This window comes from Flavonifractor sp. An91, from assembly GCF_002159225.1.
GTDB classification, from domain to species: Bacteria; Bacillota; Clostridia; order Oscillospirales; family Oscillospiraceae; genus Flavonifractor; species Flavonifractor avicola.
In genome coordinates this window covers 170,001-219,089 of the sequence record NZ_NFHA01000002.1, presented here as the reverse complement: position 1 = coordinate 219,089, position 49,089 = coordinate 170,001, and the positions used below count along the sequence as shown (strand labels likewise).

Here is a 49,089-nt window from a genome sequence, read left to right as displayed (position 1 = left end):
CGATTCCCGCACGGGTCACCAAACCTGCGCCTTTAGCTCAGCTGGTAGAGCAACTGACTCTTAATCAGTGGGTCCCCGGTTCGAATCCGTGAAGGCGCACCATTCTCTATGGAGCGTCTGAGGGCGCTCCATAGAGAACCCCTTAAAATTGAGTGCTTATCGTTGAGAAGAACGGTAAGGAGAAGAAAGTTATTAAAGTTTCTTTTGCTTACTTTTCTTTTCAAAGAAAAGTAAGTTGGTGTTGATTGCGGTGAGGGTCCACCCGTTCCCATCCCGAACACGGAAGTTAAGCTCACCTGCGCCGAAAATACTTGTCTGGAGACGGACCGGGAAGATAGGTAACGCCAACACAGAGAGCGGACAGCTTAGGCTGTCCGCTTTTGCTATGTTTGACTTGCTTTTTGAAAGGAATCGGAAGTAGGTTGGTGATAGGCTGGAATGAAGGTCTGCTACAGGTTCCTGACAAAAAAGACTCGGATAGAAGCTGGGAGCAAGCTGCAGAGACACGTAAATGGAAATAGAAAAGGCTCCCGCTTCAGCGGGAGCCTTTTCTATTTCATTATACCCGATAGCGCTTCTGCTTAATGTAGGAGCAGTGGAGCAGGGCGTGGGCCAAGGGGCTGCCGGGCTCGCCCAGATAGCTGTGATAGACGGTCTGAACCACCGGATTCTTGTGGCTGCGGCGGTACTCCATATCCTGATCCTGCTTGTAAAGCGCTGCGGCACGCAGGGCCTTGATATCGGTAAAGTTGCGTACGTCAGCGTGCTGGATGGGCTGTCCGCCGCCGTTGATGCAGCCGCCGGGGCAAGCCATGAACTCCACAAAGTCGTAATGCAGGGTGCCGTCCTTAATACCGTCCAGCACCAGCTTCACGTTGTGAAGGCCGGAGGCCACGCATACACGGACGGTGCGGCCAGGAAGCTCATAGCTGGCCTCCTTGACGCCCTCCATACCACGGACCTCGTGGTACTCCAGGGGAGCCATGCCGTCGCCGGTCAGCTCCTCCACCACAGTGCGGAGAGCAGCCTCCATAACACCGCCAGAGGCGCCGAAGATAGTGGCGGCACCGGTGGAGATGCCCAGCATCTCATCAAACTCACCGTCAGGCAGGTGATCGAAGAGCATTCCGGCCTGGGTGATCATGCGGCCCAGCTCGCGGGTGGTGAGAGACACGTCCACCGGCATACAGCCATTGGGCAGCCGCTGTTCCTCACGGCGGACCTCGTACTTCTTGGCGGTACAGGGCATGACAGATACCACGAAGATATCGTGGGGATCGATGCCTGCCTGCTCGGCGTAGTAGGTCTTGACCAGTGCGCCGAACATCTGCTGGGGAGAGCGGCAGGTGGATACGTTGCGGATCATCTCAGGGGCGTGCTGCTCCATATACCGGATCCAACCGGGGGAGCAGGAGGTGATGAGGGGGAGTACTCCGTCGCCGCGCAGCCGGTGGAGGAACTCGGTGCCCTCTTCCATGATGGTGAAGTCGGCAGCGGTATCCACGTCGAATACCTTGTCAAAGCCCAGACGGCGCAGGGCGGTGACCATCTTGCCCTCCACGTTGGTGCCGATGGGCAGGCCGAAGCACTCGCCCAGGGTGACCCGGATGGAGGGGGCGGGACCCACCACAACGTGCTTGGTGGGATCAGCCAGGGCGGCTAACACCTGAGCAGTGTCGTCCTTCTCAGACAGAGCGCCGGTGGGGCAGGCTACGATGCACTGGCCGCAGGACACGCAGTCCACTTCGTTCAGATCCCGGTCAAAGGCGCAGCCAATGTGAGTGGCAAAGCCACGGTCGTTGGGGCCGATGACGCCCACCTCCTGGGTGGCACGGCACACGGCGGTGCAACGGCGGCAGAGGACACACTTGGAGTTGTCCCGCACCAGATGAGGGGCAGAATCTTCAATCTGAGGATACATATTGTCGCTGGCGTAACGCACGGCATCAATACCCAGGTCACTGGCCAGCTGACGCAGCTCACACTGGCTGTTGCGGGGACAGGTGAGGCAGTCCATGCGGTGGTTGGAGAGGATCAGCTCCAGGGTGAGCTGGCGGGATTTCCGAACCCGCTCTGTGTTGGTGTATACCTCCATGCCTTCGGCCACGGGGTAGACGCAAGAGGCCACCAGACTCTTGGCGCCCTTAACCTCCACCACGCAGATGCGGCAGGCACCGATCTCGTTGATGTCCTTCAGAAAGCACAGAGAAGGAATGTTGAAGCCCGCGGAGCGAGCTGCTTCCAGCACCGTGGTCCCGGCGGGAACAGTGACGGGAATATCGTTGATGCGCAGAGATACCATCTTTTCGTCCATGTCCGTTCCCTCCCTTACTGCTTGCTGATGGCGCCAAAGCGGCAGTGATCCATACAGGCGCCGCACTTGATACACTTGGACTGGTTGATGATATGGGGGGCCCGCACCGCGCCGGAGATGGCGCCAGTGGGACAGCCCTGGGCACAGCGGGTACAGCCCTTACACTTGGCAGGATCCACCACGTACTGGATCAGGGCCTTACATACGCCGGCGGGACAGCGCTTCTCATAGATGTGGGCCTCGTACTCCTCCCGGAAATGCTTCAGGGTGGAGAGCACCGGGTTGGGGGCGGTCTGGCCCAGGCCGCACAGAGCGGACTGCTTGATGTGGTTGCACAGCTCCTCAATGGTGTCCAGATCCTCCGGCTCGCCGTTGCCCTCGGTGATCTTGGTTAGCAGGCCCAGCAGCCGCTTGGTTCCGATCCGGCAGGGGGCGCACTTGCCGCAGGACTCGTCCACGATGAACTCCAGATAGAACTTGGCGATGTCCACCATGCAGTTGTCCTCATCCATAACGATGAGGCCGCCGGAACCCATCATGGAGCCGATGGAGGCCAGGGACTCGTAGTCGATGGGGGTATCGATGAGGGAGGCGGGGATACAGCCGCCGGAAGGGCCGCCGGTCTGGGCGGCCTTGAACTTCTTGCCGCCGGGTACGCCGCCGCCGATGTCCTCCACCACGGTACGCAGGGTGGTGCCCATGGGGACCTCCACCAGGCCGGTGTTGGTGATCTTGCCGCCCAGAGCAAAGACCTTGGTGCCCTTGCTCTTCTCGGTGCCGATAGCGGCAAAGGCCTCGGCGCCGTGGTTGAAGATCCAGGTGATGTTGGCGTAGGTTTCCACGTTGTTGAGCAGGGTGGGCCGGTCAAACAGACCCTTTACAGCGGGGAAGGGGGGACGGGTCTTGGGCTCGCCCCGGTGACCCTCGATGGAGCGCATGAGAGCAGTCTCCTCGCCGCAGACGAAGGCGCCGGCGCCCAGCCGCAGCTCCAGGTCGAAGTCGAAGCCGGAATCAAAGATATTCTTGCCCAGCAGGCCGTACTCCTTGGCCTGACCGATGGCGGTCTCCAGCCGCTTGACGGCGATGGGGTACTCGGCACGGACGTAGATGTAGCCCTGATGGGCGCCCACGGCGTAGCCGGCGATGGTCATGGCCTCAATGATGGTATGGGGATCGCCTTCCAGCACGGAGCGGTCCATGAAGGCGCCGGGGTCACCCTCGTCAGCGTTACAACAGACGTATTTCACGCCGTCGGGGCTTACTGCGTTGGCGGTGAACTGCCACTTCAGGCCAGTGGGGAAGCCGGCGCCGCCGCGGCCACGGAGGCCGGAGGCCAGCACGGTGTCGATGACCTGCTGGGGCGGGATCTGTTCGGTGAGGATCTTGCCCAGGGCGGCGTAGCCGTCCACGCCGATGTACTCGTCGATGCTCTCCGGGTTGATGACGCCGCAGTTGCGCAGGGCGATGCGCTGCTGGTGCTTGTAGAACTGGGTCTCAGTCAGAGAGGTGACAGCGCCCTCCTCGCTGGCGTTCTTATTGAGCAGACGCTTGACAATACGACCCTTGACGATATGCTCGGAGACAATCTCCTCCACGTCGTCTACAGTGACGTGGGTATAGCAGGCACCCTCGGGGTAGATGGTGACGATAGGACCCAGGGCGCACAGGCCGAAGCAGCCGGTGCGGACCACTTTGGCCTCTTTTTCCATATCCTGTGCCACAAGCTGCTTTTCAAATTCCTCAATGATCTTCTGGCTGTTGGAGGAGGAGCAACCGGTGCCGGTACAGACCAGAATGTGGGAACGGATAAAACTCATCTCTTCACCCTCCCTTACTCGGCTGCGCCGATGGTGTAGTCTTCCACCACACGGCCGTTGACCAGATGCTCACTGACAATGGATGCTACCTTGTCGGGAGTCATCTTCACATAGGTGACCTTTTCCTGACCAGGCACATAGACCTCCACGATGGGCTCCAAACGGCAGACGCCGATGCAGCCGGTTTGGGACACCGTTACGTTTTTCAGGTCCCGCTTGTTCACTTCCTCCAGCAAAGCGTTGAGGACAGGGCGGGCGCCGGCGGCAATGCCGCAGGTAGCCATACCCACCACAACGCGGATGCGGTCGTCTCCGGCGTCCCGCAGATCGATCTGGCTGCGCATCCGATCCCGGATGGCCTGCAGTTCTGCAAGTGTTTTCATGCTTTCATCCCCTTATTTTCTCGTAACAGCATTTCTTGTTCCTGGAGATAATCCCTGATCCAGAGGATGACCTCCGGTTCCGCCAGGGAAATCTCAGGGCCCAGCTGAGCCCGCAGCTCTTCTGTGGTCAGCTGGAAACAGTTGTTGTCAATGGTGTGAGTATAGTGCAGCTCCAGCTGGGGCGCGCCCTGGAGCAGGAGGGTGATGGTACCGGCTATGTCGCCTACCGGCGGACAGTCGATATGCGTGGGGCGGAAAAGAGCGGTGACCGTGGTCCCCACGCCCTCCGTGCTGTCAATGGTCAGGCTGCCGCCGGTCTGTTCCACCGCCATACGAAGCAACGGGATTCCCAATCCCATCTTTCTGGTGGTGCGGGTGGTGGTGAAGGGATCGCTGACCTGGGCCAGCAGCTCCGGACTCATGCCCTTGCCGTTGTCCACAATGGTGAAGGTAATGGACTCAGGCGTTTCTGACAGAGTAAGCTCTACCAGAGAGGCCTTGGCGGAAATGGAGTTCTGGGCAATATCCAGAATATGCAGCGCAATTTCTTTCACGTTCATTACCTCCGTGGCCTGACCGACACGCTGTGCGGCTGTTCCGCACGTCTCGCGCTTCTTTACTTATACATATCCAGAATGGGGCCTACCTGATCGGGGGTGAGACGGCCGTACACGTCGTTGTTGATCATCATCACCGGGGCCAGACCGCAGGCGCCCACGCAGCGGCAGGAGTCCAGAGAGAACTTGCCGTCGGCGGTGATGGAGCCGGGGACGATGCCCAGTTTCTGCTCCACAGCGTTCAAAATAGCGGCGGCACCCTTGACGTAACAGGCGGTGCCCAGACAGACCGAGATCTGATATTTTCCCTTGGGATTCAGGGTGAACTGAGCATAAAAAGAGGCCACCCCGTACACTTCGGACAGCGGAATCTCCAGACCTTCCGCCACAATGATCTGTACTTCTTCCGGCAGATAGCCGAAGATTTCCTGGGCGGCCTGGAGAACAGGCATAGTAGCGCCTGGCTGTCCCTTGTGCTCGGCGATGACCTTCCGCAGGCGTTCTTCCTGCTCAGGTGTCCCACGGTAGGGGACCACAGTCTTGCAGTTTGGCATAGGTGCGTCCTTCCTTTCTGAAACAATTAGTTTAGTTTTACTTTCAAGGCACTATTATAGCGAAAAAAAGCCGTTTGTAAAGACTTTCCATGGTTAAAAATACAAAACCATATAGTTCAATTTGAAGTATTGCACAAAAAGGGCGGAGGTAAAAAATAGCCCTGTTGTTACATCAGTACTTTTTCTGATGAGGAGAAAATACGGATGGGGCCAACAGGGCAGTAGTTACTTTATGGAAAGTATAGCACATTAAAGTGCTCTTGTAAAGAAAGTTGTCCGGAGGCCAGGTTCAGACCCGGCAGGCCAGACGCTGAATGACGGCCTGAGGGGTACACTCCGGGAGGTCCAGCATATGCTCCGCACCCCACACCTGATCCAGATAGTGGGCGTCGGAATTGGTGAGCAGCAAAAGATCCTTCAGGTCGGGTCTTTGTGCCAGCTCCGGGGGACAGCGGTGGGACAGCTCGGCAGCGGAGAATCCCATGTCCGGGTCCCAAAGACCCAGTACCCCCAGCAGGGAGAAGGAGGGGCGGTCGATGTGGGAAGGAAAGGCAGTGCCGCCCCAGTGGGATACCAGGCGGGGAACTTCATAGAGGGGAATATCGGTGCTGCCAGCCAGGAAGGCGGTCTCCACACCCAGAATGCCGTCCCCGTCGTCCATCCGCAGCTGTTTGCCAAACCGGTCGGGATTGTTGCGGATCGGAGGGAGGTGCTTGGCGATCTCACTGGAGAAGTCCTCCGCCCGTTCCGGGTCGGGGAAGAGACAGACCACATGGATCTCCTCCTGGGTGCACAGCTCCATGCCGGCCAGGGCGGTGAGGCCGTGAGACTGGGCGGCCCGGCAGAAGGAGGCGCAGTTGCCGCAGCTGTTGTGGTCAGTGAGAGCTACAATCTCCAGCCCGGCCAGGGCACACATAGCGGCCAGATTGGCGGGGGTCATCTCGTCGCTGCCGCAGGGCGATAAACAAGAATGTAGATGAAGGTCGTAATAAAACTGCAAAGAGATTTCCCCCCTTTCTGGTTAGACTGGTCTTAGGCCAACAGCTGCCCCAAGCGGCAGGCGGCGGCAAAGGTATCCTGGCCCACCCCCAACAGGTTGACCTCTTTTTCCTGGGCACGGCGGAGCAGATCGGCATCAGGCTGGACGCCTTCCGTGAGAATCACACAGGCTACGTCGGCCATCAGAGCCACGGCGGCCACATTCTGGTTGGACATGATAGTGAGCCAGGCGCAGTCCTGACCGGCACGGCCCATGACCCAGCTGAGCAGGTCGCCTACATAGCCGCCGGTGACTGGTCGCTCCGGCTGAGCCAGGTGGAATACCGTCAGCTCCATGGAATGGATCAATTCCTGTACTGTCATCATCCTATGCCTCCTTTGGTTGGTGAAACAAAAGGGCGCGTTACAGAGAAGCAGTTCTGCAACGCGCCCAATGGTCTACTTGTTCGACGGTTCTGGCTGACAGCGGCGGAAGGGGGGCGGCAGATAGTCGTCCGCCTCGTCCTTGCCTGCCATGGAGCGCATCCGCTCCCGCACCTTGAAGATACAATCCTCCACCGTAGCCCGGCCCAGGATCACATCCTCAGCAAAGGCGTGGCAGGACGGGGCGCCGCAGGACCCGCAGTGGAGCCCAGGCAGGTGGGATTCCAGTTCCTGAATCCGCAGCTGCTTGTTCAGGGCAGCCCCCAGGTCCTGGTCCAGAACAAATGTGGGTAAGTACTGTAATTCCTTGTCCCGCCGGACAATATCTCGCTCCGAGCCCTCGAACCGGAAGCGGTTCCGGGATACGGGCTGGCCTTTCATCAGGCTTTTCAGGCGCATCTTGGCGGCGTAGGGGTTTTCCACCGTGAAGCAGCCCCCCACGCACCCCTGGGTGCAGGCGGACAGCTCCAGAAAATCGGCTTCCGGCAGGCGCCCGTCCTCGATTTCCTCCAGCATCCGGATCACATTGTTGATGCCGTCCACCGCCACACAGCGCTCCCGCAGCCGGGCGGCGCTTTCGCCGCCGCAGGATGCCCAGCCCATTCCGATGATACCGGCGGAGGTCATGGGCTCTACGGTCTCCAGGTGCTTCATGGGACTGAGCAGCCGCAGGTAGATATCCCGGATGGCAAAGGCGCCGTCCAGCACCGGGTGGCTCAGGCCCTCGGACTCCCGGGCGGCCGTTACCTTGGAGGAGCAGGGGACGATGGCAAAGACGCCGATCCGCTCCGGCGGCAAGCCGGTCTCCTCGGCTGCCTCCCGCCGGGCCAGAATGGCTGCCAGCTCCATGGGCAGGATCGTGCCGGCCACATGACCCATCAGCTTGGGAAAGCGCATCCGGATAAGCCGGAGCACCGTGGGGCAGGAGGAGGAGATCAGCGGCGTAACAGAAGCCGGACCTTCACAGATACACTGACGCTCAAAGTCAGAGAGCATCTCGGCGGCCTTGGCTACCTCATATACCTTGTGAAAGCCGATCTTTAAAAGCGCGTTGAGCACAATATCAATGTTGTCCAAATTGTGGAACTGCCCGTAGAGGGCAGGCTCCGGCAGGGCAACGCAGTATTCATACTGGGACAGCACGTCCAAACTGTCGCCCACCGACTTGATGGCCTTGTGGGGACAGATACGAATGCACTCGCCGCAGTCGATGCAGCGGTCGGGCAGGATGGTGGCCTTACGGCCCCGGACGCGGATGGCCTCGGTGGGGCAACCTTTGATGCAGGAGGTACAGCCCCGGCAGCGGCGGCTGTCCAGTACCACGGAATGCTTCATGGCCATGGCACTGCTTTACCTCCCTTCGCCAGAGACATACTTCACTGGGGAATCTTAATCTTGACCGTGACAGTGGTGCCCTTGCCCACCTCGGTGTCAATGGTCATTTCATCAGAATAACGCTTCATGTTTGGTAGACCCATACCGGCGCCGAAGCCCAACTCCCGGGCGGTGGAACCGGCGGTGGAGTAGCCCTCCTGCATAGCCTGCTCTACATCGGGAATACCGGGGCCGGAATCGACCATGCGGATCACGATCTGGTCCATCTCCACCTCGACCTCAGCCTGACCGCCGTCGGCGTGGATAACCATATTGATCTCGCCCTCATACATACAGATGGAGGCCCTGCGGATTACATCCTGAGACAGGCCCAGCTTCTTCAGGGTCAACTTCATCTTGCTGGAGGCTTCACCGGCCTCGATGAGGTCGCCGCCCTCCACGGGGTATACCAGTCTAATCGTTTCCATCGCAATTCCCTCGCAATCCATTGTAGTAAAGCAGGCCGCAGGCCTCGTACATCCGCTTGGGACAGGTCATGACCACGATGTCCCGGTCCTCGGCCAGACTGAGGATATCCTTGCCCGGCACCTTGCCCCGGACAAAGACGATGCACTTCATCTCCACCATGTCTGCCGTACGGACCACCTGCGGATTGACCAGACCAGTGAGCAAAAGAGCCTGATTCTTGACAAAAGCAAGCACATCGCTCATAAAATCGCTGCCGCAGGCGGACATGACCTCCCGGTCCAGATGATCCTCGCCGCACAATACAGTGGCATTCAGGATCTGTTTGATGTCGGAAAGCAGCATTGCCTTCTCCCCTTCCGTGGGAAAACTAAACTCTCAGTTCATGGGCATTGTACCACAAAACAACTGGAAGTGCAAAGGGTTCGTTGAAACTTTCACAAAGTTTTTGTAATAGACTGCTTGGTTTTGGTGATTCCACGGTATTGACATTGCAGCAGGTTGATGTCTATAATATGCTTTATCAAGATAAAGCGGTCAACTGTATCGCTGCAGAAATACCGCGATCTTGGAGTTTATTTTGAAATTTGGAATCAAGGAGGCCATCTATCATGGGTAACGAGCGAGTGTACAATTTCTCCGCGGGCCCGTCCATGCTGCCGCTGGAAGTACTGGAGCGCGCCGGATCTGAAATCACCAATTATCAGGGTTCCGGTATGTCAGTCATGGAGATGAGTCACCGTTCCAAGGTGTTTCAGAAGATTTTTGACGACACCCAGGCTAAGTTCCGCAAGCTGATGAACGTGCCTGAGGGATATAAGGTGCTGTTCCTGCAGGGCGGCGCATCTTCCCAGTTTTCCATGGCGCCCCTGAACCTGATCGGTAAAACCGGTAAGGCTGACTACGCTGTCACCGGCAACTTCTCCAACATTGCCTATAAGGAGGCCAAGAAGTACGGCGAGATCAATCTGGCCGCCTCCTCTGCCGACAAGAACCATACTTACATCCCCACCCAGGACCAGCTGAAGCTGGACCCTGAGGCCAGCTATTTCTATTACTGCGCCAACAATACCATCTACGGCACCGAGTGGCAGTATGTCCCCGAGACCAATGGGGTGCCCATCGTGTGCGATATGTCCTCTGACATTCTGTCCCGTCCGGTGGATGTGAGCAAGTACGGCATTATCTTTGCCGGTGCTCAGAAGAACATGGCTCCCGCCGGTCTGACGGTGGTCATCATCAAGGAGGATCTGGCCGGCAACGAGCTGCCCTACACCCCCCTGATGATGAACTATAAGACCATGATCGACAAGGATTCCATGTACAACACCCCGCCCTGCTGGTGCATCTACATCCTGGGCCTGGTGCTGGACTGGCTGGAGTCCAAGGGCGGCATCCCCGGCATGGAGGCCATCAAGCACTCCAAGGCCCAGATGCTGTACGATGTGATCGATAACTCCAAGCTGTTCACCTGCGCTGTGGAGCCTGGCTCCCGGTCCGACATGAACGTGGTGTTCCGCACCGGCAATGACGAGCTGGACGCCAAGTTTGTCAAGGAGAGCGTGGAGGCCGGCTTCACCAACCTGAAGGGTCACCGCTCCGTAGGCGGTATGCGCGCTTCCATCTACAACGCCATGCCCACCGAGGGTGTGGAGAAGCTGTGCGACTTCATTCAGGCCTTTGACAAGAACAACTGACGGGAGGTAATGTCATCATGTTTCGCATCAAAACATTGAATAAAATTTCCCCTGCCGGCCTGTCTGTGCTGGATCAGACCCGCTTCTCCGTCAGCGACGACGTGGAGAATGAGGACGGTATTCTGGTCCGCTCCGCCGATATGCACGAGTATCAGTTCCCCGACTCCCTGCGAGCCATTGCCCGTGCTGGTGCCGGTACCAACAATATCCCCATTGACCGCTGCTCCGAGGCGGGCATCGTGGTGTTCAACACCCCTGGCGCCAACGCCAACGCGGTGAAGGAGCTGGCCCTGTGCGCCCTGTTGCTGGCGTCTCGTAAGATCACCGCCGGTGCTGAGTGGGTCAAGGCCCAGGCGGGCGCCGGAGCCGACGTGGAGAAGGTGGTGGAGAAGGGCAAGAGCCAGTTTGTGGGCCCTGAGATCGCCGGCAAGACCTTGGGCGTCATCGGCCTGGGCGCTATCGGCGTGCAGGTGGCCAACATCGCCACCAAGCTGGGCATGACGGTGTTCGGCTATGATCCCTTCCTCAGCGTGGACGCAGCCCTGTCCCTGTCCCGGATGGTCCACCGTGCCATGGATCTGGAGACCATCTATAAAAACTGCGATTACATCACCCTCCATGTGCCTCAGACCTCTGAGACCAAGGGTATGATCAATGAGGACGCCTTCCATATGATGAAGGGCGGCGTGCGTATTCTCAACCTGGCCCGCGGCGGTCTGGTCAACGACGACGATATGCTGGCGGCTCTGGATTCCGGCAAGGTGGCCGCTTACGTCACCGACTTCCCCAACAACAAGATCCTCCAGGGCAAGAACGTCATTGCCATCCCCCACCTGGGCGCCTCTACCCCAGAGAGCGAGGAGAACTGCGCTGTCATGGCCGCTCAGGAGCTGAAGGATTACCTGGAAAACGGCAACATCAAGAACTCTGTCAATCTGCCCACCCTGGTGCAGGAGTGGAGCGGTGTGGCCCGGCTGTGCATCATTCACCGGAATATCCCCGGCGCCATCGCCAACATTACCGGCCTGCTGTCCCGGGACGGGGTCAACGTGGAGAACATGACCAACAAGTCCAAGAAGGACTATGCCTACACCGTGGTGGATCTGGGCAGCCGCATCAGCGAGGCGGTGGCCGACGAGATCCGCGCCCTGGAGGGCGTGTTCCGTGTCCGGGTGCTCAATCATTAAGGATTGACAAAAAAGGCGAAACAAGTTAAAATCTTGCGTGCAAGGGAGCTTCCGCGAGGAGGCTGAGAGGAGGGGACAGTCCCTCGACCTGACCTGATTTGGGTAATGCCAACGTAGGGACGCAGCACTATTTCCGTGCGGAGTCTCCTCCGTCCGGAGGAGTTTATTTCACGTACAGAGAAGCGGCAGGTCCCAACGGGACCTGCCGCTTTTTTCGTGCCCTTGCCTACTAAGAGAAAGAAGGAACAATCATGAAATGTGTGCTTACCATTGCCGGCAGCGATTCCAGCGGAGGCGCCGGCGTCCAGGCGGATCTCAAAACCATGACCTGCCTGGGGGTGTACGGTATGAGCGCCATCACCGCCCTTACCGCTCAGAATACCACCGGCGTCCGGGATGTGCTGGAGGCAACCCCGGAGTTTGTGGCGGAGCAGTTGGATTGCATTTTTGAGGATATCCGGCCCCAGGCGGTAAAGATCGGCATGGTGTCCTCCGCCCCCATCATCCGGGCTATCGGCGCCAAGCTGCGGCAGTATGGTGCAGAGAATATCGTGGTGGACCCGGTAATGGTATCCACCAGCGGCTCCGCCCTCATGCAGGACAGCGCCCTCACCGCCCTGATGGAGGAGCTTTTCCCTCTGGCAGCCATCATCACGCCCAACATCCCCGAGGCCCAGCGGCTCTGCGGCTTCGCCATTGAGAGCGAGGCGGATATGATGCGGGCCGCTGAGACCATTGGCAAGACCATGCAGGGTGCGGTGTTGGTGAAGGGTGGCCACCGGAGCGACAGTGCCGATGATCTGCTGTGGCAGAACGGTCAGGCCCACTGGTTCCGCTCTCCCCGGGTGGACAATCCCAATAACCACGGTTCCGGCTGCACCCTGTCCTCCGCCATCGCCTCCTTCCTGGCCCTGGGTGAGGACCTGCCCGGTGCGGTACAGAAGGCCAAAGCCTACATCACCGCTGCCATGGAGGCCAAGCTGGACCTGGGCCAGGGCAGTGGCCCCCTGTGGCATAACTATGCCGTTCCGGAAGGCGGTGGCTTCCAACAGGGGAGGGGAGAGGTGTGAGACAGCAGACAGCAGTCAAAAAGCTGGCGATCGCCAGCCTGCTCACTGCTGTGGCAGTGGTGGGCAGCCTGGTCTCCTTCCCGGTGCTGGGCTCCCGGTGCTCCCCGGTGCAGCACATGGTTAACATCCTGTGCGCCGTGTTTCTGGGCCCCTGGTATGGTGTGGCGTGTGCCTTTGCTGCCAGTTTCCTGCGTAACCTGCTGGGCTTGGGCACCCTGCTGGCCTTCCCCGGCAGCATGGTGGGGGCTCTGGTGTGCGGCCTGACCTATTGGGGCACCCGTAATCTGGGTGCCACCTGCGTGGGTGAGGTCTTTGGCACCGGCATCCTGGGCGGCCTGGCCGCCTGGCCCATCGCCACCCTGATTTTGGGCCAGAGCGTGGCGGTATACGGCTATATGGGCCCATTCCTGATTTCCACTGTGGGAGGCTCCATCATTGCCGGGGCAGTACTCTTTGCTCTGAAGCGCTCCGGCGGCCTGGACGTCATGCAGACCCTGGTCAGGCGGTGAGAGGCATGGAACGGATGGATTTTGCCGCCATGCTGGCGGCGGTACGGGAAAAAGCCCCTCTGGTCCAGTGTATCACCAATATCGTCACCGTCAACGACTGCGCCAATATTTTGCTGGCGGCGGGGGCCTCGGCCACCATGGCCCACCACCCTCTGGAGGTGGCGGACGCAGTAGCCGGTGTCCAGGCCCTGGTGCTTAACCTGGGGGCCGTGGGGGACCGGGAGGCCATGCTCATCGCCGGAAAAGAGGCCAACCGGCTGGGCGTACCGGTGATCTTCGACCCGGTGGCCGCCGGTTTTACCGGCCTGCGGCGGGAAACCGCCCGCAAATTGCTGGAGGAAGTACAGTTTGCTGTCATCCGAGGCAATGCCTCCGAGATCCGGGCCCTCACCGAGGACAAGGAGGGGGGCAGCGGGGTGGACGTAGCCGCTGCTGATGCGGTGACCGAAGCTGGTCTGCCCCAGGCGGCCCGCTTGGCCTCCGCCCTGTCCCAGCGGACCGGGGCGGCGGTGACCCTCTCCGGGGCGGTGGATGTGATTGCCCAGGGAGAGCGGGTGCTCTTCCTCCGCAACGGCAGCCCCACCATGGCCCGCATCACCGGCAGCGGATGTATGCTGTCTGCCCTCACAGGGGCCTTCTGCGGGGCCAGCCCGGACAAGCCCTTTGAGGCTGCGGCGGCCGCTGCCGCGTCCATTGCCCTGGCAGGCGAGCGGGCGGAGGAACTGCGGCTCAAAAAGGAAACGGGAAACGCTACCTTCCGCATTGATCTCATCGACAGCGTGTTCAACCTGACAGAAGAACAGCTGATACAAGGAGTGCGCTATGAAGTTTACCAAGGATGAAATTCGGCAGGGCATGACCCTCTACGCCGTCACCGACCGGAGCTGGCTGGGGGAGCGTACCCTGGCACAGGTGGTGGAGGAGGTACTGAAGGGGGGCGCAACCTTCCTCCAGCTGAGAGAGAAGGAGCTGGAACAGGCCACTATTCTGGCGGAGGCCAGGGAGATCCAGGCCATCGCTGCCCGGTATCATGTGCCCTTTGTCATTAACGACAGCGTGGACATTGCCCTGGCCTGTGATGCAGACGGGGTCCATGTGGGCCAGGCCGATTTGATGGGCCGGGACGTACGGGCCCTCATCGGTCCGGACAAGATTTTGGGTATCACCGCCAACACCGTGGAGCTGGCGGTGGCGGCGGAGCAGGCCGGAGCTGACTACATCGGTGCCGGGGCGGTGTTCGGCACCACCACCAAGCAGAACGCTAAGAATCTGAGCCTGGACACCCTGAAAGCCATTTGCCAGGCGGTGTCCATCCCGGTGGTGGCCATCGGCGGCATCAACGCCCACAACCTGCCCAACCTGACGGGAACCGGGGCGGCAGGGGCCGCTGTGGTGTCCGCCCTCTTTGCCCAGAAGGATCCGGAGGCGGCTGCTCAAAATCTGCGTACCCTGGCAGACAAGATGGTGGCAGGGCATGGATAAGCAGTTCTGCATTTTTGACATGGACGGTACCCTGGTGGACTCCATGCCCATCTGGAAGTCCTTGGGGAAGGACTATCTGGAGGCCAGAGGCCATCACCCCACCCAGGCCCAGCTGGCCGCCATGGGGCCCATGACCATGCTGGAGGGTGCTGCCTTTCTCATGGAGACCTTTGGGATTGAAGGGCCGCCGGAGCACATTATCGAAGAGATGCACGCCGTTATGGAGGCCCACTACCGCACTGACATCCCTCTGAAGGCTGGTATCCAGGACTATCTGGCGCAGCTGAAACAGCAGGGGGCCAAGCTGTGTGTGGCCACCGCCACGGCGGAGCCGTTGGCCCGGGCCTGCCTGGAGCGGTTGGGGGTGGCTCACCATTTTGATTTCATCCTCAGCTGCGAGACGGTGGGGAAGGGAAAGACCCAGCCCGACGTCTATCTGGAGGCAGCCCGCCGTATGGGAAGTGCCCCAGGGGATACCGCCGTCTTTGAGGATGCTCTTTACGCCGCACAAACGGCCAAAGAGGCCGGATTTTACACCGTTGGAGTGCCGGAGGCGTCCTATGAACAGGACTGGCCCACCCTGGTTGCTCTGGCGGACGAGACCATCTTAGATTGGAGGAATGCCCTATGACCGTGACCCAGCGGCTCTATGAAGCGGCAAAACCCATCTGGCAGGCTTGCCACGACCACCCCTTTGTACAGGGCATCGGGGACGGCACCCTGGACCGGGAGAAGTTCCGGCACTTTTTGCTTCAGGACTATCTGTATCTCTTTGACTACGCCAAGGTATTTGCCTGGGGCGTGGTGAAGGCCAAGGACCCGGAATTGATGCGCTTCTTCTCCGCCAACGTGGACGCCATCCTGGGCGGCGAGATGAAAACCCACCGGGCCTATATGTCAAAACTGGGCATCACCGAGGAGCAGGTCTTTCAGGTGAAGCCCGCTCTGCCCAACCTGTCCTACACCAGCTATATGCTGGCGGTGGCCGCCGCCGGTGGACCGGCGGAGATCGTGGCCTCCATTCTGGCCTGCTCCTGGAGCTACGCCGAGATCGGCGCCCGGCTGGCTCAGATCCCGGTTGCAGCCGACCATCCCTTCTACGGCGAGTGGGTGCGGGGCTATTCCAGTGAGGAGTACCAGCAAACCAACGACGCTCTGGTGGAGCGGATGGATGCTCTGGCTCAGAATTGCAGCGAGGAGGAGTACCGGCGGCTGGAGGACATCTTCGTGGCGTGCAGCCGGTATGAGCTGGGCTTCTGGGAGATGGCATGGAGGCTGGAACCGTGAGCGCCCTGGAATTTCGCGGGGTGTCCTACCAGTATCCCTCCGAGGACTTTGATATCATCGACCGGCTGTCCTTTCAGGTGGAGCCGGCGTCCTTCCATTGTGTCCTGGGTGTAAGCGGCTGCGGCAAGAGCACCATCTTCCGCATGACCAACGGCCTGCTTCAGCCCAAGGGCGGGGAGATACTGGTGGACGGACAGCCCATCAGGGGCCGGAAGCGGTACTGCGGCTATATGCCCCAGAAGGACCTGCTCTTTCCCTGGCGTACGGTGGGGGAGAATGTGGCCCTGCCTCTGGAGATCGCCGGAGGCCTGTCCAAGGCCCAGCGGCGGCAGAAGGTGGAGGAGGCCCTGGCCGACGTGGGACTGGAGGGCTGCTGTGACAAGATGCCGGATGAGCTGTCCGGCGGAATGCGGCAGCGGGCGGCCTTTGCCCGCACCATGCTGACGGGCAGCGACCTGCTGCTGCTGGACGAGCCCTTTTCCGCCCTGGACTTCCTTACCCGCATCTCCATGCAGGAGTGGCTGCTGGACCAGTGGCAGCGGCACAAAAAGACCATCCTCTTCATCACCCACGACGTGGAGGAGGCGGTGTTCCTCTCCTCCAGCGTGCTGGTGGTGGAGTCCACTCCCATCCATACCCTGACGGAGATCCCGGTGCCTGCTGCGTTTCCCAGGGACCGGTCCTGTCTCAAGAATCCGGAGATGGTGGAATTGAAGGAGCGGCTCATCGCGCTGCTGAGAAAGCAGGTGAGCGTATGAAGAAGGCCTGCAAAGCCAATCTGCCCGCCCTCATTTTCCTGCTGGCCCTGGTGATGATTTGGCAGGCGGGGGCCATGGGTATGAACGCCTCTTACATCCTGCCCACCCCCTTTGAGATCCTCCAGCGGCTGTGGGAGCTGCGGGAGCCCCTCTTTACCGTCCATCTGCCCGCCACCATGGCGGTGACTGCCATCGGTCTGGCCATCTCCCTGGTGCTGGGGCTGGCTCTGGCGGTGGCCATGGATGCCAGCGACATGGTGCGGCGGATGCTCTATCCCGTGGTGGTGGTATCCCAGACCATTCCCACCACCGCCATTGCGCCGTTGTTTGTGCTGTGGTTCGGCTACGGCATCTGGAGCAAGGTGCTGGTAACGGTGCTCATCACCTTTTTCCCCATCACCATTACGGTGTATGACGGTCTGCGTTCGGCCAAGACAGAAATGGCGGAGCTGCTCCAGACCTACGGCGCTACCCGCCGGGAGATCTTCTGGAAGATCAAGGCCCCCTGCGCGCTGCCCTACTTTTTCTCGGCCATCAAAATGACGGTGCCCATGAGCATCATCGGTGCGGCCATCGGCGAGTGGCTGGGGGCCCAGAGCGGTCTGGGCTACTTCTCCCGCCGGATGATGACTCAGTTGGATGGAGCGGGGGTATTTGCACCCATTGTGATCTTGTCGGTTACCGCCATGGTGGCGGTGGGAATCGTGGCCCTGCTGGAACGAAAGTTTGTCCGCTGGAGGGGCGAATCCTCCTAATCACAAAGAGAAAGGAAAGATGGATATGAAACGAATTGCAACCCTTGCCCTGGCTGGGGCGCTCCTCCTGGCCGGCTGTTCCGCCCCCACCGACGGCGGTCAGGAAACCGGCGGACAGGACGACCTGCGGGAGATCAGCGTGGTGCTGGACTGGTATCCCAACGCCCTCCATGCCTTCCTCTATGACGCCATTGAGAAGGGCTACTTCGAGGAGGAGGGACTGAAGGTCAACATCCAGTTCCCCTCCAACGCCAACGACGCCATTTCCCTGGTGGCCGCCGGCCAGGCGGAGATCGGCCTGTACTACCAGCAGGACGTAATCATTGCCCGGGCCAATCAGGACGTGCCGGTGAAGTCCATCGGCGCGGTGGTTCAGGGTCCCCTGAATATCGTCCTCTCCCTGAAGGACAAGAACATCACCTCTCCGGAGGATCTGGTGGGCAAGACCGTGGGCTATGCGGGCACCGAGCTGTCCGAGGCCCTGATCCACGCCATCATGGCCTATGTGGGGGCCGATTCCAGCGACGTGACCCTCATCGACGTGGGATTTGACCTGATGAGCTCCATGACCACCGGTAATGTGGATGCCACCATCGGCTGCCTGGTCAACCATGAGGTACCCCAGTTGGAGGAGGAGGGGTTCGAGGTCAACTACTTCGATCTGGACGACTACGGCGTGCCCACCTACTATGAGGGCGTGTTCCTGGCCAGCGATACTATGATCGAAGAGGAGCCCGAGGTGCTCCAGGGCTTCCTGCGGGCCTGCCAGAAGGGCTTTGAGGATATGCAGGCCGACCCGGACGGTGTGCTCCAGATCCTGCTGGACAACCAGAATGAAGAGAACTTCCCCCTGTCCAAGACGGTGGAGCAGAAGAGCATGGAAACCCTGCTGCCCATGATGGAGACGGCGGATGCCCCCTTCCTGACCCAGAGCGCGGAGTGCTGGCAGGAAAACGTGGATTGGCTGCTCAGCGAGGGCCTGATTGACGAGGCTCCGGCGCTGGATGAGCTGTATGTGGACCTGCTGAGTGAATAAGAAAAGAAATCGCCTGCCGTTTCAACGGCAGGCGATTTTTTGTTATCTTCTTCTGCGGCGTCCGCTGTAGTGAGAGCCGCCGCTATAGGAGTAGCCGCCCCGGCGTCCGCCCCGCCGGCCCCGGAAGAAGAGACGGCGGATGATGAGGTACACAATAAAGACCAGCAGGATTACCAAAATGATCTTTACCCACAGCTGCGAGAAAAAGCGCTGGATGCGGTCCAGATTGTAGAGCAGGGGATCGGCATCAACGGCAATGCTGGCCACCAGGGGGAGGGAGCCGTATTCCTTGCCGTTGAAGGAGGCAGTGATAGTGCCCAGTACCTGGCCCTTTTCCACGGGAGCCTCCACAGTTTTGGCATTGAGGGTATAGTTATATTTGAAGTCCTCGGTGGAGACGTCCTTGGGCAGCAGGGCGGTGATCTCGCCCTGGGGCTCCAGGGTCACATAGTTGGTGCCCTTGCCCAGAGTGACCTCCACCTCGGGGATGTCCCGCTTGGTGGCGTCCAGAATGGTCTGGGTGGAGAAGTTATTGAAGCCCCACTCAAACAGCCGGATGGTTTCGGAGAAGTCGGTGCGGCCCTTGCTGCCGGTGGAGCCCGGCTCCCGCTCGCAGCCCATAACCACCGAGATCAGGCTCCGGTCCTCCTTGGTGGCGGCAGCGGCCAGGCAGTAGCCCGATTCGTTGGTGTGGCCGGTCTTGATGCCGGTGGCGTAGGAGTAGAGGTAGCCGGTCACATTCCAGTTGGAGATCAGGGCGTTGGTGGAGTGGACGGTGCGGGCCTCAGGGTGGATGTTGGTGGCGGGCATATCGTAGCTCTTGGTGGTGACAATGGTGCGGAAGGTCTCGTGCTTCATGGCCTCCTGACACATGAGGAAGACGTCGTAGGCGGAGGTATAGTGGTTGTCGTCGTGGTAGCCGTGGGTGTTGGCGAAATGGGTGTCGGCCATACCCAGCTCGGCGGCCCGCTGATTCATCAGGTCCACAAAGCTGGCCACGTCGCCGGCCACCGCTTCGGCCATCACATTACAGGCCTCGTTGGCGGAGGGGATCAGGGCGGCGTACAGCAGGTCGATGATCCGGATCTCCTCGCCCTCCTTGATGTCGGCGGTAGAGGCGCCAGCGCCGATGCCGGTGTGGATGCTGGCACTGGCGGTGACGGTCTGGTCCAGGGAGAGCTTGCCCTCATCCACCGCCTCCAGGGTGAGCAGGCAGGTCATCACCTTGGTGATGGAGGCGGGATACATCTTCTCGTGGGCGTTTTTCTCGTAGAGGACCTCATTGGTATTGGGGTCCACCAAAACGGCAGCTTTGGCGTTGACATCCATCTCGTCCAGAATGGCGCTGCCGCTGCTGGCGGAGGCAAAGGTGGTAAGTAGTCCGGTGATCAGGACCAGGGAAAGAAACAGGGAGAGCAGTCTTGATTTTTTCATAGGAAACTCCATTTGTGTATGATATAATAAGGTCAAAGTATTCTTATCCATTATAGCAAACCCTGGACCTGGAAGCAACGGGAAGGCGGTTACAAAATATGAAGATTTCCAAACTGGAACTAATTTCCCTCCTGTTGGCCGCCGCCTTTGCGGCGTTTGCGGCGGGCTGGTTTATGCGGGGCGCTTCCAGCGCTCAACCTGTACGGGTGGAGACGGAGAACTTGCTGGCGCAACCTACCGCCGTCACAGTTCCAGTCACCTCTGCCCAGCCGTCAGCTGTCCCGGTAGCTACCGGGACTCCGGCACCGGAAAGTGAGAACCCTGCGGCCTCGCCCTCCGGCAAAATCAATTTGAACACCGCCACAATGGAGGAATTGATGACACTGCCCGGCATTGGCGAGAAGCGGGCGGCTGCCATCGTCGCCGACCGGGAGGCCAACGGCCCCTTCCGGGTGCCGGAGGACCTGACCCGTGTAGACGGCATCGGCGAGGGCATTTTAGGCGGACTGATTGATATGGTTACCGTTTCTTAATAAAAAAGGAGGAACTGCCTTGAAAATATTGGTTGTGGACGATGAAAAGGTACTGGTCAAGGGCATTAAGTTCAACCTGGAGAGCGAAGGCTACCAGGTGGAAGTGGGCTACGACGGGGAAGAGGCGGTGGAGCTGGCCCGGGGGGGCGGCTTCGACCTCATCATCCTGGACCTGATGATGCCCAAAATCGACGGACTTCAGGCCTGTATGCGGATTCGGGAGTTTTCCAACGTGCCCATCATCATGCTCACCGCCCGCAGCGAGGACACCGACAAGATCATCGGCTTTGAATGTGGGGCGGATGACTATATTACCAAGCCGTTCAACATCCTGGAGCTGAAAGCCCGTGTACGGGCCCTGCTCCGCCGGGCAGGCATGGCTGCCCAGCAGATGGGCGGTGGCCGTAAGCTGGTCATCGGGCACATCACCCTGGACCCGGATGCCCGGGCGGCCTGGAAGGACGGCAAGAGCGTGGATCTGACTGCCAAGGAGTTTGACCTGATGGAGCTGTTGATGCGCAATCCAGGCCGGGTGTACAGCCGGGAGAATCTGCTCAACGTGGTGTGGGGCTATGAGTACGCCGGTGACTACCGGACGGTGGATGTTCACGTCCGCCGCCTGCGGGAGAAGCTGGAGCTGGACCCTGCCAATCCAACCTACATCCTCACCAAGTGGGGCGTGGGCTATTATTTGAAGAATGGATAATCAGAAGAGAGAAGAGGGGGCCAGACGAGTGCCTTTCTGGCGATCCCTCCGGGTTAAGTACGCCATGACCTATCTGGTCATTGTGGCGGCGGTGGTGGTACTGCTCAACACCTATCCGGTGATGGTGACCCAGACTCTGGCCTACCAGTCCAAGCAGACCTCCCTGCAGAACCAGGCCTCAGTGCTGGCTTCCGCCCTGGCTACGGGGCCGGAAGCCCTGACCCAGGAGGGAGCCACCAAGACGGTCAGCCTGCTGCTGGGCAGCCTGGGGGTGACCCGGGTGGTGGTCACCGATCCCAACGGCTTGGTGCTGTGTGACTTTCAGGAGGGCAGCCAGCGGTCGGATACCGCCGGTCAGTATGCCATGATCTGGGAAATTGTCACGGCTTTGCAGGGCAATGATGTGTTCCGATCGGAGTATGAGGACGGGGCGCTGTGCAGCCGGGCGGCGGTTCCGGTGACCTACCGTTCCATGACTCAGGGAGCGGTTTACCTCTATGAGTACGACGCTCAGCAGGGGGCCCTGCTCCAGAGCATTCAGAACAACCTGCGGACCATTTCCATTGTAATCTGCGTGGTGACGGCGGCGATGGGCGTGGTGTTCTCCAAAGCCCTGACCCGGCGGATCGCCCTGCTGCTGCGGGGTATCCATACGGTGCGCCAGGGCGAGTACAGCCACCGGGTTACCGTCAAGGGCGGGGACGAGCTCAGCCGTCTGGCCGATGAATTCAACGAGCTGACCGGGCGGCTCCAGACCACGGAGGAGGTGCGTCGGCGCTTTGTCTCCGACGCCTCCCACGAGCTGAAAACCCCGCTGGCCTCCATCCGTCTGCTGACCGACTCTATCCTCCAGGCGGATAACATGGACGGCGATACCGCCCGGGAATTTCTCATTGATATCGGGGACGAGGCCGAGCGCCTCACCCGTATTACCGAAAAGCTGCTCACCCTCACCCGTTTGGACACCGCCCATGAGATCCATACCGGACCGGTGGACGTCAAGACGGTGGTGGAGCGGGTGGAGCATATGCTCACCCCGCTGGCCCGAGCGGCAGAAGTGGAGCTGAAGCTGTCGCTCCAGAGTGGATGTATCATTCGGGCCACCGAAGACGATCTGTATCAGGTGGCATTTAACCTGATGGAGAACGCCGTGAAATACAACCTGCCCGGCGGAACCGTGACCGTGACCCTGAAGCAGGAGGAAGATCAGGTGATCCTGCTGGTAGAGGACACCGGCGTGGGTATTCCGGAGGCTGATCTGCCCAAGATCTTCGACCGGTTTTACCGGGTGGACAAGGCCCGTTCCCGGGCTGCGGGCGGTACCGGCCTGGGCCTGTCCATTGTCCGGGACACGGTGCGCCAGCACGGCGGTACCGTGACCGCCCGGCGGCGGGAGCCGGAAGGCACCTGCTTTGAAGTGCGATTTTCCTGCTGGACGGAGAAGGGAGGGGAGGAACCGTGAGCAAGCGAGGCATATCGGTGCTGCTCTGTGCCGCCCTTTTGACCGCCAGTGGATGTGCTGCCCAGGAGGCCGGATCCGGCAAGCAGGATGGCCAGAGCTATGTGATCTATTACTCTGCCCTGTCAAATGAGGAGGGAGAATCAGCGGTAGAGGGGGAGCGCCGGGTTCTTTCTCAGGGACAGGAGACCATTCCCGGCCTGATGGAACTGCTGCTGGAGCAGCCCCAGTCGCCGGAGCTGACCACCCCCTTCCCCAGCGGGCTTCAACTGCTGGATTGGCAGTTGAAGGAGGGGGTACTCCATCTGGACCTGTCCGACCAATATTACAGCCTCTCCGGGGTCAACCTGACCCTGGCTGACGCCTGCCTGACCCTGACCCTCTGTCAGCTGGAGGAGGTGGACTCTGTCTATGTGACCGTGGAGGGCCATGAACTGCCCTATCGCTCTATTCAACAGCTGTCTGCGGAAGATATTCTGCTGGCAGGCGGTGCGGATGAGCCCATGTCCCTGGGTGTGGATCTGTGGTATCTGCGGCAGGGAGGACAGGATTTGGGCGTGGAACGGCGCCAGATCATCAAGAATGTGGACCAGACTGTGGTAGAGGCGGTGCTGTCTGCCTGGGCCGAGGGGCCGGAAGAGGCAGGACTGAGTCCCTGCCTGCCCCAGGGAAGCCAGATCTTGTCGGCTCAGGTAGAGGACGGCGTTTGTCTGGTGGATCTGTCTCCTGAGTTTATCCAGGGGCTGCCCGGCAGTGAAACAACGGCGGCCCTGATGGTGTACGCCATGGTCAATACCCTGTGCGAACTGGATGGGGTGGAGGCGGTACAGCTCTACATCGATGGAGAGCCGGCACCTGCTGTAGGCAGCCTGCCTCTGGACCGGGCCCTGATCCCGGACACCACCCTGGGCACGGAAGGGTAAGTATTGACAACCGGCGTTACCGGGTGTACCATACCACATATTATTTGATGCTTCATAGCATTAGTGTGTGATGAGATCCAGCACTGTAACCCACGCAAAGAAAGGAAGAATCAGCCCATGAGCCAGCACCGTATCAGTACTCAGTGTATCCACGCGGGCTACACCCCCGGCAACGGAGAGCCCCGAAATATCCCCATTGTTCAGTCCACCACCTTCCGGTATGCCACCGGAGAGCAGATGGGGGCCCTCTTTGATCTGGAGGCCAGCGGTTATTTTTATACCCGGCTGCAAAACCCCACCAATGACCATGTGGCCGCCAAGATCTGCGCCCTGGAGGGGGGCACTGCGGCTATGCTTACCTCCTCCGGACAGGCTGCTTCTTTCTATGCCATTTTCAATATCGTCTCCTGCGGAGAGCACGTGGTTTGCTCCTCCTCCATCTACGGCGGTACCTATAACCTTTTCGCCGTGACCATGAGGCGGATGGGCATTGACTTTACCTTTGTGGACCCGGACTGCACCGAGGAGGAGTTGAATGCCGCATTCCGGCCGGAGACCCGGGCGGTGTTTGGCGAGACCATCGCCAACCCGGCTCTCACCGTGCTGGACATTGAGAAGTTTGCCAAGGCGGCCCATGCCCACGGTGTGCCTCTCATCATCGACAATACCTTTGCCACCCCGGTGAACTGCCGTCCCTTTGAGTGGGGGGCCGACATTGTCACTCACTCCACCACCAAGTACATGGACGGCCACGCCAACGCGGTGGGAGGCGCCATTGTGGACTCCGGTAAGTTTGACTGGACCGCCCACGCCGATAAGTTCCCCGGTCTGACCACCCCCGACGAGAGCTATCACGGCATTACTTACACCGAACGTTTCGGTCTGGAGGGGGCCTACATCACCAAGGCCACCGCTCAGCTCATGCGGGACCTGGGCGCCATTCCCTCTCCCCAGAACTGCTACTATCTGAACATCGGCCTGGAGACTCTGCCTCTGCGGGTGGCAAAGCACTGTGAGAACGGTCTGGCCGTGGCCAAATTCCTGAAGGACCATTCCAAGGTGGCCTGGGTGCGTTACCCTGGCCTGGAGGGGGACCCCTACTACGAGCGGGCTCAGAAGTATATGCCTAATGGTACCTGCGGCGTGGTGTCCTTCGGCGTGAAGGGCGGCCGTGAGGCGGCCTCCAGGTTCATGGCAGGTCTGAAGCTGGCCTCCATCGCCACCCATGTGGCCGATGCCAAGACCTGCACCCTGCACCCCGCCTCCACCACCCACCGCCAGATGACCGATGAGGAGCTGGCCGCCGCCGGCGTCTCCCCCGACTTGGTGCGCCTCAGCGTGGGCATCGAGGATATCAACGATATTCTGGAGGACGTGGCCCACGCCCTGGAGCAGGTGTAAGCCATGGTGGTAGATCCCAACGTATACAGCGGTCCGCCCGCGGAGGAGCGCCATCCCAACGAGATGGCAGTGTATGCCTATCTGGACAAGCTGGGTATCTCCTATCAGCGGTGCGACCATGACTATGCCAACACCATGGAGGACTGTAAGGCGGTGGAGCAGGTGCTGGGGGCTCCCATTTGCAAAAACCTGCTGCTCACCAACCGGAAGCAGACCGACTTCTACCTGTTGATGATGCCGGGGGACAAGCCCTTCAAAACCAAGGATGTCACCGCCCAGTTGGGCTGTGCCCGGCTGTCCTTTGCCACGCCGGAGCATATGATGGACCTGCTGGGGGCTGCCCCTGGCTCTGCCAGCGCTTTTGAGCTGATGCACGACAAGGAGGGCAAGGTGCAGTTGGTGATAGACCGGGAGCTGATGGAAGGGGACTTTATCAGCGGTCATCCCTGCTTTTCCACCTCTACCCTCAAGCTGACTCGATCCGACTTTCTGGACCGCTTTCTGCCGGCGGTGGGCCACAAGCCCATCCTGGTGGATTTGCCCTGGCCGTAGCCGGAAACAGAAGTATGATATTGGGCGTGCCGCATTTGCGGCACGCCCTTTTGCATCATGGCTGGGAATATGGTATACTGTGGAAAAAAGGAGGGGGAGTCATGCTGGCCTATACTTATGTGGAGCGGGGGAAATTTGCCCTGCTGAACAAGCCCAAACCCCAGCTGATGGAGGACGGGGATGCCATTGTAAAGGTTACCCTGTCCAGCATCTGCACCAGTGATCTGCATATCAAGCACGGCTCGGTGCCCCGGGCGGTGCCCGGGATCACGGTAGGCCACGAGATGGTGGGCATCGTGGAGCAGGTGGGTGCCGGGGTGTCCACGGTAAAACCCGGCGACCGGGTGACCGTGAACGTGGAGACCTTCTGCGGCCAGTGCTGGTTTTGCCGCCACGGCTGGGTCAATAACTGCACCGATCCTGACGGCGGCTGGGCCTTGGGCTGCCGCATCGACGGCGGTCAGGCCGAGTATGTCCGGGTACCCTATGCAGACCAGGGACTGAACAAGATCCCGGACGAGGTATCCGACCGGCAGGCCCTCTTCGTGGGGGATATCCTGGCTACCGGGTACTGGGCGGCGGATATTTCAGAGATCAGCCCGGAGGACACGGTGCTCATCATCGGCGGCGGCCCCACCGGCCTGTGTACCCTCCAGTGCGTCCAGCTTCAGAGTCCCAGACAGATCATTCTGTGCGAGCGGGACCCTCTGCGCCGGGCCTTTGTGGAGGCACATTATCCCGGTGTGCTGACGGTAGGACCGGAGGAGGCGGAGGCCTTTGTGCAGGCTCACAGCGATCATGGCGGCGCAGATGTGGTGCTGGAGGTGGCGGGCGGACCGGATACCTTCCGCCTGGCCTGGCAGTGCGCCCGGCCCAATGCCGTAGTGACGGTGGTGGCCCTGTATGACAAGGACCAGGTGCTGCCCCTGCCCGAGATGTATGGTAAAAACCTGACCTTCAAGACCGGCGGGGTGGACGGCTGCAACTGTGCCCAAACGCTGGATCTGATCGCGCAGGGGAAACTGGATACCACCGCCCTTATCACCCATACCTATCCTCTCAGCCGTATTGAGGAGGCTTATGAGCTTTTTGAGAACCGGCGGGACGGCGTAATCAAGGTAGCCGTGACAGCGGACGAGACAGATGGATAAGGCTGGAGAATTTGTATAAGATATGGGTTTACAAACGTCGAAAGATGACATAAAATAAGATATCCCAGCAACCGCAAGAGAGTGTAGAGGAGAGTAAAAGCATATGTATTGTGAACACTGTGGGACTCAGATCCCGGACGGCAGCATATTCTGTGTTGCCTGTGGAAAGAAGCAGTCCGGCGGCGTTGTCACGGAGGAGCCCCGGCAGGATATGACTCCGCCCCAGGAGCCTGAGACTGTCGTGCCCCAGGCGGAGCCGGAGAACACCCCGTCCAACGATGAATTTGACTGGAGTACCTTTAACCCCGTGCCGGAGGAGCCGGTGGAGCAGGTAAAGGCCGAGCCGGAACCTGTTCAGCAGGAGCCTCAGAGCCCCTGGCAGGCAACCAGCGCGCCCCAGCAGGAAGCCCAGAGTCCTTGGCAGGCCAGTGCCCCGCAGCAGGAAGCCCAGAGTCCCTGGCAGGCTTCCGCTCCGCAGCAGGAGACTCAGAGCCCCTGGCAAGCCAGTGCCTCTCAGCAGGAGCCCCAGCAGAATTCCTGGCAGGGCAGCCAGCAGAACGCTCAGTCTGGCGGCTGGCAGCAGAGTGGTTGGCAAAGCAGCACTCAGCAGTCTGCTCCCGGCTGGCAGCAGAATAGCTGGCAGAACGGCGCACAGCAGAGTGCACCCGGTTGGCAGCAGCAGAATAACTGGCAGCAGAGCGGCTGGCAGAATAACCAGCAGCCCGGCGGCTGGCAGAGTGCTCCTCAGCAGGGCTATCAGGGCGGCTGGCAGTCTGCGCCCCAGCAGAGTGCCTACAGTTCCCCCTATGAGGAGCGGAGACAGCCCACCTACAGCAACGGTCGAATTGATTACGGCTGCCCCATGAACTGGTACAAATTCCAGATCTATTTCAATATGATCCCGACTGCCCTGCTCTATCTGGCCTTTGGCGTTGTGCTGATGGTGATGGCGGGGATCGAGGGCGATATGGGGAGCAGTGTGGAGTACTATTATCGCAGTTTCCAGGCTCTGCTGATGGATGGGAGAGGGATGGCTATTCTGTACCTGCCACTCTTTATTCCTAATCCCATGATCATCGGCCTTGCCTGTGCGGTCTATGGTGTTCTGATGCTGGTGGCCTGGGTGAAGATGATCCGGCTCCAGTCGGGCGGCAACACCCTCTTCCTGGTCCTGGCCATTCTGCCCACGGTATTTTTTGCCGTCAACCTGCTGATCGCCTACACCCAGCTGAGCAACTATGTGCCCGGCCAGTATCTGATGGAGTACATGGCAATTCCCCTGGTCAGCCTGGGGCTGTGCGTGCTGGTCTACATCCTGCAGGTGGTCTATTTCAGAAAGCGGGCCTATCTATTTGTCAATCACTAAGATCGCGCCATCAACTAAAAAAGAGTTCCGCGCCACTGGCGCGGAACTCTTTTTTTACATTTCCCGGCGGCCCTCCAGGGCACGCATAAGGGTGGCGTCGTCGGCATATTCCAGGTGGCTGCCTACCGGGATGCCGTAGGCCAGCCGGGTCACCCTGACCCCGAAGGGGCGCAGCAGACGGGAGAGATACATAGCTGTGGCCTCTCCCTCAGTGTCCGGGTTGGTGGCCATAATGACCTCGCTGACCCCGCCTTCGGCCACCCGGTTTACCAGCTCCTTTACCCGCAGCTCATCGGGCCCCACATGGTTCATGGGGGAGATGACGCCGTGAAGGACGTGGTACACGCCGGGATACTCCCGGGAGCGCTCCATAGCGGCCACATCTTTGGGGTCTGCCACCACGCAGATGACTGAGGGGTCACGCTTGGGGTCCTGGCAGATGGGACACAGGCCGTCTCCCTGGGAGAAATTCTGACAGACCGGGCAGCAGTGGATGGCGGCCTTTGCCTCGGTGATGGCCTGAGCGAAGGCGGCGGCATCCTCCTCCGGCAGGGAGAGGACATAGAAGGCCAGCCGCTGAGCGCTCTTCCGGCCAATGCCGGGCAGCCGGGCGAACTGCTCCACCAGCTGCTCCAGCGCGGGGGGAAAATACTGCATAGATGAAAACATCCCTTCTTAGAGATCGGGTTTGCCGGGCGGGGAGGGGGAACTTGCCCGGACAAGGGCGTCCACGTCCAGGGCCCGGCAGCGGGGGTCCAGCCAGGGACAGGCCACCCAGTCCACGTCGGGCAGGTCCTGGCCGTACTTCACCGTGTGGGCCACCGTGCCCGGCAGCATATAGGAGTTGTGGGGCACGTTCAGCGGGCAGAGATAAAAATCGCCAGTGCGTAGCACCCGGGGAATAAGGGCTCCGTCCCGTTCCTCCACCACCAGCATAGTGCCCTGCTGAATCACATTCAGCTCATGGACATACCGATGGAGGTGGCTGTTCTGCCAGCCGCTCTGGTCGCTGGCCTCGGTACGGATGTAGGAACTTCCGTCACAGGCGCACAGCCGGAACCGCAGCTCGCCGTTGTCCATCCGCTCATGACGGGTGGTGATGCCCAGGCCTTTGGCCTGCCGGTCGGTCAGGGGCGCAGGCATGGTCAGCCCTCCCGCAGGGCGGCGATGGCGGCGGCGGGGTCCACCGCTCCGTACACTGCGGAACCGGCCACCAGGGTATCGGCGCCGGCGGAGATCACCTTCCCGGCAGTTTTGGGGCTGATGCCGCCGTCTACCTCCAGACGGCAGGCGGGATTATAGCGATCGATGAGGGTACGGACCTGGTGGATGGTGTCCAGCTGGTGTTCCATAAAGGCCTGGCCGCCGAAGCCAGGCTCCACCGTCATGACCAGCACCATATCCAGGTTCTCCAGGTAGGGGAGGATGGCGCTGGCGGCAGTAATGGGCCGCAGTGCTACCGCCTTTTTCACCCCGAACTCGTCCATGAGTCGGAGCGCCTCGGCGATACGGGTGGGGTGGTCGGCCTCCAGGTGGACCGACAGCAGGTCGGCCCCCGCCTTGGCAAAGGCCTCAATGTAGCGCACCGGCTTGTCGATCATCAAGTGCACGTCCAGGAACATATCGGTGCACTTGCGGATGGACTGGACCACCGGTACGCCGATGGTGATGTTGGGGACAAAGCAGCCGTCCATGACGTCCACGTGGAGCCAGTCGGCGGAGGATACCCGCTGGATATCCCGCTCCAGGTTTACAAAATCGGCGGAGAGGATGGAAGGGGCGATCTTGATCATCATTTACCACTCCATTATCAAAAAAGATGGGGAGAACGGGCAAAGAGCCTGTCCCTCGTTGGCGGATGGGCCGGGGCAAAGGGAAAGTTGGGAACATAAGATACAGCAAGCGGATGACGCCCGGGGCCCCGCCGCTCCCCCGCGTACCCACGGGTTGCCGGCCCGGCGGTCCATGCTCCGGAATCGCGCGCCGCATCATATAGTGTCCGGGGGAGTATACTCCCCCGGACACAGTTGGCTTGCGGGGGCCGGTCCGCTTAATTATAGAAGTCGTTGGTGTGGCACTCCCGGGCCTGATAGCCGGCAGCACACATGGCGTCCAAAATGGCCCGCTTGTGGGTGTGGCCAAAGGCCTCCAGGGTAACCCGCAGCTCCACGCCGCTCTGGCGATTGATGTTGATAAACTGGTTATGCTCCAGCTTGATGATGTTGCCGTTGGCCTCGGCCACGATCTGGGCCACCCGCAGCAGCTCGCCGGGACGGTCGGGCAGCTGCACCGAGAAGGTGAATACCCGGCCCCGGTTGATGAGACCGTGCTGTACCAAGCTGGCTACCGTGATCACGTCCATGTTGCCGCCGGAGAGGACAGGCACCACGTTCTTGCCCTTGCACTTGAGGTGATTCAGGGCGGCAATGGGCAGCAGACCGGCATTTTCCACGATCATCTTGTGCTTTTCCATCATATCCAGGAAGGCATCTACCAGTTCGTCGTCGTCGATGGTGATGATGTCGTCGATGTTCTGCTGGATGTAGGGGAAGATCTGGTCGCCGGGGGTCTTGACCGCCACGCCGTCGGCAATGGTCTCCACCTTGTCCAGGGTGACCACATGACCGGCATCCAGGCTGGCCTTCATGGAGGCGGCCCCGGTGGGCTCCACGCCGATGACGGTGACGTTGGGGTTGAGCAGCTTGGCCAGGGTGGACACGCCGGTGGCCAGTCCGCCGCCGCCGATGGGCACCAGGATCACGTCCACGTCGGGCAGGTCCTGGAAGATTTCGTAAGAGATGGTGCCCTGGCCGGTGGCGATGGCGGGATCGTTGAAGGGATGGACGTAGGTCAGGCCCTCCTCCGCGGACAGCTTGGCGGCCAGCTCGGCGGCGTCGTCAAAGGTCTCGCCGTGGAGCACCACCTTGGCGCCGTAATCCTTGGTGTTGTTCACCTTCACCAGGGGAGTGGTGGTGGGCATGACGATGGTGGCGCTCACGCCGGCCTGCTGGGCGGCGTAGGCCACACCCTGGGCGTGGTTGCCGGCGGAGGCGGTGACCAGACCCTTGGCCTTTTCTTCCTCGGTCAAGGTGCTGATTTTATAGTAGGCGCCCCGGATCTTGTAGGCGCCGGTAACCTGCATATTTTCCGGCTTGATGTACACATGATTGCCGGTGGCCTTGGAAAAGGCGGTGCTGTAGACCAGACTGGTGTTCCGGATGACCCCGGAGAGCACGCTGCGGGCCTCCTTAAATTCTTTCAGGGTGAGCATGGGGCAAGACTTCCTCTCTCAAAACGGAATATCGGAATATGTTTTTAATGATACTGACTTTTTGAGGGAAAGTCAACGTGTTCTTGACAGGGGAATGGGGGAACGGTACAATGATTTGGAAGAACAAGCCGGCGCTGCCGGTATGGAATATGGAGGGACGCAGTCATGGCTGACAACATGGATTTTACCCCGGAGCTGACGCTGACCCCGGATCTGGGTACCGCCGCAGCGGAAGCGCCTGCCGCGCCTCAGTTGAGCCTGGACCCCAACGCCAGTGAGGAGGCCAAGGCCATTCAGTTGGACGAAAGCCAGCTCACCGAAGCTGAGCGCAAGATGGTGGATGACTTTGCCCAGAAGATCGATCTGACCGATACCAATCTGGTGCTCCAGTACGGCGCTGCGGCCCAGAAGAACATTGCCGGTTTCTCGGAAAATACCCTCAACTCGGTGCGTACCAAGGATCTGGGCGAGGTGGGACAGGCCCTGTCCTCTCTGGTGGTGGAGCTGAAGGGCTTCGGCGGCGAGGAGGACGAGAAGGGCTTCTTCGGCTTCTTCAAGAAGAAGCGCAACCAGCTGGAGGCCATGAAGGCCTCCTACTCCAAGGCGGAGACCAACGTAAACAAGATCGTGGAGGTGCTGGAGGCCCACCAGGTGACCCTGATGAAGGACATCGCCATGCTGGACCAGATGTACGACCTCAACACCAAATATTATAAGGAACTGACCATGTATATCCTGGCGGGCAAGAAGCGCCTGGCCCAGGTGCGGGCCGGAGAGCTGGAGCAGCTGCGTCAGAAGGCGGCCCAGAGCGGCGCCCAGGAGGACGCCCAGGCCTATAACGACCTGGCCAATATGTGCACCCGCTTTGAGAAGAAGATCCACGACCTGGAGCTGACCCGGATGATTTCCATCCAGATGGGGCCCCAGACCCGGCTGATCCAGAACAACGACACCCTGATGCTGGAGAAGATCCAGTCCTCTCTGGTGAACACCATCCCCCTGTGGAAGAGCCAGATGGTGCTGGCCCTGGGGCTGGAGCACTCCCGTCAGGCCACCGCCGCCCAGAGCGCGGTGACCAACATGACCAACGAACTGCTGCAAAAGAACGCCGATATGCTGAAAATGGGCACTTTGGAGACCGCCAAGGAGGCCGAGCGCTCCGTGGTGGACCTGGAGACCCTCCAGCATACCAACCAGCAGCTCATCTCCACCCTGGATGAGGTCATGAACATCCAGCAGGAGGGCGCCCAGAAGCGCCGGGAGGCCGAAGCGGAGCTGGGCCGTATCGAAGGCGAGCTGAAGCAGAAGCTTCTGGAATTGAGAGGCTAAGCAGGAACAATTAAAAGGCGCTGCAATATCATTGCAGCGCCTTTTTTGACATCAGATGGACATATCTTTTTGCTATCCTGTGAATGAAAGGAGAGGGGAGCCATGGCGGACCATATTCTGGTGGTGGAGGACGAGGCCCGTATCCGTGATATTATCCGGGATTACTTTACTGCCCACGGTCTGGACTGCGACCTGGCTCGGGACGGGGAGGAGGCGCTAGACCTGCTGCGGGACCACGACTACGATGCCATGCTGCTGGACGTGCTCATGCCAAACCTGGACGGCTTTTCGGTCTGCCGGGTGGTACGGGCCAAGAGCCGGATGCCCATCCTCTTCCTTACCGCTCTGGGCAGTGAAGAGGATGTGCTTCAGGGGTACGCCCTGGGCGCGGATGACTATGTGACCAAACCCTTCTCCCTGGCGGTGCTGCTGGCCAAGACAAGGGCGGTGATCCGCCGCAGCCGGGGAGCGGGAGACAGCGAGACTCTGAGGTGCGGGGTCATCGCCCTGGATCTGGCGGGGCGTACCTGCACCGTGGCGGGGAAGCCGGTAAGCCTGACCCGCCGGGAATATGATCTGCTGCTCTGCCTCATCCGCAACAAAGGTCAGGTGCTCAGCCGGGACCAGCTGCTGGACAAGGTGTGGGGCATCGACTTCGAGGGAGGCCAGCGGGCGGTGGATGTGCGGATCAAAAGCCTGCGCTTGGCCCTGGGGAGCGCCGGAAAGCAGATCAAGACGGTATTCAAGGCGGGGTATCGGATGGAGGGTGAGTAATATGAAGGACAAACGGCTGTTTTTCAGATGCTTTGCCAAATCGCTGCTGGTCTCTCTGCTCCTCTGGGGGGTGGCCATAGGCGCTATGCTCTGGGTCAATCACCAGTGGAGTTGGGAGGACATTATCAGTCAGCAGTATGAGCTTCCCAATGCCATCACGCAGGGAACCACCAGCTTTTCCATCCCCACTCCGCCTGAGGAGGGGGAGATTCCAGATTGGGAGAAGGACGAATTATCCGTCATGCTGACCATGAACAGCTGCGATACCCTGAAGAAGTACGGCGGGCAATTCTTTGTGCGGGTGTACGACCAGGAGGGGGAGCGGCTGGGACAGAGCCAGATGCTGGCAGGTCGCAGCGCGGTGTACCAGCCGGACGGGACGACGGAGCTGCGGTATCTCCTCTTTGACCCGGCCCTGACCGAGGAGGGGCAGATGGCAGCCGCCCGCATTCTGAACGGCTACTCTGACCACAGCTTCTGGACCGGTATCGGCCCGGACAAAATCGAACTGACCGGCTGGGAGGAGGGGGAGGTGATCTATGTCCGGACCCTCACTCTGCACTTTGGGGAGGAGCGGGTGGTACTGGCCGATTCCGACGCCCAACTCTTTCCCGACCGGGAGGCGGAGCACTTTCAGGCCATATGGCTGGAATGTTACTGTGCTCTGACGGGCCGGGGCGGGCCGGCGAGACGGCTGGAGCAGTATCGGGACATGGTGGCGCAGGTAGACGCTGTTGAAGCGGAAAATCCCCGGTGGATGTACGCATACTCCACCGGAACTTACACGATTTACAAGGGAAATGGAAACGCCGATCTGAGGGAGTACGGCGTGCATCCGGTGGCCTCCAACTATTGCCTGCCGGGGGATTACCTGCTGGCCGGCCTGGAGCCGGCGGCTCTGCTCACCCTGGCGGCGGCGGTGGCACTGGCCCTGTTCACCGCCTGGCTGGAGAGTCGGGCCATCCGGCGGGAACGGGCCTTCGTCCGGGGGGCGGCCCATGAACTCAAGACTCCTCTGGCGGTGCTGCGCACCCATGCCGAGGCCCTGCGGGAGGACATCGACCCCGCCAAGCGGGGCCAGTACCTGGACACCGTGGTGGCTGAGAGCGACCGGATGGCGGCCCTGGTGGGGAGCCTGATGGACCTGGCCCGGCTGGAAAGAGGCGGCAAGGTGGAGCGGGAGCCCCTGGATCTGGCTGCTCTGGTGGAGAATGGTGCTGCACGGCTGTCCCTGCTGGCGGAGGAAAAGAACATTGAACTGCGTACTCAACTGGCCCCGGCATCCATGCTGGGGGACCGGCTGCGGTTGGAAGAAGTGGTGGATGATCTGGCGGACAATGCCCTGCGCCACTGCACCCCCGGCGGCGCGGTGACCATTGCCCTGGCCCAAAAGGGACGGCGGATCACGCTGACCGTGGACAACGACGGCCCCGTCATCCCGCAAAAACATCTGGACCGCCTGTTCGAGCCCTTCTACCGGGGGGATGAGGGCCGCAGCCGGGCGGACGGAGGTACCGGTTTGGGCCTGGCCATTGTCCGGGCGGCGGTGGAGGCCCATGGAGGCCGCTGCTGGGCGGTCAACCGGACGGGGGGCGTGACCTTTACGGTGGTGCTGCCCGGGTTGCAATCGGAAACATGATGTGGTATCATTTCCTCAACAAGGTAGAAACGATTGTGAGGGAGTACCATGGGATATAACCGTCCTGAGTCCAAGTGGCTGGCACGGGATGCCATGCGGGGGGCCTATCCCCACCCCATGCTGGTGACGCTGGTGTATGTGCTGCTGACCGGTGTACTGAGCAGTGTGGTGCTGAATTTTGTATCTGAGCCTTTTCAGGCTGCCTATTTTTATCTGACAGAGACCAACTATGAAGTGGAAGAGATCCTGACCGCCATCTTTACCCCCCAGCGTATTGCGGTGATTCTGGTTATGGAGCTGCTGCTGGCGCTCTATAGCTGGGTGATGGATTACGGATATACCTCCTATAGCCTGCGATTGACCCGGCGGGAAGGTCCCAGCTACCGAAATCTGCTGGATGGCTTTTATACGATAGGACGGGCACTGGCTGTGAATTTCCTGTCGGCCCTGTTTGTGTTCCTGTGGGGGCTCATCGGTATGGCGGTCTATGTGGGCTTTGTGTTCCTGGCCTATCTAATGCACAGCGTCACCCTGATCCTTGTCGGCGCTTTAATCATGCTGGTTTGGATGATTGCCATATCCTATCGTTACCGGCTGGCGGTCTACTTTCTGCTGGACCACCCGGAGATGGGCGCCCTGGAGGCCATTCGCCACAGCCGCAGCGCCATGCGGGGCAATATCATGGCACTGTTCGTACAGGACCTGTCCTTCCTGGGATGGCTGATTTTGTCTCCCTTCACCCTGGGTATTCTGAGCCTGTGGATCGGCCCCTATATGGGGGCGGCCAATGCCAATTTTTATAACTGGGTGGTGTATGGAGCCTTTCCTCAGCGGCCTCAGCCCGGCGGGTGGAACGGACCTTACGGCGGGATGTAACCAAAGTAAGCATTGTATTTTCGGACGAAGATGATATAATAGAAACAACAACTGAATCCAATCAGCGGTTGGTAGCTATCCGTCCTCAGGGGCGGAGCTTTCAATGGGAATGCGGTGCAAGTCCGCAGCAGCCCTCTCTACTGTAAGGATGACGAGCGCTCATAAGGTCACTGTCCGGGTACGGATGGGAAGACGGGCGTAAGGTTGAATCCAAGCCAGGAGACCAGCCAGCCGCGACGGTAACGCGCATATTCGGCGGGGAAATGGCGCGTGACAGCACAGGCGTTTGAGCTGATGAAAAAAGAGTTTCCCGTCCGGGAAACTCTTTTCTTTTGCTATGGCCTGGGCCATAGATGTCCCCGCCGGAATCCATTTGCAGCGGCAGGGAGGTAGTAAAGCTATGGAACGGACCGGAAAGAACAGATTGTCCCAGCGGGAATTGAATGAATATCGCCAGTGGCTGGCGGAACTGGAGGAGGAGATGACCGATACGCCCGGATTATCTCAGCAGCTGGATGGAGATCTTACCCTCTATTTTTCCCCGGAATGTCCCATTGGCAGACAGGTGTATACCAGCTTTTCCGACGAAGAACTATTGGAGTCACTGGTGGAGACCATGGAGGGGCGCAATGGTTCGCCCCGTCCGGAACGGCTGCTGTGCGTCTACCGCTGGTATCTGGAAAAGCGCTTTGGTTCCCTCCATCATGCCTGTTGGCGGGCCCGGGGCAGGAGCCGCCAGCAGGCGGCAGAGCGGATGTGGCCGGCGGACTGGCCCGAGCGGGTGGACACCCTGCCCTTCCTGAAGCGGTGCGCGTCCCGGGGCGTATGCCTGGATGAGGATGCCCGACAAACACTGGGGGAGTACTGCGCGGCGGTCCGACGGACAGGTCAGCCTCCCTGCCGGGAGGAGCTGCCCGGGGAGCTGGATGTATTGTTCAGACAAGTGGGCTGCACCTGGCAGACCGGACTGGAACTGCTGGGCATTCCTGCGCTGAGCAAGTCTGTGCGCCGGCATATGCGGCGTTATTGGGCGCGGAATGTTAGCCATGCCTGAAGCCGGAGGGGAAGGACCTTCCTGATACCGCCGTCTCAGAAGGATCTATATCCTGCTGGCTTCTGCCGAGGGGTATTTGGCCTCGGCACGCATAGCGGTCACCATTGTGAGGTGACCCGGCGGGCGTTTCTCTTGTATGGGACGGAGAAAGCTGGTATACTATAACCTGAGATTTTATGTCCGGTGTGCCGGACAGCAGGAGGTCCTTTCATGAAGCTTATGGTCATTGACGGCAATTCCATCATCAACCGGGCCTTTTACGGCATCAAGCTGCTCACCACCAAGGACGGCACCCCCACCAACGCCGTCTATGGCTTCGTGAACATCCTGCTCAAGCTGATAGACGAGGAGCGGCCAGACGCCCTGTGTGTCACCTTTGACCGAAAGGCCCCCACCTTCCGCCACCTGGCCTATGAAGGCTATAAGGCCCAGCGGAAGGGGATGCCGGAGGAGTTGGCGGCTCAATTGCCTATCCTGAAGCAGGTACTGGAGGCCATGAACATCCCTCGCTATGAGATGGATGGCTGGGAGGCCGACGACCTCATCGGTACCATCTCGGTGAAGGATACCGCCGCCGGGTGGAATACCGTCATCGTCACCGGCGACAAGGACTCCCTCCAGCTGGTCACCGATACCACCCGGGTGAAGCTGGTGTCCACCCGTATGGGCCAGACCACCACCAAGGAGATGACCCCCGAGGCCTTCCGGGAGGCCTACGGCTTTGATCCCATCCACATGGTGGACCTGAAGGCACTGATGGGGGATACCAGCGATAACATCCCCGGTGTCAAGGGGATCGGTGAAAAGACCGCCATGGACCTGATCCAGCGCTACCACAGCGTGGAAGCCATTTATCAGGATCTGGACAGCGTAGAGGCCAAGCCTGCCGTGCTTAAGAAACTGACCGAAGGGGCAGACCAGGCTAAAATGTCCTACGACCTGGCCCTCATCCACTGCGATGCCCCCATCGACTTCACCCCCGAGGCCAACCTGCGGAAGGAACCCAATGCCGCCGTCCTGTACGAGTTTTTCCTCAAGCTGGAGTTCAATAAGCTCATCGACAAGCTGGGCCTCAGCGCGCCTCAGGGGGAGGTGCAGCAGGAGGAACAGTTTACCGGCACCTGCACCAGTGAAGATGTCACCGATTTGAACCGGGCAGAGGAGCTGTTGTCTATCTGGCGGCAGAAAGACAGCGTGGATGTGCTGGCCCTGCCCTCTCTGGACGTGGTTGTGGTGGAGCACTGGGAGAGTGAGCAGGATAGCCACGCCGCCATTCTCCGGGCTGACCAGCTGGAGGGGTATAACAGCGTTTTGAAAGCCCTCTTTGCTCCTGACATCAAGAAGAACACCCACGATGTGAAAACCCTGCTGTCCAGACTGCTGAACGAGGGCATCGAGGGAGGCGGCTTTGTCTTTGATACGGCTCTGGCGGCCTATCTGCTGGCTCCCACCGACGGCAGCTACGAGCTGGAGACTTTGGGTATGCGGTGGTTCAACCATGAGTATGCCAAGGCCAAGGATACCTACCTGGCCAAGGACGCCTGGACGCCATTGGGGGATCAGGTGGCGGTACTGGGGGCCTTCCTGTCCCACTGCGCCCTTATCGGCGCGTTGAAGGAGGCTATGGCCCCCCGGCTCACGGAGCTGGGTATGGATAAGCTGTACTATGAGGTGGAGCTCCCCCTGTGCCCGGTGCTGGCGGAGATGGAACACGCCGGGGTGCTGGTGGATCGGAACGCCCTCACCGCCTTTGGCCAGATGCTGGATGAGCGGATTCAGGCCGATGAGGCCCTGATCTACGAACTGGCGGGGGAGCAGTTCAACATCAATTCCACTCAGCAGTTCGGCAAGATCCTCTTTGACAAACTGGGCCTGCCCCCGGTGAAAAAGACCAAGACCGGCTACTCCACCAACGCCGAGGTGCTGGAAAAGCTGCGGGACAAGCACCCCATTGTGGAGGCGGTGCTGGACTACCGTCAGCTGGCCAAACTGAAGTCCACCTATGTGGACGGGCTCACCAAGGTGATCGCCGCCGACGGGCGCATTCACACCTCCTTCCAGAACACCGTCACCGCCACCGGACGTCTCAGTTCTACCGAGCCCAACCTGCAAAACATCCCCGTCCGCACCGAACTGGGGGCGGAGCTGCGGAAGATGTTTGTGGCTCCGGCGGGAAAGATGCTGGTGGACGCCGACTACTCCCAGATCGAGCTGCGGCTGTTGGCCCACATTGCCGGGGACGAGCACATGATCGCCGCCTTCCGCTCCGGGGAGGACATCCACACCGTTACCGCTTCCCAGGTGTTTGGGGTGGCTCCTGAAGATGTGACCCACGAGATGCGCCGCCGGGCCAAGGCGGTGAACTTCGGTATTGTCTACGGTATCTCCGACTTCTCCCTGTCTCAGGACATCGGGGTGACCCGGGCGGAGGCCAAGGAGTATATGGAGAAGTACTTTGAGAAGTACTCCGGCGTCCACGCCTATATGACCCAGGTGGTGGAGCAGGCCAAGGCAGACGGCTATGTGTCTACCCTCATGGGCCGCCGCCGTTGGCTGCCCGAGCTGAAATCCTCCAACTTCAATATGCGCTCCTTCGGGGAGCGGGTGGCCCTGAATATGCCCATCCAGGGTACCGCCGCCGATATCATCAAGCTGGCCATGATCCGGGTGCGTGACAAGCTGCGGGTCGAGGGGTTGGAGGCAAGACTGATTCTTCAAGTCCACGACGAACTCATCGTGGAGTGCCCGGAAGGGGAGACCGACCGGGTCAAGGCTCTGCTGGAGAACGAGATGGAGCAGGTGGTGCAGCTGGCCCTGCCTCTCATTGCCGAGGCTCATGCCGGGAAGAGCTGGGCGGAGGCCAAGGGCTGAAAGGAGCCTGCTGTGGAGTTGAGGAGGCTGACCGACAGGGAGCTGATCCCCTGGTATGAACAGGAACTGACCGAAGCATTTCCGCCCAATGAGCGCAAGCCCTTTGGGGACATTCTGGCTCTGATGGACCAGGGGCGCTATGAGGTGTGGGGCCTCTTTGACGGTGACACCCTGCTGGGCTACGCCACCCTTTGGATGGAACCCGCCGACAAAAGCTGCATTCTGCTGGACTATCTGGGGGTGACCGCCGCCCGGCGGAATGGAGGCCTGGGCGGTCAGATTGTCCGGATGCTGGTGGAGCAGCTGGCGGGGAAGTCTCTGCTGCTCATTGAGGCGGAGCGGCCAGTGGAAGGGGACGATCTGGCGGAGAATGCGCTACGGCAGCGGCGGCTTCGGTTTTATGAGCGGTGCGGTTTTGTGCCTGCCTACGATATGGCCACCTGTGGGATGAGGTTTACCACCTTTCTGCCGGAACTGCCCGCGGATCTGGCCCCGGTGATGGCCCTGCACAGGGCTATTTACGGCCCTGACCGCACCGATGTGAAGGTGCCTCTGGGGCCGGATGAGTTGCCGCCCGGCCCGCCGGCGTGGATGGAGAAAGGAGAGACGGAATGGAGCGTTTGCTGATGTGCCTGGCTGCGTTGGCCTGCATTGCCCTGGGTATTTTTATGCTGGCCAAGCCGGAACTCTGCTGGAAGCTGGAACATTTTCTGGATACCATAGGCGGAGAGCCATCTGACTGGTATCTCACGGTGACACGACTGGCGGGCGTGCTGTTTCTCCTGCTGGGTGTTGGAATCCTGCTGTTTCTGCTGGTTGAACTGATCTGCAGTTTGGCGTTTTAAGGAGCGGATACTGTGAATTATAAACTGGTCCCTATGGACAAGTCCCACCTGAGCCAGGTGGCGGCCATCGAGCGGGAGTGCTTTTCCCACCCCTGGTCGGAGGCCCTGCTGGAGCAGGAGTTGTATAACGATATGATCTCCCTGGTGGTGGCCGAGGGGGAGGACGGCACCGTGCTGGGCTACGGAGAGGTGCGGGCCGTGCTGGACGAGGGTACCCTGGAGAAGATCGCGGTGGCTCCGGCTTACCGCCGCCAGGGGGTGGCAGAGGCCATCCTGGGTGCTTACATCCGGTTTGGGCAGGCCCACCTGGCCTTCCTCACTCTGGAGGTGCGGGAGAGCAACGCCCCCGCCATTGCCCTGTATGAAAAGCTGGGCTTTCAGACGGTGGGTCGCCGGAAGAACTACTACCGGGAGGAGCATGAGGATGCCCTGCTGATGACCATTACTTTTTCAGAAGAGAAGGAAACGCTATGAATATTTTAGCCATTGAATCCTCCTGCGACGAGACTGCCGTGGCGGTGGTGAAGGACGGCCGCACCGTCCTGTCTGACGCCATCGCCTCCCAGGCGGATATGCACGCCATTTACGGCGGCGTGGTGCCTGAGATTGCCTCCCGCAAGCACATCGAGGCCATCGCCGGGCTGGCCGATCAGGCCCTCCAGCAGGCGGGGATCACCCGGAGCGACATCGACGCTGTGGCGGTGACCTACGCCCCCGGCCTCATCGGCGCCCTGCTGGTGGGCGTGAACTTTGCTAAGTCGGTGGCCTACGGCCTCAATGTGCCCATCATCCCGGTCCATCATGTCCGGGGCCATATCGCCGCCAACTACATCGCCCACCCCGACCTGGAGCCCCCCTTTGTGTGTCTCTGTGTCTCCGGCGGCAACACCATGATCGTGGACGTAAAGGGCTACACTGATATGGAGATCCTGGGTGCTACCCGGGACGACGCGGCGGGGGAGTGCTTTGACAAGGTGGCCCGGGTGCTGGGCATCGGCTATCCCGGCGGGGCCCCTATGGACAAGCTGGCCCAGGGCGGTGATGATACCCGTTACGAGCTGCCCCGGGCCCATGTGGCGGACGCCCCTCTGGATATGTCCTTCTCCGGGCTTAAGACAGCGGTGCTCAATCTGGCCCACAACACCGCGCAGAAGGGGGACGAGCTGGACATGAAGGGCCTGGCGGCCTCCTTTGCCGCCGCCGTTAGCGATACCCTGGTACCCCGTACCATGGAGGCGGCCAAGCGCTGCGGCTATGGCAAAATTGCTGTGGCGGGCGGCGTGGCGGCCAATTCCCGTATCCGGGCCGATCTGGAGACAGCCTGCCGTCAGTCCGGCGATCAGCTGTTCCTGCCTCCTCTGTCTCTGTGCGGGGACAACGGGGCCATGATTGGCTGCCAGGGCTACTATGAATATCTGGCGGGAAAGCGGGGCGGCATGGACTTGAACGCCTACGCCACCCGGGACATTAAAAAAGGTTAATTGGATTTGAATCAAAAGCGGCGGTTTTTTGTAAAAACCGCCGCTTTTTGCTGTCTTTTCTGAAAAGAGGATAGGATGGGGGAGAAAAGGGTATGCTACAGACATCATGTACAGAAATGGTAATATAATTTTAAAAATTATATTACCATTTGCTGTTGACAATATTATAAGATTAGAACTATACTATAAGAGAAGAAAAGATATCTCCTATCAGCTTTGACAGAATGGCAGGTGTATGGTATGAATCAGGAGAATATTTTAAGAGGCAACCCTTCCGCCCTCTATTATCATCCCAAGGCTCGTCCGGTCCGGAAGGCAAAACAAGAGCGGGACCCCTATGACGGTCTGCGGCCCTGGTCGGCCATTACCCACGGCATGGGCGCGGCGCTGGCCGCCGTGGGCACGGTGCTGTTGGTGGCCCGCTGCCTGCTGGAGGAGCTGAGCGTGTGGCATCTGGTCTCCTTCCTGATCTATGGGATCAGCATGGTGGGCCTGTATACCGCCAGCACCTTGTACCACTGCATCAATACCAGCGTGGCCGGGCGTATTGCCCTGCGGAAGTATGACCACGCCTCCATCTATTTTCTCATCGCCGGCAGCTACACCCCTGTGTGTCTGGTAGCCCTGCGGGAGATGGGCGGTTGGGGCTGGAGCCTCTTCGGCGTGATCTGGGGGCTGGCTCTGGCGGGACTGGTGCTCACCTTGGTATGGCTCTCCGCCCCCCGCTGGCTCACCTCCGGCATCTATATCGCCATGGGCTGGCTGGCCATCATTGCTTTGGTGCCCCTGATGCAGGTGCTGCCTGGGGCGGGAATGTTTTGGGTGCTGGGCGGCGGTGTGCTCTATACCATCGGCGGTGTACTCTACGCCGTCAAGTGGCCTGGCCGCAATAACCCCAAGTTCGGCTGCCATGAGATCTTCCATGTGTTTATCCTGGCGGGCTCCCTGTTCCACTTCATGCTGATGTATCAGGTAATCGCCGCGCTGTAAATCAAGCAAAAGCCCCCCGGCTTGGCCGGGGGGCTTTCTTTATAGATTGGTGTATCCCATCAAATACTGATCTACGTCCCGGGCGGCCTCACGGCCCTCCCGGATGGCCCACACCACCAGAGACTGTCCACGGCGCATATCGCCAGCGGCAAAGACGCCGGGAACGGTGGTGGCGTAGCCGCCTTCCGCCGTTTTGACACAGGAGCGGGGAGTGCGTTCCAGTCCGAAAAGCTCGGGTACATAGTCCTGGGGTCCCAGGAATCCGGCGGCAATGAGGAGCAGCTCGCAGTCCAGTACCGCCTCGGTGCCAGGGATGGGCTGGTGGTCGGGACCCAGCTTGACGGTTTTCACTGCCTTCAGCTTGCCGTCCTTGTCGCCCATCAATTCGGCCACAGTGGTCTCATAGACCCGGGGATCGTGGCCAAAGAGGGCGATGGCCTCCTCCTGTCCGTAATCGGTCTTGCACACCCTTGGCCACTCCGGCCAGGGGTTATTTTCTGCCCGTTGATCGGGGGCCTTGGGCATCATCTCCAGCTGGGTCACGCTGGCGCAGCCGTGGCGGATGCAGGTGCCAACGCAGTCGTTGCCGGTGTCGCCGCCGCCCACGATGACAACGTGCTTGCCCTTGGCGGAGGGGTAGGTGCCCTCGGCCAGATCGTGGGTCAGCAGGGAACGGGTGGTCTCCTTTAAAAAGTCCACCGCGAACCACACCCCGTCCAGCTCCCGGCCGGGAACGGCCAGATCCCGGGGCTGGGCAGCGCCGCAGCACAGCACAACTGCGTCAAAGTCCCGCCGCAGCTGCTCCGGGCTGAGGTCCTTGCCCACATCCACGCCGGTACGGAACGTGATTCCCTCAGCGGCCATCTTGTCCAGCCGCCGCTGGACCACCGGCTTTTCCAGCTTCATGTTGGGAATACCGTACATCAAGAGGCCGCCGGGCCGGTCCTCCCGCTCAAAGACGGTAACGCTGTGGCCCCGATGGTTGAGCTGGTCGGCACAGGCCAGACCGGCAGGGCCAGAACCAACCACCGCGACCTTTTTGCCGGTGCGGGCTTTGGGAGGACGGGGGGACATGAGGCCCCGGTCCCAGGCGTCCTCGATGATACCCAGCTCATTATCCTTTACGGTAACCGGGTCTCCATGGAGACCGCAGGTGCAGGCTGCCTCGCACAGGGCGGGGCACACCCGACCGGTAAACTCAGGGAAGTTATTGGTCTTTAAAAGCCGCTCCAGTGCGTGGGTAAAGTTGCCGGTGTACACCAGGTCGTTCCACTCGGGGATTAGGTTGTGGAGGGGACAGCCGGACACCATGCCGTTCAGTACCGCCCCCGACTGACAGAAGGGTACGCCGCACTCCATGCACCGGGCGCCCTGCCGCCGCCGGTCGTCCCGGCCCAGCCGGGGGTGAAACTCGTTGTAGTGCTTGATGCGCTCCAGAGGGGTCTCAGAGGGATTCCCCCTGCGCTGATATTCCATAAATCCTGTGGGTTTTCCCATGGTTATTCCCCCTTCTGGTGGGTATTGACATAGAAGGCCTCTACCTGGGCCTCCTCCCGGCTCATGCCCTTCTCCTCATACTGGGCGATGGTGCGCAGCATCCGGTCGTAGTCGTGGGGCAGGATCTTCTTGAACAGAGGCAGATAGTCCTCAAAGTGAGCCAAAATATAGCTTGCCTTGGCCGAGCCGGTGGCGTCGGCGTGGGCCTGGATCAGCTCCCGCAGCTCGGCGTCGTCGTGCTTCTCCGTGACCGGCTCCATGGATACCAGAGCCTTGTTGAGCCGCAGGTACAGGTCCCGGTGCTCATCCAGCACATAGGCCACGCCGCCGCTCATACCGGCGGCAAAGTTCTTGCCGGTGGGGCCCAGGACCACCACCCGGCCGCCGGTCATATACTCGCAGCCGTGGTCGCCCACGCCCTCCACCACGGCGGTGGCGCCCGAGTTGCGGACACAGAAACGCTCGCCCGCCACGCCGTTCAGGTAGGCCTGGCCGCTGGTGGCGCCGTAGAGGGCTACGTTGCCTACCAGGATGTTTTTCGCGGGATCAAAGGTGCTGTCCTTGGGGGGATAGACCACCAGACGGCCACCGGAGAGGCCCTTGCCCAGGTAGTCGTTGGCGTCGCCCTCCAGCTCCAGAGTCAGGCCCTTGGGCAGGAAAGCGCCGAAGGACTGGCCGCCGCCGCCGGTGCATTTGACCGTAAAGGTGCCGCCGGGCAGGTTGTCGCCGTGGAGACGGGTGATATCGGAGCCCAGAATGGTGCCCACCGCCCGGTCGGTGGAGGAGACCGCCACTTCCAGACGCTTGGGAGCACCCTGGGCCAGTGCGCTGCCCAGCTTGCGCTCCAGCACCTTCAGGTCCACGGTGTCCTCCAGATGGAAGTCGTAGACGTCGGCGGGATCGAAGTGGGCCTTTTCCGCGCCTACATAGGGGTTGTCCAGAATGGCGGACAGGTCCACCGTGGCGGCCCGGTCATTGACTGCCGGGGTGCGGACGGCCAGAAGGTCGGTGCGGCCCACCAGCTCCTCCACAGTGCGCACACCAAGCTTGGCCATATGCTCCCGCAGTTCCTGGGCGATGAAGCGCATAAAGTTGACCACATATTCCGGCTTGCCGGCAAAGCGCTTACGCAGCTCCGGGTTTTGGGTGGCAACGCCTACAGGGCAGGTGTCCAGATTGCACACCCGCATCATGACGCAGCCCATGGTCACCAGGGGAGCGGTGGCAAAGCCAAACTCCTCGGCGCCCAGCATACAGGCAATGGCCACATCCCGGCCGCTCATCAGCTTGCCGTCGGTCTCCACCACCACCCGGGACCGCAGTCCGTTCTGGATCAGGGTCTGATGGGTTTCCGCCAGGCCCAGCTCCCAGGGCAGGCCGGCGTTGTGAATGGAGGTGCGGGGGGCGGCGCCGGTGCCGCCGTCATAGCCGGACACCAGTACCACCTGAGCGCCGGCCTTGGCCACGCCAGCGGCGATGGTGCCCACGCCTGCCTCGCTGACCAGCTTCACCGAGATGCGGGCCTGACGGTTGGCGCACTTCAGGTCGTAGATCAGCTGGGCCAGGTCCTCAATGGAGTAGATGTCGTGGTGGGGCGGGGGAGAAATCAGGGTGACGCCGGGGGTGGAGTGGCGGCAGCGGGCGATCCAGGGATATACCTTCCCGGCGGGCAGATGGCCGCCCTCACCGGGCTTGGCGCCCTGCGCCATCTTGATCTGGATCTCCTTGGCGGACACCAGATATTCACTGGTGACGCCGAATCGGCCGGAAGCCACCTGCTTGATGGCGGAGTTGCGGGCGGGATCTTTCAGCCGGTCGGGCTCCTCGCCGCCCTCGCCGGAGTTGGATTTGCCCCCCAGCAGATTCATGGCCTGGGCCAGACACTCGTGGGCCTCCCGGGAGATGGAGCCGTAGCTCATGGCGCCGGTCTTGAAGCGCTTGACGATGGAGTCCACGCTCTCCACCTGGTCCAGAGGCAGGGGAGTGTCGACGTACTTCATGTCCAGCAGGCCGCGGAGGGTGTGGGGACTGGTTTCGTCGTCCACCTGGGCGGTGTATTGCTTGAACAGATCGTAGTCTCCCCGACGGGTGGCCTGCTGGAGCAGGTGGATGGTCTGGGGATTGTACATATGGTCCTCACCGCCGGAGCGGGCCTTGTGGGCGCCCAGAGAGTCCAGGGTAGGATCGGCTCCCAGCCCCAGCGGGTCATAGGCCTTGGAGTGGTTGCGGTCCACCATGGCGGCGATCTCGGTCAGACCGATACCGCCCACCCGGGAGACGGTATTGGTGAAGTATTTGTCAATGACCGTCTTGTTGATGCCGATGGCCTCAAAGATCTGGGCGGACTGATAGGACTGGAGGGTGGAAATGCCCATCTTGGAGGCGATCTTTACGATGCCGTGGAGAATGGCGGCGTTGTAGTCGGCCACGGCGGTGTGGTAGTCCTTGTCCAGCAGACCCTCCTCGATGAGCTCCACGATGGTTTCCTCAGCCAGGTAGGGGTTGATGGCACGGGCGCCGTAACCCAGCAGGGTGGCGAAGTGGTGGACATCCCGGGGCTCGGCGGATTCCAGCAGGATGGAGACGGCGGTGCGCTTCTTGGTGCGGATCAGGTGCTGCTCCATGGCGGATACTGCCAGCAGGGAGGGGATGGCCACATGGTTCTCATCCACACCCCGGTCGGAGAGAATAAGGATGTTGGCGCCCTTTCGCCAGGCGCGGTCCACTGCCAGCGCCAGATGGTCCAGGGCCCGGTCCAAGGGGGTGTTCTTATAGTAGAGAATGGACACCGTTTCCACCTGGAAGCCGGGCTGGTTCATGGCCTTGATTTTCATCATATCGGTGGAGGTGAGGATGGGGTTGTGGATCTGAAGTACCCGGCAGTTATCCGCCGTTTCAGAGAGCAGATTGCCGTCGTCGCCCACATAGACAGTGGTGTCGGTGACGATCTCCTCACGAATGGCATCGATAGGCGGGTTGGTCACCTGGGCAAAGAGCTGCTTGAAGTAGCTGAACAGGGGCTGATCCTTGTGGTCCAGCACGGCCAGAGGAATGTCGGTGCCCATGGCGGCAGTAGGCTCGGCACCGGTGCGGGCCATGGGGAGGATGGTGTTGCGCACATCCTCATAGGTGTAGCCAAAGGCCTTCTGGAGGCGGTGAAGCCCCTCTCTGGTGTGGCGCTCTACTCGGCGGTTGGGAATGGGCAGATCCTTTAAATGAAGCAGGTTGCGGTCCAGCCACTCGCCGTAGGGCTGCCGGGCGGCATAGGATTCCTTCAGCTCGTCGTCGCCGATGATGCGGCCCTGGGTGGTGTCCACCAGCAGCATCCGTCCGGGCTGGAGCCGGGATTTCTCCACGATCTGCTCCGCCGGGATATCCAGTACGCCCACCTCGGAGGAGAGGATGAGCCGCCCGTCCCGGGTGACATAATACCGGGAAGGCCGCAGGCCGTTGCGGTCCAGCACCGCCCCTACCACGTCGCCGTCGGAGAAGAGGATGGAAGCCGGGCCATCCCAGGGCTCCATCAGGGTGGCGTAATATTGGTACAGATCCCGCTTGGACCGGGAGATGGCCTTGTCCTCCATCCAAGGCTCCGGGATACAGGCCATAACGGCCAGAGGCAGGTCCATGCCCGCCATCATGAGGAACTCCAGGGTGTTGTCCAGCATGGCGGAGTCGGAGCCGTTTACATTGACCACCGGCAGCACCTTGTCCATCTGATCATCCAGCAGGGGAGAGGACATAGTCTCCTCCCGGGCCAGCATCCGGTCCACGTTGCCGCGAATGGTGTTGATTTCGCCGTTGTGGGCCATGAGCCGGTTGGGGTGGGCCCGCTCCCAGGATGGATTGGTGTTGGTGGAGAATCGGGAGTGAACCAGGGCAATGGCGGACTGGTAGTCCTTGCTCTGCAGGTCGGGATAGAACTTCCGCAGCTGGTCCACCAGGAACATTCCTTTATAAACAATGGTGCGGCTGGACAGGGAGGGTACATAGGTGTTGTCGTTGGACTGCTCAAACACCCGGCGGGCGATATAGAGCTTCCGGTCGAAAGGCAGGCCCTGCTCCGTGTCTGCCGGGCGGGCCACAAAGGCCTGCTGGATGACTGGCATCTTGTCCCGGGCCCTCTGCCCCAGGATTTCGGGGCACACCGGTACGTCCCGCCAGCCCAGGAAGGTGAGGCCCTCCTTCTCGGCGATGACCTCGAACATCTTTCTGGCCTGCCCCCGCTTCAGGGTATCCTGGGGGAAGAAAAACATACCAACGCCGTAATCCCGGGGACCGGGCAGCTGGATGCCCGCTGCCTGGGCAG

The 49,089-nt window shown here is 60.6% G+C and carries 47 protein-coding genes, 1 tRNA gene, 1 rRNA gene and 2 riboswitches (1 of these 51 cut by a window edge); of the genes, 32 read left to right on the top strand and 17 right to left on the bottom strand.

What is annotated here, in order from left to right:
- Positions 1-26 precede the first annotated feature (26 nt).
- Positions 27-102: transfer RNA gene (locus tag B5G42_RS02785), tRNA-Lys, on the top strand.
- A gap of 132 nt (positions 103-234) precedes the next feature.
- A 5S ribosomal RNA gene (gene rrf, locus B5G42_RS02780) occupies positions 235-350 on the top strand.
- 209 nt (positions 351-559) lie between these two features.
- Here rrf and B5G42_RS02775 read toward each other — a convergent pair.
- The 10 genes from B5G42_RS02775 to B5G42_RS02730 all read right to left on the bottom strand — a co-directional run bounded on the left by B5G42_RS02775 (position 560) and on the right by B5G42_RS02730 (position 9,192).
- Complete coding sequence (locus B5G42_RS02775; RefSeq protein WP_087266405.1) at positions 560-2,314, bottom strand: NADH-dependent [FeFe] hydrogenase, group A6; 1,755 nt, start codon at positions 2,312-2,314, stop codon at positions 560-562.
- A gap of 14 nt (positions 2,315-2,328) precedes the next feature.
- Complete coding sequence (locus B5G42_RS02770; protein ID WP_087266403.1) at positions 2,329-4,131, bottom strand: NADH-quinone oxidoreductase subunit NuoF; 1,803 nt, start codon at positions 4,129-4,131, stop codon at positions 2,329-2,331.
- A gap of 14 nt (positions 4,132-4,145) precedes the next feature.
- A complete protein-coding gene (locus B5G42_RS02765) occupies positions 4,146-4,514 on the bottom strand; it encodes a (2Fe-2S) ferredoxin domain-containing protein (protein WP_087266401.1) in 369 nt (122 codons plus the stop codon).
- Positions 4,511-5,068, bottom strand: coding sequence for an ATP-binding protein (locus tag B5G42_RS02760; RefSeq protein WP_087187468.1), 558 nt, complete (start codon positions 5,066-5,068; stop codon positions 4,511-4,513). The genes B5G42_RS02765 and B5G42_RS02760 overlap by 4 nt, the downstream gene beginning before the upstream one ends.
- Before the next feature lie 62 nt (positions 5,069-5,130).
- Complete coding sequence (gene nuoE / locus B5G42_RS02755; protein ID WP_087187457.1) at positions 5,131-5,625, bottom strand: NADH-quinone oxidoreductase subunit NuoE; 495 nt, start codon at positions 5,623-5,625, stop codon at positions 5,131-5,133.
- A gap of 289 nt (positions 5,626-5,914) precedes the next feature.
- A complete protein-coding gene (locus tag B5G42_RS02750) occupies positions 5,915-6,625 on the bottom strand; it encodes a PHP domain-containing protein (protein WP_087266399.1) in 711 nt (236 codons plus the stop codon).
- Positions 6,626-6,657: 32 nt separating this feature from the next.
- A complete protein-coding gene (locus B5G42_RS02745) occupies positions 6,658-6,990 on the bottom strand; it encodes a DRTGG domain-containing protein (RefSeq protein WP_242955309.1) in 333 nt (110 codons plus the stop codon).
- 72 nt (positions 6,991-7,062) lie between these two features.
- Positions 7,063-8,388, bottom strand: coding sequence for a [Fe-Fe] hydrogenase large subunit C-terminal domain-containing protein (locus B5G42_RS02740; protein ID WP_087266397.1), 1,326 nt, complete (start codon positions 8,386-8,388; stop codon positions 7,063-7,065).
- A gap of 35 nt (positions 8,389-8,423) precedes the next feature.
- Positions 8,424-8,849, bottom strand: coding sequence for an ATP-binding protein (locus B5G42_RS02735; protein ID WP_087187454.1), 426 nt, complete (start codon positions 8,847-8,849; stop codon positions 8,424-8,426).
- Positions 8,836-9,192 carry a DRTGG domain-containing protein gene (locus B5G42_RS02730; RefSeq protein ID WP_087187453.1) on the bottom strand — a complete coding sequence of 119 codons (357 nt, stop codon included), beginning with the start codon at positions 9,190-9,192 and terminating at the stop codon, positions 8,836-8,838. The genes B5G42_RS02735 and B5G42_RS02730 overlap by 14 nt, the downstream gene beginning before the upstream one ends.
- A gap of 266 nt (positions 9,193-9,458) precedes the next feature.
- Between B5G42_RS02730 and serC the strand changes: the two genes are divergently transcribed.
- From serC to B5G42_RS02675, 11 genes are all read left to right on the top strand, one after another.
- Positions 9,459-10,544, top strand: coding sequence for a 3-phosphoserine/phosphohydroxythreonine transaminase (gene serC, locus B5G42_RS02725; protein ID WP_087266395.1), 1,086 nt, complete (start codon positions 9,459-9,461; stop codon positions 10,542-10,544).
- A 17-nt stretch (positions 10,545-10,561) separates the two neighbouring features.
- Positions 10,562-11,731, top strand: a complete 1,170-nt coding sequence (locus B5G42_RS02720; protein ID WP_087187451.1) for a phosphoglycerate dehydrogenase — start codon at positions 10,562-10,564, stop codon at positions 11,729-11,731.
- Positions 11,732-11,762: 31 nt separating this feature from the next.
- Positions 11,763-11,869, top strand: a riboswitch (TPP riboswitch).
- Positions 11,870-11,982: 113 nt separating this feature from the next.
- Positions 11,983-12,801: a bifunctional hydroxymethylpyrimidine kinase/phosphomethylpyrimidine kinase gene (gene thiD / locus B5G42_RS02715; protein ID WP_087187450.1), complete on the top strand. Its 819-nt coding sequence runs from the start codon at positions 11,983-11,985 to the stop codon at positions 12,799-12,801.
- A complete protein-coding gene (gene thiW / locus B5G42_RS02710; protein WP_087266393.1) occupies positions 12,798-13,310 on the top strand; it encodes an energy coupling factor transporter S component ThiW in 513 nt (170 codons plus the stop codon). Before thiD ends, thiW begins: the two co-directional genes overlap by 4 nt.
- Positions 13,311-13,315: 5 nt before the next feature.
- Positions 13,316-14,152, top strand: coding sequence for a hydroxyethylthiazole kinase (thiM, locus tag B5G42_RS02705; RefSeq protein WP_087266391.1), 837 nt, complete (start codon positions 13,316-13,318; stop codon positions 14,150-14,152).
- Positions 14,133-14,792, top strand: a complete 660-nt coding sequence (gene thiE, locus B5G42_RS02700; protein WP_087266389.1) for a thiamine phosphate synthase — start codon at positions 14,133-14,135, stop codon at positions 14,790-14,792. Before thiM ends, thiE begins: the two co-directional genes overlap by 20 nt.
- A complete protein-coding gene (locus B5G42_RS02695) occupies positions 14,785-15,423 on the top strand; it encodes an HAD family hydrolase (protein ID WP_087266387.1) in 639 nt (212 codons plus the stop codon). The genes thiE and B5G42_RS02695 overlap by 8 nt, the downstream gene beginning before the upstream one ends.
- Positions 15,420-16,079: a thiaminase II gene (gene tenA, locus B5G42_RS02690; protein WP_087266385.1), complete on the top strand. Its 660-nt coding sequence runs from the start codon at positions 15,420-15,422 to the stop codon at positions 16,077-16,079. The genes B5G42_RS02695 and tenA overlap by 4 nt, the downstream gene beginning before the upstream one ends.
- A complete protein-coding gene (locus B5G42_RS02685; RefSeq protein ID WP_242961106.1) occupies positions 16,076-16,837 on the top strand; it encodes an ABC transporter ATP-binding protein in 762 nt (253 codons plus the stop codon). The genes tenA and B5G42_RS02685 overlap by 4 nt, the downstream gene beginning before the upstream one ends.
- Positions 16,834-17,592, top strand: coding sequence for an ABC transporter permease (locus B5G42_RS02680; RefSeq protein WP_087266381.1), 759 nt, complete (start codon positions 16,834-16,836; stop codon positions 17,590-17,592). The genes B5G42_RS02685 and B5G42_RS02680 overlap by 4 nt, the downstream gene beginning before the upstream one ends.
- 19 nt (positions 17,593-17,611) lie before the next feature.
- Positions 17,612-18,628: an ABC transporter substrate-binding protein gene (locus tag B5G42_RS02675; protein WP_343286683.1), complete on the top strand. Its 1,017-nt coding sequence runs from the start codon at positions 17,612-17,614 to the stop codon at positions 18,626-18,628.
- A 42-nt stretch (positions 18,629-18,670) separates the two neighbouring features.
- Here the strand turns inward: B5G42_RS02675 and B5G42_RS02670 are convergent, their stop codons facing one another.
- Positions 18,671-20,062, bottom strand: a complete 1,392-nt coding sequence (locus B5G42_RS02670) for a D-alanyl-D-alanine carboxypeptidase family protein (RefSeq protein WP_087266379.1) — start codon at positions 20,060-20,062, stop codon at positions 18,671-18,673.
- Between the two features lie 98 nt (positions 20,063-20,160).
- Between B5G42_RS02670 and B5G42_RS02665 the strand changes: the two genes are divergently transcribed.
- The 8 genes from B5G42_RS02665 (at position 20,161) to B5G42_RS02630 (ending at position 28,153) form a co-directional block, all read left to right on the top strand.
- Positions 20,161-20,595, top strand: a complete 435-nt coding sequence (locus tag B5G42_RS02665; RefSeq protein WP_087266377.1) for a ComEA family DNA-binding protein — start codon at positions 20,161-20,163, stop codon at positions 20,593-20,595.
- A gap of 19 nt (positions 20,596-20,614) precedes the next feature.
- Entirely contained in the window at positions 20,615-21,301 is a 687-nt protein-coding gene (locus B5G42_RS02660) for a response regulator transcription factor (RefSeq protein ID WP_087187440.1), read from the top strand.
- A complete protein-coding gene (locus B5G42_RS02655) occupies positions 21,294-22,763 on the top strand; it encodes a sensor histidine kinase (protein ID WP_087266375.1) in 1,470 nt (489 codons plus the stop codon). Before B5G42_RS02660 ends, B5G42_RS02655 begins: the two co-directional genes overlap by 8 nt.
- Positions 22,760-23,683: a GerMN domain-containing protein gene (locus B5G42_RS02650; RefSeq protein ID WP_087266373.1), complete on the top strand. Its 924-nt coding sequence runs from the start codon at positions 22,760-22,762 to the stop codon at positions 23,681-23,683. The genes B5G42_RS02655 and B5G42_RS02650 overlap by 4 nt, the downstream gene beginning before the upstream one ends.
- A gap of 117 nt (positions 23,684-23,800) precedes the next feature.
- Positions 23,801-25,084, top strand: coding sequence for an O-acetylhomoserine aminocarboxypropyltransferase/cysteine synthase family protein (locus tag B5G42_RS02645; RefSeq protein WP_087266371.1), 1,284 nt, complete (start codon positions 23,801-23,803; stop codon positions 25,082-25,084).
- Between the two features lie 3 nt (positions 25,085-25,087).
- Complete coding sequence (locus B5G42_RS02640; protein ID WP_087266369.1) at positions 25,088-25,636, top strand: prolyl-tRNA synthetase associated domain-containing protein; 549 nt, start codon at positions 25,088-25,090, stop codon at positions 25,634-25,636.
- A gap of 101 nt (positions 25,637-25,737) precedes the next feature.
- The gene (locus B5G42_RS02635; protein WP_087266367.1) at positions 25,738-26,787 is read left to right on the top strand and encodes an alcohol dehydrogenase; all 1,050 of its coding nucleotides are present in this window, start codon (positions 25,738-25,740) and stop codon (positions 26,785-26,787) included.
- A 103-nt stretch (positions 26,788-26,890) separates the two neighbouring features.
- Entirely contained in the window at positions 26,891-28,153 is a 1,263-nt protein-coding gene (locus tag B5G42_RS02630) for a zinc ribbon domain-containing protein (RefSeq protein WP_087266365.1), read from the top strand.
- A gap of 54 nt (positions 28,154-28,207) precedes the next feature.
- Here B5G42_RS02630 and recR read toward each other — a convergent pair whose 3' ends face one another.
- From recR to ilvA, 4 genes are all read right to left on the bottom strand, one after another.
- A complete protein-coding gene (recR, locus tag B5G42_RS02625) occupies positions 28,208-28,810 on the bottom strand; it encodes a recombination mediator RecR (protein WP_087187433.1) in 603 nt (200 codons plus the stop codon).
- A gap of 18 nt (positions 28,811-28,828) precedes the next feature.
- Positions 28,829-29,296, bottom strand: coding sequence for a cupin domain-containing protein (locus B5G42_RS02620; RefSeq protein WP_087266362.1), 468 nt, complete (start codon positions 29,294-29,296; stop codon positions 28,829-28,831).
- A gap of 2 nt (positions 29,297-29,298) precedes the next feature.
- The gene (gene rpe / locus B5G42_RS02615) at positions 29,299-29,946 is read right to left on the bottom strand and encodes a ribulose-phosphate 3-epimerase (protein WP_087266360.1); all 648 of its coding nucleotides are present in this window, start codon (positions 29,944-29,946) and stop codon (positions 29,299-29,301) included.
- Between the two features lie 257 nt (positions 29,947-30,203).
- Complete coding sequence (gene ilvA, locus B5G42_RS02610; protein WP_087266358.1) at positions 30,204-31,424, bottom strand: threonine ammonia-lyase; 1,221 nt, start codon at positions 31,422-31,424, stop codon at positions 30,204-30,206.
- Between the two features lie 165 nt (positions 31,425-31,589).
- Here ilvA and B5G42_RS02605 point away from each other — a divergent pair, with 165 nt between their 5' ends.
- From B5G42_RS02605 to B5G42_RS02555, 11 genes are all read left to right on the top strand, one after another.
- Positions 31,590-32,753 carry a toxic anion resistance protein gene (locus B5G42_RS02605; RefSeq protein ID WP_087187429.1) on the top strand — a complete coding sequence of 388 codons (1,164 nt, stop codon included), beginning with the start codon at positions 31,590-31,592 and terminating at the stop codon, positions 32,751-32,753.
- A gap of 102 nt (positions 32,754-32,855) precedes the next feature.
- A complete protein-coding gene (locus tag B5G42_RS02600; protein ID WP_087266357.1) occupies positions 32,856-33,527 on the top strand; it encodes a response regulator transcription factor in 672 nt (223 codons plus the stop codon).
- 1 nt (position 33,528) lies between these two features.
- Complete coding sequence (locus tag B5G42_RS02595; protein ID WP_140399771.1) at positions 33,529-35,166, top strand: sensor histidine kinase; 1,638 nt, start codon at positions 33,529-33,531, stop codon at positions 35,164-35,166.
- A gap of 48 nt (positions 35,167-35,214) precedes the next feature.
- Positions 35,215-36,042: a DUF975 family protein gene (locus B5G42_RS02590; RefSeq protein ID WP_087266353.1), complete on the top strand. Its 828-nt coding sequence runs from the start codon at positions 35,215-35,217 to the stop codon at positions 36,040-36,042.
- Between the two features lie 52 nt (positions 36,043-36,094).
- Positions 36,095-36,289: riboswitch (cobalamin riboswitch) on the top strand.
- 153 nt (positions 36,290-36,442) lie between these two features.
- Positions 36,443-37,096, top strand: a complete 654-nt coding sequence (locus B5G42_RS02585; protein ID WP_087187425.1) for a hypothetical protein — start codon at positions 36,443-36,445, stop codon at positions 37,094-37,096.
- 210 nt (positions 37,097-37,306) lie between these two features.
- Entirely contained in the window at positions 37,307-39,967 is a 2,661-nt protein-coding gene (gene polA, locus B5G42_RS02580) for a DNA polymerase I (protein ID WP_087266351.1), read from the top strand.
- Positions 39,968-39,979: 12 nt separating this feature from the next.
- Positions 39,980-40,594, top strand: a complete 615-nt coding sequence (locus B5G42_RS02575; RefSeq protein ID WP_087266349.1) for a GNAT family N-acetyltransferase — start codon at positions 39,980-39,982, stop codon at positions 40,592-40,594.
- Positions 40,579-40,812: a DUF6199 family natural product biosynthesis protein gene (locus B5G42_RS02570; protein WP_087187422.1), complete on the top strand. Its 234-nt coding sequence runs from the start codon at positions 40,579-40,581 to the stop codon at positions 40,810-40,812. The genes B5G42_RS02575 and B5G42_RS02570 overlap by 16 nt, the downstream gene beginning before the upstream one ends.
- Before the next feature lie 12 nt (positions 40,813-40,824).
- Positions 40,825-41,286, top strand: a complete 462-nt coding sequence (gene rimI, locus B5G42_RS02565; protein WP_087266348.1) for a ribosomal protein S18-alanine N-acetyltransferase — start codon at positions 40,825-40,827, stop codon at positions 41,284-41,286.
- Positions 41,283-42,293: a tRNA (adenosine(37)-N6)-threonylcarbamoyltransferase complex transferase subunit TsaD gene (tsaD, locus tag B5G42_RS02560; RefSeq protein WP_087266346.1), complete on the top strand. Its 1,011-nt coding sequence runs from the start codon at positions 41,283-41,285 to the stop codon at positions 42,291-42,293. Before rimI ends, tsaD begins: the two co-directional genes overlap by 4 nt.
- A gap of 240 nt (positions 42,294-42,533) precedes the next feature.
- The gene (locus B5G42_RS02555) at positions 42,534-43,283 is read left to right on the top strand and encodes a PAQR family membrane homeostasis protein TrhA (RefSeq protein WP_087266344.1); all 750 of its coding nucleotides are present in this window, start codon (positions 42,534-42,536) and stop codon (positions 43,281-43,283) included.
- A 39-nt stretch (positions 43,284-43,322) separates the two neighbouring features.
- On the opposite strand, the gene B5G42_RS02550 is transcribed toward B5G42_RS02555, so the two are convergent.
- Together B5G42_RS02550 and gltB are read right to left on the bottom strand one after the other, a co-directional pair.
- Positions 43,323-44,780, bottom strand: coding sequence for a glutamate synthase subunit beta (locus B5G42_RS02550; RefSeq protein WP_087266342.1), 1,458 nt, complete (start codon positions 44,778-44,780; stop codon positions 43,323-43,325).
- Between the two features lie 2 nt (positions 44,781-44,782).
- On the bottom strand, positions 44,783-49,089 hold the 3' portion of the coding sequence (gene gltB / locus B5G42_RS02545; RefSeq protein WP_087266340.1) for a glutamate synthase large subunit. The gene runs 232 nt beyond the window's last position; 4,307 of the gene's 4,539 nt are visible here — the last part of the coding sequence; the start codon falls outside the window, past its right edge; the stop codon is at positions 44,783-44,785.

Coding starts and splice junctions, on each gene's coding strand:
- serC (WP_087266395.1), top strand. CDS start 9,459: ATGGGTAACGAGCGAGTGTACAATTTCTCCGCGGGCCCGTCCATGCTG.
- rpe (WP_087266360.1), bottom strand. CDS start 29,946: ATGATCAAGATCGCCCCTTCCATCCTCTCCGCCGATTTTGTAAACCTG.
- B5G42_RS02595 (WP_140399771.1), top strand. CDS start 33,529: ATGAAGGACAAACGGCTGTTTTTCAGATGCTTTGCCAAATCGCTGCTG.
- B5G42_RS02720 (WP_087187451.1), top strand. CDS start 10,562: ATGTTTCGCATCAAAACATTGAATAAAATTTCCCCTGCCGGCCTGTCT.
- B5G42_RS02670 (WP_087266379.1), bottom strand. CDS start 20,062: ATGAAAAAATCAAGACTGCTCTCCCTGTTTCTTTCCCTGGTCCTGATC.
- thiM (WP_087266391.1), top strand. CDS start 13,316: ATGGAACGGATGGATTTTGCCGCCATGCTGGCGGCGGTACGGGAAAAA.
- thiD (WP_087187450.1), top strand. CDS start 11,983: ATGAAATGTGTGCTTACCATTGCCGGCAGCGATTCCAGCGGAGGCGCC.
- B5G42_RS02665 (WP_087266377.1), top strand. CDS start 20,161: ATGAAGATTTCCAAACTGGAACTAATTTCCCTCCTGTTGGCCGCCGCC.
- polA (WP_087266351.1), top strand. CDS start 37,307: ATGAAGCTTATGGTCATTGACGGCAATTCCATCATCAACCGGGCCTTT.
- B5G42_RS02645 (WP_087266371.1), top strand. CDS start 23,801: ATGAGCCAGCACCGTATCAGTACTCAGTGTATCCACGCGGGCTACACC.
- B5G42_RS02630 (WP_087266365.1), top strand. CDS start 26,891: ATGTATTGTGAACACTGTGGGACTCAGATCCCGGACGGCAGCATATTC.
- B5G42_RS02745 (WP_242955309.1), bottom strand. CDS start 6,990: ATGATGACAGTACAGGAATTGATCCATTCCATGGAGCTGACGGTATTC.
- recR (WP_087187433.1), bottom strand. CDS start 28,810: ATGCAGTATTTTCCCCCCGCGCTGGAGCAGCTGGTGGAGCAGTTCGCC.
- B5G42_RS02765 (WP_087266401.1), bottom strand. CDS start 4,514: ATGAAAACACTTGCAGAACTGCAGGCCATCCGGGATCGGATGCGCAGC.
- B5G42_RS02590 (WP_087266353.1), top strand. CDS start 35,215: ATGGGATATAACCGTCCTGAGTCCAAGTGGCTGGCACGGGATGCCATG.
- B5G42_RS02740 (WP_087266397.1), bottom strand. CDS start 8,388: ATGGCCATGAAGCATTCCGTGGTACTGGACAGCCGCCGCTGCCGGGGC.
- B5G42_RS02585 (WP_087187425.1), top strand. CDS start 36,443: ATGGAACGGACCGGAAAGAACAGATTGTCCCAGCGGGAATTGAATGAA.
- B5G42_RS02635 (WP_087266367.1), top strand. CDS start 25,738: ATGCTGGCCTATACTTATGTGGAGCGGGGGAAATTTGCCCTGCTGAAC.
- B5G42_RS02675 (WP_343286683.1), top strand. CDS start 17,612: ATGGATATGAAACGAATTGCAACCCTTGCCCTGGCTGGGGCGCTCCTC.
- B5G42_RS02570 (WP_087187422.1), top strand. CDS start 40,579: ATGGAGCGTTTGCTGATGTGCCTGGCTGCGTTGGCCTGCATTGCCCTG.
- tsaD (WP_087266346.1), top strand. CDS start 41,283: ATGAATATTTTAGCCATTGAATCCTCCTGCGACGAGACTGCCGTGGCG.
- ilvA (WP_087266358.1), bottom strand. CDS start 31,424: ATGCTCACCCTGAAAGAATTTAAGGAGGCCCGCAGCGTGCTCTCCGGG.
- B5G42_RS02605 (WP_087187429.1), top strand. CDS start 31,590: ATGGCTGACAACATGGATTTTACCCCGGAGCTGACGCTGACCCCGGAT.
- thiE (WP_087266389.1), top strand. CDS start 14,133: ATGAAGTTTACCAAGGATGAAATTCGGCAGGGCATGACCCTCTACGCC.
- B5G42_RS02680 (WP_087266381.1), top strand. CDS start 16,834: ATGAAGAAGGCCTGCAAAGCCAATCTGCCCGCCCTCATTTTCCTGCTG.
- B5G42_RS02735 (WP_087187454.1), bottom strand. CDS start 8,849: ATGGAAACGATTAGACTGGTATACCCCGTGGAGGGCGGCGACCTCATC.
- B5G42_RS02550 (WP_087266342.1), bottom strand. CDS start 44,780: ATGGGAAAACCCACAGGATTTATGGAATATCAGCGCAGGGGGAATCCC.
- B5G42_RS02640 (WP_087266369.1), top strand. CDS start 25,088: ATGGTGGTAGATCCCAACGTATACAGCGGTCCGCCCGCGGAGGAGCGC.
- B5G42_RS02775 (WP_087266405.1), bottom strand. CDS start 2,314: ATGGACGAAAAGATGGTATCTCTGCGCATCAACGATATTCCCGTCACT.
- B5G42_RS02655 (WP_087266375.1), top strand. CDS start 21,294: ATGGATAATCAGAAGAGAGAAGAGGGGGCCAGACGAGTGCCTTTCTGG.
- B5G42_RS02555 (WP_087266344.1), top strand. CDS start 42,534: ATGAATCAGGAGAATATTTTAAGAGGCAACCCTTCCGCCCTCTATTAT.
- B5G42_RS02600 (WP_087266357.1), top strand. CDS start 32,856: ATGGCGGACCATATTCTGGTGGTGGAGGACGAGGCCCGTATCCGTGAT.
- tenA (WP_087266385.1), top strand. CDS start 15,420: ATGACCGTGACCCAGCGGCTCTATGAAGCGGCAAAACCCATCTGGCAG.
- B5G42_RS02695 (WP_087266387.1), top strand. CDS start 14,785: ATGGATAAGCAGTTCTGCATTTTTGACATGGACGGTACCCTGGTGGAC.
- B5G42_RS02730 (WP_087187453.1), bottom strand. CDS start 9,192: ATGCTGCTTTCCGACATCAAACAGATCCTGAATGCCACTGTATTGTGC.
- B5G42_RS02770 (WP_087266403.1), bottom strand. CDS start 4,131: ATGAGTTTTATCCGTTCCCACATTCTGGTCTGTACCGGCACCGGTTGC.
- B5G42_RS02620 (WP_087266362.1), bottom strand. CDS start 29,296: ATGCCTGCGCCCCTGACCGACCGGCAGGCCAAAGGCCTGGGCATCACC.
- nuoE (WP_087187457.1), bottom strand. CDS start 5,625: ATGCCAAACTGCAAGACTGTGGTCCCCTACCGTGGGACACCTGAGCAG.